44 protein-coding genes (1 of these 44 only partly in view) are annotated in these 53,744 nt (G+C 39.9%); 27 read left to right on the forward strand and 17 right to left on the reverse strand.

The annotated features are described in order from the left end of the window. The 6 genes from J8L97_RS06005 to J8L97_RS06030 all read right to left on the reverse strand — a co-directional run. Positions 1–892, reverse strand: the 5' portion of a protein-coding gene (locus tag J8L97_RS06005) for a DUF2252 family protein (protein WP_211048236.1). Its footprint begins 428 nt before the window's first position; only the first 892 of its 1,320 coding nucleotides appear in the window; the start codon lies at positions 890–892; its stop codon lies beyond the left edge, outside the window. A 334-nt stretch (positions 893–1,226) separates the two neighbouring features. Beyond that, positions 1,227–3,020, reverse strand: a complete 1,794-nt coding sequence (locus J8L97_RS06010) for a DUF4105 domain-containing protein (RefSeq protein WP_211048237.1) — start codon at positions 3,018–3,020, stop codon at positions 1,227–1,229. 4 nt (positions 3,021–3,024) lie between these two features. Beyond that, positions 3,025–3,381, reverse strand: coding sequence for an adenosine deaminase (locus tag J8L97_RS06015; RefSeq protein WP_210994857.1), 357 nt, complete (start codon positions 3,379–3,381; stop codon positions 3,025–3,027). Between the two features lie 414 nt (positions 3,382–3,795). Continuing rightward, complete coding sequence (locus J8L97_RS06020) at positions 3,796–4,599, reverse strand: DUF1338 domain-containing protein (protein ID WP_210994858.1); 804 nt, start codon at positions 4,597–4,599, stop codon at positions 3,796–3,798. A gap of 69 nt (positions 4,600–4,668) precedes the next feature. Then, positions 4,669–5,688, reverse strand: a complete 1,020-nt coding sequence (astA, locus tag J8L97_RS06025; RefSeq protein ID WP_211048238.1) for an arginine N-succinyltransferase — start codon at positions 5,686–5,688, stop codon at positions 4,669–4,671. A 41-nt stretch (positions 5,689–5,729) separates the two neighbouring features. Next, positions 5,730–6,935 carry an aspartate aminotransferase family protein gene (locus tag J8L97_RS06030; protein ID WP_211048239.1) on the reverse strand — a complete coding sequence of 402 codons (1,206 nt, stop codon included), beginning with the start codon at positions 6,933–6,935 and terminating at the stop codon, positions 5,730–5,732. Positions 6,936–7,167: 232 nt separating this feature from the next. Between J8L97_RS06030 and J8L97_RS06035 the strand changes: the two genes are divergently transcribed. Further along, positions 7,168–7,596, forward strand: a complete 429-nt coding sequence (locus J8L97_RS06035; RefSeq protein WP_211048240.1) for an Lrp/AsnC family transcriptional regulator — start codon at positions 7,168–7,170, stop codon at positions 7,594–7,596. A 7-nt stretch (positions 7,597–7,603) separates the two neighbouring features. Here J8L97_RS06035 and J8L97_RS06040 read toward each other — a convergent pair whose 3' ends face one another. Beyond that, on the reverse strand, positions 7,604–9,520 hold the full coding sequence (locus tag J8L97_RS06040; RefSeq protein ID WP_211048241.1) for a bifunctional diguanylate cyclase/phosphodiesterase: 1,917 nt from the start codon (positions 9,518–9,520) through the stop codon (positions 7,604–7,606). Positions 9,521–9,986: 466 nt separating this feature from the next. Between J8L97_RS06040 and J8L97_RS06045 the strand changes: the two genes are divergently transcribed. The 11 genes from J8L97_RS06045 to rluF all read left to right on the forward strand — a co-directional run bounded on the left by J8L97_RS06045 (position 9,987) and on the right by rluF (position 26,527). Next, positions 9,987–10,292, forward strand: coding sequence for an isoamylase early set domain-containing protein (locus J8L97_RS06045; protein ID WP_192510128.1), 306 nt, complete (start codon positions 9,987–9,989; stop codon positions 10,290–10,292). A 6-nt stretch (positions 10,293–10,298) separates the two neighbouring features. Continuing rightward, positions 10,299–12,287, forward strand: a complete 1,989-nt coding sequence (gene malQ, locus J8L97_RS06050) for a 4-alpha-glucanotransferase (RefSeq protein WP_211048242.1) — start codon at positions 10,299–10,301, stop codon at positions 12,285–12,287. Next, on the forward strand, positions 12,280–14,508 hold the full coding sequence (gene glgB / locus J8L97_RS06055; protein ID WP_211048243.1) for a 1,4-alpha-glucan branching protein GlgB: 2,229 nt from the start codon (positions 12,280–12,282) through the stop codon (positions 14,506–14,508). Before malQ ends, glgB begins: the two co-directional genes overlap by 8 nt. A 3-nt stretch (positions 14,509–14,511) precedes the next feature. Then, positions 14,512–16,563 carry a glycogen debranching protein GlgX gene (gene glgX, locus J8L97_RS06060; RefSeq protein ID WP_211048244.1) on the forward strand — a complete coding sequence of 684 codons (2,052 nt, stop codon included), beginning with the start codon at positions 14,512–14,514 and terminating at the stop codon, positions 16,561–16,563. Further along, on the forward strand, positions 16,556–19,039 hold the full coding sequence (locus tag J8L97_RS06065) for a glycogen/starch/alpha-glucan phosphorylase (RefSeq protein WP_211048245.1): 2,484 nt from the start codon (positions 16,556–16,558) through the stop codon (positions 19,037–19,039). The genes glgX and J8L97_RS06065 overlap by 8 nt, the downstream gene beginning before the upstream one ends. 27 nt (positions 19,040–19,066) lie before the next feature. Next, positions 19,067–20,365: a glucose-1-phosphate adenylyltransferase gene (gene glgC, locus J8L97_RS06070; protein ID WP_211048246.1), complete on the forward strand. Its 1,299-nt coding sequence runs from the start codon at positions 19,067–19,069 to the stop codon at positions 20,363–20,365. Positions 20,366–20,376: 11 nt separating this feature from the next. Then, a complete protein-coding gene (locus J8L97_RS06075; protein ID WP_211048247.1) occupies positions 20,377–21,918 on the forward strand; it encodes a glycogen synthase in 1,542 nt (513 codons plus the stop codon). A 191-nt stretch (positions 21,919–22,109) separates the two neighbouring features. Beyond that, a complete protein-coding gene (locus tag J8L97_RS06080; protein ID WP_210994867.1) occupies positions 22,110–23,324 on the forward strand; it encodes an EAL and HDOD domain-containing protein in 1,215 nt (404 codons plus the stop codon). Between the two features lie 2 nt (positions 23,325–23,326). Continuing rightward, a complete protein-coding gene (locus J8L97_RS06085) occupies positions 23,327–24,430 on the forward strand; it encodes a DUF418 domain-containing protein (protein WP_211048248.1) in 1,104 nt (367 codons plus the stop codon). Further along, a complete protein-coding gene (locus J8L97_RS06090; protein WP_247688549.1) occupies positions 24,423–25,505 on the forward strand; it encodes an ABC transporter substrate-binding protein in 1,083 nt (360 codons plus the stop codon). The genes J8L97_RS06085 and J8L97_RS06090 overlap by 8 nt, the downstream gene beginning before the upstream one ends. A 56-nt stretch (positions 25,506–25,561) precedes the next feature. Further along, on the forward strand, positions 25,562–26,527 hold the full coding sequence (gene rluF / locus J8L97_RS06095; protein ID WP_211048249.1) for a 23S rRNA pseudouridine(2604) synthase RluF: 966 nt from the start codon (positions 25,562–25,564) through the stop codon (positions 26,525–26,527). A 41-nt stretch (positions 26,528–26,568) separates the two neighbouring features. Here rluF and J8L97_RS06100 read toward each other — a convergent pair whose 3' ends face one another. Together J8L97_RS06100 and J8L97_RS06105 are read right to left on the reverse strand one after the other, a co-directional pair. Next, positions 26,569–29,634, reverse strand: a complete 3,066-nt coding sequence (locus tag J8L97_RS06100) for an efflux RND transporter permease subunit (RefSeq protein WP_211048250.1) — start codon at positions 29,632–29,634, stop codon at positions 26,569–26,571. Positions 29,635–29,636: 2 nt separating this feature from the next. Then, entirely contained in the window at positions 29,637–30,716 is a 1,080-nt protein-coding gene (locus tag J8L97_RS06105; RefSeq protein ID WP_211048251.1) for an efflux RND transporter periplasmic adaptor subunit, read from the reverse strand. A 108-nt stretch (positions 30,717–30,824) separates the two neighbouring features. Between J8L97_RS06105 and J8L97_RS06110 the strand changes: the two genes are divergently transcribed. From J8L97_RS06110 to J8L97_RS06175, 14 genes are all read left to right on the forward strand, one after another. Further along, a complete protein-coding gene (locus J8L97_RS06110) occupies positions 30,825–31,715 on the forward strand; it encodes a LysR family transcriptional regulator (protein WP_211048252.1) in 891 nt (296 codons plus the stop codon). Further along, positions 31,705–32,010, forward strand: a complete 306-nt coding sequence (locus tag J8L97_RS06115) for an MGMT family protein (protein ID WP_211048253.1) — start codon at positions 31,705–31,707, stop codon at positions 32,008–32,010. Before J8L97_RS06110 ends, J8L97_RS06115 begins: the two co-directional genes overlap by 11 nt. Before the next feature lie 86 nt (positions 32,011–32,096). Then, entirely contained in the window at positions 32,097–32,672 is a 576-nt protein-coding gene (locus J8L97_RS06120; RefSeq protein WP_211048254.1) for an LON peptidase substrate-binding domain-containing protein, read from the forward strand. Positions 32,673–32,729: 57 nt separating this feature from the next. Beyond that, positions 32,730–33,353 carry a sigma-70 family RNA polymerase sigma factor gene (locus J8L97_RS06125; protein ID WP_211048255.1) on the forward strand — a complete coding sequence of 208 codons (624 nt, stop codon included), beginning with the start codon at positions 32,730–32,732 and terminating at the stop codon, positions 33,351–33,353. Beyond that, the gene (locus J8L97_RS06130; protein ID WP_211048256.1) at positions 33,346–34,011 is read left to right on the forward strand and encodes a ChrR family anti-sigma-E factor; all 666 of its coding nucleotides are present in this window, start codon (positions 33,346–33,348) and stop codon (positions 34,009–34,011) included. Before J8L97_RS06125 ends, J8L97_RS06130 begins: the two co-directional genes overlap by 8 nt. A 9-nt stretch (positions 34,012–34,020) precedes the next feature. Beyond that, positions 34,021–34,980, forward strand: a complete 960-nt coding sequence (locus J8L97_RS06135; RefSeq protein ID WP_211048257.1) for a DUF523 and DUF1722 domain-containing protein — start codon at positions 34,021–34,023, stop codon at positions 34,978–34,980. Then, a complete protein-coding gene (phrB, locus tag J8L97_RS06140) occupies positions 34,980–36,368 on the forward strand; it encodes a deoxyribodipyrimidine photo-lyase (RefSeq protein WP_211048258.1) in 1,389 nt (462 codons plus the stop codon). Before J8L97_RS06135 ends, phrB begins: the two co-directional genes overlap by 1 nt. 1 nt (position 36,369) lies before the next feature. Beyond that, the gene (locus tag J8L97_RS06145) at positions 36,370–36,798 is read left to right on the forward strand and encodes a nuclear transport factor 2 family protein (RefSeq protein ID WP_211048259.1); all 429 of its coding nucleotides are present in this window, start codon (positions 36,370–36,372) and stop codon (positions 36,796–36,798) included. Further along, the gene (locus J8L97_RS06150; protein WP_211048260.1) at positions 36,795–37,505 is read left to right on the forward strand and encodes an SDR family NAD(P)-dependent oxidoreductase; all 711 of its coding nucleotides are present in this window, start codon (positions 36,795–36,797) and stop codon (positions 37,503–37,505) included. Before J8L97_RS06145 ends, J8L97_RS06150 begins: the two co-directional genes overlap by 4 nt. Then, on the forward strand, positions 37,502–38,761 hold the full coding sequence (locus tag J8L97_RS06155; protein WP_211048261.1) for an NAD(P)/FAD-dependent oxidoreductase: 1,260 nt from the start codon (positions 37,502–37,504) through the stop codon (positions 38,759–38,761). Before J8L97_RS06150 ends, J8L97_RS06155 begins: the two co-directional genes overlap by 4 nt. Beyond that, entirely contained in the window at positions 38,762–39,490 is a 729-nt protein-coding gene (locus tag J8L97_RS06160) for a DUF1365 domain-containing protein (protein WP_211048262.1), read from the forward strand. 1 nt (position 39,491) lies between these two features. Next, the gene (locus J8L97_RS06165; protein ID WP_211048263.1) at positions 39,492–40,754 is read left to right on the forward strand and encodes a cyclopropane-fatty-acyl-phospholipid synthase family protein; all 1,263 of its coding nucleotides are present in this window, start codon (positions 39,492–39,494) and stop codon (positions 40,752–40,754) included. Further along, positions 40,717–41,226: a DUF2878 domain-containing protein gene (locus J8L97_RS06170; RefSeq protein ID WP_211048264.1), complete on the forward strand. Its 510-nt coding sequence runs from the start codon at positions 40,717–40,719 to the stop codon at positions 41,224–41,226. Before J8L97_RS06165 ends, J8L97_RS06170 begins: the two co-directional genes overlap by 38 nt. Positions 41,227–41,437: 211 nt before the next feature. Beyond that, positions 41,438–41,713, forward strand: coding sequence for an HU family DNA-binding protein (locus tag J8L97_RS06175; protein WP_192509237.1), 276 nt, complete (start codon positions 41,438–41,440; stop codon positions 41,711–41,713). 64 nt (positions 41,714–41,777) lie between these two features. Here J8L97_RS06175 and ilvN read toward each other — a convergent pair whose 3' ends face one another. The 8 genes from ilvN to J8L97_RS06215 all read right to left on the reverse strand — a co-directional run bounded on the left by ilvN (position 41,778) and on the right by J8L97_RS06215 (position 51,585). Continuing rightward, positions 41,778–42,275, reverse strand: a complete 498-nt coding sequence (ilvN, locus tag J8L97_RS06180; RefSeq protein ID WP_192509238.1) for an acetolactate synthase small subunit — start codon at positions 42,273–42,275, stop codon at positions 41,778–41,780. After that, positions 42,275–43,999: an acetolactate synthase 3 large subunit gene (locus J8L97_RS06185; RefSeq protein ID WP_210994884.1), complete on the reverse strand. Its 1,725-nt coding sequence runs from the start codon at positions 43,997–43,999 to the stop codon at positions 42,275–42,277. Before J8L97_RS06185 ends, ilvN begins: the two co-directional genes overlap by 1 nt. A 495-nt stretch (positions 44,000–44,494) precedes the next feature. Continuing rightward, the gene (locus tag J8L97_RS06190) at positions 44,495–45,502 is read right to left on the reverse strand and encodes an isocitrate dehydrogenase (protein ID WP_192509240.1); all 1,008 of its coding nucleotides are present in this window, start codon (positions 45,500–45,502) and stop codon (positions 44,495–44,497) included. Positions 45,503–45,759: 257 nt separating this feature from the next. Then, positions 45,760–47,451 carry a hypothetical protein gene (locus J8L97_RS06195; protein WP_210994885.1) on the reverse strand — a complete coding sequence of 564 codons (1,692 nt, stop codon included), beginning with the start codon at positions 47,449–47,451 and terminating at the stop codon, positions 45,760–45,762. Further along, positions 47,451–47,837, reverse strand: coding sequence for a DUF3192 domain-containing protein (locus tag J8L97_RS06200; protein WP_192509242.1), 387 nt, complete (start codon positions 47,835–47,837; stop codon positions 47,451–47,453). The genes J8L97_RS06195 and J8L97_RS06200 overlap by 1 nt, the downstream gene beginning before the upstream one ends. 66 nt (positions 47,838–47,903) lie before the next feature. After that, complete coding sequence (xni, locus tag J8L97_RS06205; RefSeq protein WP_210994886.1) at positions 47,904–48,686, reverse strand: flap endonuclease Xni; 783 nt, start codon at positions 48,684–48,686, stop codon at positions 47,904–47,906. Beyond that, positions 48,683–50,026 (reverse strand): nucleotide 5'-monophosphate nucleosidase PpnN, encoded by a 1,344-nt coding sequence (gene ppnN, locus J8L97_RS06210; protein ID WP_211048265.1) that lies wholly within the window; start codon positions 50,024–50,026, stop codon positions 48,683–48,685. Before ppnN ends, xni begins: the two co-directional genes overlap by 4 nt. 14 nt (positions 50,027–50,040) lie before the next feature. Continuing rightward, positions 50,041–51,585: a GGDEF domain-containing protein gene (locus tag J8L97_RS06215; RefSeq protein ID WP_210994888.1), complete on the reverse strand. Its 1,545-nt coding sequence runs from the start codon at positions 51,583–51,585 to the stop codon at positions 50,041–50,043. A 185-nt stretch (positions 51,586–51,770) separates the two neighbouring features. Here J8L97_RS06215 and J8L97_RS06220 point away from each other — a divergent pair, with 185 nt between their 5' ends. Continuing rightward, positions 51,771–53,549, forward strand: a complete 1,779-nt coding sequence (locus J8L97_RS06220) for a M61 family metallopeptidase (RefSeq protein WP_211048266.1) — start codon at positions 51,771–51,773, stop codon at positions 53,547–53,549. Positions 53,550–53,744 lie beyond the last annotated feature (195 nt).

A 53,744-nucleotide genomic window follows, 5' to 3' on the forward strand; every position in this document is an offset into this window, starting at 1 on the left:
CACGACGCTGTTGTTTTACCTCAACAATGTGGCATAGATTTAATTGGCTTGCATCGCTGTTTACTTGCTTTGGACCCACAAGTAAATAGTAGCGACGCATATTATTTGAGCCAGTCCCTGCATTTAACCGTTCTACGCAATCCAATATTGTATCGTCAACATACGGTGAGAAATGTTTCATTAAATCACTCTTGTGCTGTTCTGGTATTGGCTCAAAGCGCTGTGGATTTGTTTTGAATCGAAGAGGTGCTTTAGTGAGGTCAAGTTCTTTTGCGAGTGTACTGCTCGTTAAAAAAGCTGCACCTCCAGCCATGCGCTGTAAACCCTTCTGCCAGCGTTTGTGCAATATGTGTTCTTTATCAAATTCAGTCAGTGCAGATTGATTATTCAGAGTGCCCTCGATAGAGCGAGCACATGCATGTAAATATTGGTCGAAAAAAGCCAATGCAGCAGAGTCAACTTGCTGTTCTGTAACGAGTGGTTTTTGTCGGAGTTTTAAATCATCGCTATTTTCTTGCAAGTTCTGACAATGCTTTTGGCTTAAATAGAGGCTGACTGTGAACCGGAACAAATCCCAAATCATATTGCCGATACAGGCATCATCAAAGTCATTAGGCGCAAATATTAAGGTGTCGCCATGAGAGCCTTCCTCGCTAATGAATCCAAAATTTCCAGTATGGCAATCACCTACAATATTCGTTAAAGGCAATGTGTACAGCGCCTGTGGTATATCGATTAATCCACACGCGATGTCTTGGTACATAAGAGCGGCACTACCACGGAAAAAGAAAAATGGGCTGCTCGCCATTTTTATATGTTTGTTGATCGAGTGTTCAGGGGTTACCTCATCGACCAGCTGCAGTTGTTCACGGATGGTGTTTTTTCTTATCATAATATGTCCTTTAACCGATGTTCTTAACTAAGAAATTAGCTGTTCTATACCGTAAAAAATACGGAACCATTGTGTATCCGCGTTCATTATTGTATTGCGGTATCTATGTTTAACTATATACCACTTTGATTTATATAGAGTTACCTTGAATCATCGGTAACATAGATAGACACGTTAGTCACGCTACCTCAGTATTATGACAATTATACGACGCTCAATACATGAGTGAGATCATGTTTGATTTAAGGAGTATTGACTGTCAAAAGCGCTACTGTTATCTGTTTAGCGTGAGCCATACAATAAACAGCGTTGCTTTTGATAAATGAGGAGGTAACTAAAAGTACTTTATATACTGCAAGCCAAGCTTCTGATGTTGCAGTTGACTTGTTTTTACACGGGACAAGCTGAGCGTAATTGAACTATTTTGAGATGGAAACCAACTGATATGCGTATCTAGAGAGTGATACTCATTTGTTTGCTTAGCTTTACCTGAGTTGACTTGATAACTAGCGATGAGCTTCAAATCACCAATAAGGTCGATGATCACACCCGATTTTGAGTTCACAAACCATTGCGAGTGTTTAATATCAGAAGTCAGTCCTGTGCCAATAAGTAAGAATCCAGAAATGTCTTTTGAGATATTCATAGTTTTACCGATGGCCCCAGATATTTCTAGTAATGAATCGTTGTCTAATAACTTATTATAAGACGGTCGATAACCGATATAGAACTCGCCCGATAACATAGGGAAATAGGGGTTATCTTTTCCGTAGCTTTTAACCGAGTAAATAGATAACTCTTCTATATTCACAGCGCCAGTGTCCAAATCAACCTCTAAAGTTGTGTTGCCCATCGTCAGTTCAGACTCACTAAGATATTGGCTATTGTCACCATGAATGTAATGCCCTGTAGGTAACCAATGAAGCTTAATTTTATCCGCGTTCTCCTCATTGCTATATGACAAACCAATACCAGAATCTTGTGGAGTTAAAGCTGGGTGCTTATAGTTTGAAAAATCGAGTCGGTCTGTCTTTTCATTCGGTAAATTGGTTATTTCAGGATTGTGTTTATGGGTACTTTTGTACGGTTTCGAATTTTCAATAACAGTGCGGGCATAATCGTAAACGAGAGGGCGTTTAAGTAGTGCTTTGTCAGCAATATGTTCAGGCTCTGATTGTAGAGCTTGATCAATGAGTTTCTTATCGGTTGGATCAATCGTATCGTTAAGTGCACTAAATAACCATATTGGGCTTGTAGAGACGTTTGTTTCAAGAACCATTTTATGCTTTAACACCGCTTTAACAATATCGGCAGGGCTAACAAAGATGCTACGTTCTGACATTATGTTTGGCTTGGCAAGAGCAAGTAACTCTAGTGTTAATGTTGCGCAATTAAATGACTGAAAATAGTATGTCATATTTATTTGATTTAATTCCCACAAGTGATATTGAATCAAGGTTTTTTGTGCACTGGAGAGGTCTAATTTAAATTGCCATAGGTTTCTAGACTCTGTATCTCGGTATTGGGCTTTGTCTTTATGAAATGGGCGTACTGAAAAAAAACCAGGCATGCCTTTTATTGTGCTGTCGACAATCAATTTCGCTGGGTTGAGAGTATCAATCTCGGTAAAATAGGCTAAAGAATGTTCGACTAAGTTACCTTTAAAGTTAACACCGCTCGCTTTTAAAAAAATATGCCCCATCATGCTAGATGCAGATGAAAGTACTTCAGACGCATAAACAACGTCTAACGCATCGAATGGCACATGGTTAATAAATTTTTGCAGTTCGGGGCAGTGTTCTATTTGAGCACCAGTTAATTGAATATTTAGAGCATTTGCAAGATAAGTCACACGAGCTGGAAATCGACACAGCGCAGCTTGTGAATCCGATTTTATGAGTGCTAATGTTTCGGTCAATTCGTTTGCTGCTGAATAATTAGGAAGACTTAAAAGGAAGTTAGCGTCGGTTATTTGTGCGTTATTGTGCCATGAGTGAATAAGGGTTAACCAAATTGGGGAGTTTGCTATACGGGTAATTTCGTTTGCCTCAGCTCTGGCCTGAGAAATGCAAATGGAAGAGATTAAAAAAGCTGCATGAATGCAGCTTTTTAGTGTATTACTTAACATGTACTTATTCAGGGTTACATTGTACTTCAACGTCAGAGTAATCCCACATTTTGCCTGTCGATGCATCTGTTGTTGAACCTAATACACCACCAATAAGAAGGTTTCCAAAAAATACAGGCGTTACTTTTTTGTCAATAACAGTAGATTTGTCGCAATTTCCACTGGTGCTATGCGCAACTTTATTTTTACCATCACGAAGAACGATGACAGTGCCTGGTGTCGTGATAATTTTGTCGTCTACACGTACTTCTACCGCTTTATTATTTGAAGAAGTTACATTGATCGTTTGTTGGTCTGAAGTCATTACACTGGCACAGCCAGAGAGTGTAAGGATTACTGTAGCAGACAATAGCGTTTTCATGAATTTTCCCTTAATTTCTTGTGATTTCTAACACTCATATTTTAGAGCGCAGGGAATGTACCTTATAATTCGTTTTTTTTCAATAACTGTGGGGCTTAATCGTAAATGTAAGTAAATGAATTATCAATATATACATACATGAAATGGATTTACGTTGTTGTTTTAAATTTGATTTTTAGTGTTTTTTTGAAGTGTGCTTTTATATTTTGGTCATATGGAAAGTGAGAGAAATTTATTTATTGTTGTTATTTAATTTAATGTTCATGTATTAACTCTATCGTTAAGGTATAAAGTGATTAAAAAGTAAGAGAGAACGAAGTACATTATGCTGGTTTATCTTTTTTCCTATAAACGTATCAATTTTCACGTACTATATGAATGTTTTCAATATAGTACGTGCATTGTATTTATCTGTTATCTGGCATTCGTACTTTCAAAGATTTTATCGGCAGATGCAGCTACGAAGCCGGTGTATAATTCACCGTCTGGTTTTGCATACCGTAGCGCAAACTCGTAAAAGCAGCTTGGAATTTTGAATTCTCCATCAGAAAACTGCACCGGGTGATGGTCAGCTAAAGTAGATGATTGCTCAAGAAGTACTTCTGGAGAGCCTTTGATTTCACCACCTGCAGTATTTAATTCAAACCCTGCATTCTTTAGATTCTGATTTACGGCATCAATTGTCGTGAAGTTATTCAAATAATTAATGCTTACGGTAAAGTGGTTAGCACGATATCCCCAAGCGGCCATCCATGCAGCATATTCACTTTCAGCAAGCAATGCTTGGTATGTGTCATGGCTTACTTGCCAATGAGTACCTGAATATAAGAAATTATCTGCTGTTACAGCATGTTCATCTATTTTTGCTACCATGTCTTTTACAGCTGCTTGTACTGTGTCAGAGCACTTTTCTACTAGCAGTTCTGAAATAAATACCTTCGGTTTAGTCGGATCTGAATGTTCATAGTGTTTGGCATACAGCTTCTTAGCTTCAAAATGGTATTCTCCACACTCTTTATAACCAACTGCGATAAAGTGTGCTGCGAGTTTTTCTAATCCCACTTTTTCCAGATTAAAGGTACGCAAAGCAATATGATCATTGATTACATCATCTTTTTGAGTTGAGCCAAGTAATTCGTGAACTTTGACTGCTGAAGGCGTCACTTCTAAATAGTTATTCCACAGGGATTGAAATAATTTGTCGACATTGTTGTGCATAATGGGGTCCTATATATTGCGATTGATATCGCGTTAAACTTGGTGCGAATTAAGCTCGACGCATCAAGGTTATAATTTAAATATTCTCACGCTATCACCAGAGGTTACATTCAGTGCGCTCGCTACGTTTGGATGTAAGTCTAGAGTGTTATTTTGCGGATGGTAAAGCGCTTCTTCAGTGAAAGTTGCTCTAAAGTCATTGAGCTTCTGATTGGAAATCGCCAAACTGCCGGTTCCGGTTGGCTCGCAGATATTCACTTTTGCCACAGATGAGTCTTGTACCGTTTGAATGTTGTGAAGTCTCGCTTCAACGGTGGGGCCTGCATCAAATAGGTCAACATAGCCTCGGTGTTCAAAACCTTCTTTTTCTAACAGGCGTAATGCTGGTTTAGTTTTTTCATGCACATTACCAATAACCGCTTGTGCTTTTTCGCTCAGTAAGTTGGCGTAAATAGGGTACTTTGGCATTAATTCGCTAATGAATACCTTTTCGCCAAGTCCTACTAAGTGGTCTGCTTGAGGGAATTCAATGCTGAAAAAATGTTCTTGTAGCCATTGCCAAAATGGAGAATGCCCATTTTCATCACTTACCCCTCGCATTTCAGCAATTACCGTATTACTAAACCGATCACTGTGATCCGCCATAAAAGTAAAACGCGAACGGCTTAAAAACCGACCTGCTAGGCCTTTACGATATGGCTCTCGTAAAAACAGAGTACATATTTCACTCGCGCCAGTGTAGTCATTACACATAGATAAAATATCAACCGTGTTATATACGCCAAGTGTTGGGGAGTGGTGTACTGTTTTACCTTGATGATAATGATACAGTGGAACCGTCATACCAACGGCGGCTTCGATGGCGGTTGTACCCATTATATCGCCTGTTTCGCTGTCTTCAAGAACAAATAAATACCCTTCGTCCTGCGGTGTAGATATCTGTTTTATAAAACTTTGCTCTGAGCGATTTATTTTTTCTCTGAGCATGTCATCATTCACAGGTAATGATGTGAAGCCATGTCCAGACTCTTCAGCTATTTGACGTAGTGCATCAAAATCAGTGCTTTTAATTGGTCTTAATATATGCATAGTGCAACCTTAGGGGCTCTGTTCAAGAGCCCCTAAATGAATTAACCGTTAACGACATCAGCAACAGCAAGCTCAAAGCGTGCTAAACCAGCTTTTATGTCATCATCAGAAATTACTAATGATGGTGTGAAGCGAACAACGTTCGTGCCAGCGACCAGTGCCATTAATCCATTCTTGGTGCTTGCAACTAAAAAGTCACGCGCACGCCCTGTGTAATCGTCATTTAAAACGGCACCGAGTAGCAACCCTTTTCCTCTGACTTCACTAAATACTTTAAACTTGTCATTGATGGCAGATAGGCCTTCACGGAAAAGTTGTTCTTTACGTTTAACATCGTCCAAAACAGACGGTGTATTTACCGTGTCAAAAGCAGCTTCAGCAACTGCGCAAGCGAGTGGATTACCGCCATAGGTTGAACCATGAGTACCTATTTTTAAATGTACAGCAATGTCTGTTGTGGTGATCATAGCGCCGATTGGAAAGCCACCACCTAGTGCTTTTGCGGTGGTTAAAATATCAGGTGTAACATTTAGCCCTTGATATGCGTATAAGTCGCCTGTACGACCTACGCCTGTTTGCACTTCGTCAAAAATAAGCAAAGCGTTGTGTTTGGAACAAAGAGCTCTCACCCCTTCGATAAAGTCTTTGTTAGGTGAAATGATACCGCCTTCGCCTTGCAATGGCTCCATCATTACGGCACAGGTAGTGTCACTAATTAGGGCTTCAAATGCGGCTAAATCATTGTAATCACAATGTACGATATCAGCAGGTTTAGGGCCAAAACCGTCAGAATAAGCGGCTTGTCCACCCACAGTCACAGTAAAGAATGTCCTACCATGAAAACCTTTATTAAAAGCAATAATTTGTGTTTTATGCTCACCGTGTTTATCAAGTGCAAACCTGCGAGCAAGCTTGAGTGCAGCTTCATTAGCTTCGGCACCTGAATTGGCAAAATATACTTTGTCAGCAAATGTTGCGTCGGTGATTTTTTTTGCGAGGCGAAGTGCAGGTTCATTTGTCATGACATTAGATAGGTGCCAAATTTTCTCCCCTTGCTCTTTTAGTGCATTAACTAAAGCAGGGTGGCAGTGACCCAAGCAGTTAACAGCGATACCACCTGCAAAATCGATATATTCATCGCCTTTTTGATCCCAAACTCGAGAGCCTTTACCTTTTACTGGGATAATTTCTGACGGGTTATAGTTAGGTACCATAACTTGATCGAATAATTCACGGTTAGCTTGCATGACAACTTCCTCTATTTTACTTCAACTACTATTGACCACTAAGCAAACGAATTTATGTGAAGACAACGTCTTTTGATAAAATTGTTTGGTAATGCAAAAGCGATTTTAGTGTTCAATACTGTATATGTTCTATTTATTAGGACCATTATTACTGGTAATGAAGTAAATATGCAGTGCAAAAATGTACAAAATGATTAAAATAAAAGTCAAAATAACGAAATTAATAGTCAATATGATAAATTCACACGATGAAAAGCTCATTGGTTTGTTACGAGGTAATGCACGTGCCAGTATTTCAGATTTAGCGAGAAACTTAGATGTCTCTCGTTCTACAGTGCAAAGTAGGTTACTAAAGCTTGAGCTGTCAGGGGTCATTAAAGGCTACAGTGTTGAATTTGGCGCAGCCTATATTGCGGGTTTAGTGTCTGCGCATGTATCAATCAAAGTGCGGCAAAAGCTCACTACTCAAACCACAATAGCTTTGAAGCATATCAATCAAGTCAGTGCGTTGTATGCCATTAGTGGGGAATACGATATGATTGCCCTAGTTGCAGCACAAAGCCTTGAGCAGCTTAACCATATATTAGATGATATTGGCAATTTAGATGGAGTCGAACGAACAAATTCATCGGTCGTTTTAGAAACAAAGTTTACCCGTTAAACTTTGGCTATTTACTGTCAGGTAACCAAATACTTGTTCCCGTTGAGGCAATATGATTGACATTGCCTTTGAGCACTTTAGTACCGACGTTGTGTGACGTTTCGGGGCGACTTACAAGATAGCCTTGAACACATCGGATCCCCATACTTTTGACTAGCTCGAACTGTTCAGCTTGCTCAACACCTTCAGCAACAATTTTAAGTCCAAGTTGGTTACCCAGCTCGCTGATTGAGTTCAGTATTTTATGATATTTCTGATTTTGACTGGCCTGTGTAATAAATAGTTTATCAATTTTAATAACATCAATTGGCAGGTCTGCAAGTGTGCTAAGCGAACTAAATCCAGTACCAAAATCATCAATCGCAATCGTTACACCCGCTCGGCGACAGGCCTCAAGTTGCTCGATGATTTCTTCACTGGCTGTGATAAGCGTTGATTCTGTAATTTCAAGCATCAGTGAACTGGCTGGCAGTCCTGTTTTTTCTAATGTTTGTTCAACCCATTTGGCGATTGGTCGGTGTTTTAACTGAATTCCAGATACATTGACTGAGATTTTGACCTTTTTCATTCCTGCATTGTGCCATGCCGACATTTGACGACATGACTCTAATAATATCCAATCCCCTAACTCCAAGATGAGGTTTGACTCTTCTGCAATCGGAATAAATTCAGCAGGGGGTATCAATCCTTCTATGGGATGATGCCAACGTATTAACGCTTCAAAGTAGTCAATTGCACAGTCTTCAACATGTACTATTGGTTGAAAAGATAAATGAAAGTTTTGCGATGCAATTGCAAGTCGTAACTCTTCTAATAGGTAGTGATAGCGACGGATTTTACTGCCCATTTCTGGAGAATAAACTTTGAAAATACCTCGACCGTCGGTTTTTGCTCTATACATCGCAACATCAGCCATTTGCAACAATGCGTGCGGGTGAGAAGCACTCTCTGGGTAGATAGCAATACCAATACTCGCGCCAATTTTAACTATTTTATTGCCGAGCACAAAATCTCTTTCGATTTCATTTAAAATAGTTTGTGACACGCGGGTACAAAAACTAGCATCTTCAATTTTGGGAATAAAAATTGAAAATTCATCCCCCCCTAAGCGAGATAAATTTTGTTCGAGGCCATGGATTGGGTGGATATCTTGAATATCATATTGCTTGACGATGCTGGACAAGCGGTTTGCAACTTGAATGAGAATTTCATCACCAAAGCTATGGCCAAATGAATCATTAACTTGTTTAAACCCATCTAAGTCAATAAATAGTAAGCCACAATGTTGGTGCTTTTTTTCGGCTTCTGTTAATTGAATATCTAGATGTTCTAGATAGGCATGGCGATCGATGAGCTGAGTTAATTTGTCTTGATATAGGTTGCTATCTGTTTGTAGTTTAATACGATCAACGTTATCTGCTATGACATGAACTGCATGGCTTATTTGCGCTAGTAATCCACCATGCTGCAAAATTTGAGTTTTGATATCAAGAGATTCAAGTAATTTAGTTAAGTCGGTGCGGACCAAGTTTAGCGCGATGCTATGCCTATATTTTTTCCGTTCAGCCCTAAACAGATAGATTAGTGTGAATATTAACATACAAAAACTCACCAAAGCAGTTGGCGATAACAATGTGGTTGTTAGTAATTCTGAGTTTTTAGCGAGTATTAAATTATCGTTATGCTTATCTAAAAGTACGAACGTGTCGTCTTGATAGGTGATAAACTGTTGACCAAATATGAATAGCTGATACCAAGGCGTTGGCATTTCTGAGCTTGAATGATCAGCAATTTCAACTAGTGATATATTATTAAATCCCAAGCGAGCATCGACGCAGGTCTTCGAAAAAAGTATGTTAAAAACATAGCCAAATAAAAACGTGCTCACTGCTAAAAAGCTTAATACTTTTAATGTTTTACTCATAATTGGCTAAATCCAGAACCTTAAATTAACTCGTGCTTTGACGTGACACCTTATTATACATATCTAAGCCATTAGAATTATAATCTTTTACACGCTTTTTTCCTTTATTTCAATTAAGTTTACTGCTTACCACGATTATTGCAAAAGGAATAAACAATACAATGATTGTAGTCAATCTTTAGATAAATTCACTTTACATGAGAAGAGTTCTCACCTAATTTTTAATAACTCTCACAATTTGGTCTATGTTTTGCTAATTATACTAGCAAGAATGAAAATTTAGACTTAAATGGTATTAAATAGCACCTAGTTGGTGCAAATACTGAACTATTGCACTGTCATAAAGCATAAATATTGTTTTGTTGTAATGTGCAATGATGCCCACCGTTTCCGATTGTTGAGTAGTTAAAAGCACGGCGCAGGGGCAAGGACGTAATTACCCAAAACGATTTATTTGGAGCCTGCTATGTTAACAAAACGTTTTTTTAAAACAAAAGACGAAGCTGAAGTCACATTCGCATTTTCTCACCCTGAAGCAAAAAAAGTGCAACTGGTTGCTGAGTTTACAGATTGGGAACCCGTGACGATGAAGTTTAATAAAAAGGAACGGACGTTTAAGAGTAAATATCGCTTACCAACAGATAAACAGTTCCATTTTAGATATTTGATTGATGGAGAGCTATGGGATAACGACCACAAAGCAGATGCTTATGTTACCAATAGTTTTGGTACACAAAATAGTGTGGTAAATACCCAAAAAACAGCGCTGTAGATACAAATGAGTGGATTACAGCAATTATTTTACTTGCATGGTGTTGGCTACGACTATGTTAAGTACACCGGTGAGCATGTCATTTTTGATCAAAATACCCGTAGCCAAGCGTTACAGGCTTGCGGCATTGATACCAACGATGAGCAAATTATCGCTGAGTTAAATTATCAGCTAGACGTGGTTCAGTGGCAATCGGTAGTACCTGAAGTCAGCTTAGTTGATGCTCAGTGTAGTACACTGAGCATCAAAGTACCTGCGCATAACAGAGTTACACACGGCGTCATATCAGTTCGAACTATCAACTACGAGCATAATTTTGATACTGCGCATTTAAAAGTTACCGGTGAATATTATTATGACAATATAACGTATTTGGAACTAGAGGTACCATTGCCACCGATGCCTATTGGCTATCATGATGCTGTTATTTCGTTACCTTGGGGTCAATATAATACTCAAATCTGGTCTACTCCAAACCAATGTTTCAATCCCATAGAAAAAAAGCAATTAGGGATATCAGTCCAACTGTATACGCTAAAAAGCGAGAGAAATTTGGGGATAGGGGACTTTTTAGACCTCGAAGCGTTAATTATTGCCTGTGCTAAATCAGGCTGCGACTTTGTCTTGCTTAACCCTCTGCACTTATTGTTTCCAGATGAGCCAGATAGAGCCAGCCCATATAGCCCAAACCATAGGGGATTAATTAATCCACTTTATATTTCATTAGATAACTGCCGTTGGGCACATGACAGTGATGAATATAACGCACAGTTAGAAGCTGCGTCCAAGCTTTTAGAAACTCAAAAGCAAGAACAATACATTAATTATAGCTTGATTAGTGACGTTAAACATTCAGTTCTACAGGGACTATATAAAGGGTTTAAGTCTCATGCACCCGAGGATTTAAAAACACAATTCATTTGCTATCAATCTGAGCAAAGCTCTTTGCTGACAGGCTTAAAGGGAGCGGGCTTCGCTGTTTTTTGCCAATGGCTTGCCTCAAGACAACTGCAGAGGTGTCAAGAAGTTGCAAAGCGAAGTGGGATGTCGGTTGGGTTAATAAATGACTTAGCGGTAGGTTGTGCAGAAGATGGCATTGAATATACAGAAAATAGTCAATTATATGCTGGAAATGCAAATGTTGGCGCGCCACCGGACCCTTGGGCTGAAGGGGGACAAAATTGGGGATTGCCCGCTTTAGATCCGGTGAAGATTAAACATAACCAGTTTAGTTTTTTTAAAACATTAGTGCGAAGTAATTTAAATTATGTAGGTGGACTGCGCATCGATCACGTAATGGCATTGCGCCGGCTTTGGTGGTGTTTACAAGTAGAGCAGGAACAAAGTGGTTGTTATGTTTATTACCCCTTTGAACATTTAATGGCGATATTGAAAATCGAGTCAAATATTGCTCAGAGCATGATCATTGGAGAAGACCTCGGGGTTGTGCCGCCAGAGGTGGTTACTTCAATGAAAGAAGCGTCATTATTTGGAAATATTCTTTTCTATTTTGAAAAAGACCATCATGGAAACTTTGTACCACGTGATTGTTTGCGTGAAGATACGATTTTGATGGTTGCTAATCATGATGTTCCTCCATTTAAGGGCTGGTGGTACGGTGATGATTTGCAACTTAAGTACACTTACAATTTGATCACAGAGCGTGAATTCGGTACCGAGCAACAGAAACGAAGTGTTGAGCGGCAACGATTGTTAACCTGGCTATCAGAACATGGCAAAAATGGTCTGACGCAAAGTAGTGAGTCGGGTGCGATTTATCAGGCGTTACTGATTGTATTGGCAAGTTCACCATCTAAACTCCTTTGCCTTCAACTCGATGATTTAGATTTTCAATCATTACCAGTAAATATACCAGGCACAGATAAAGAGTACCCTAATTGGCGAAGACGTTTGACGCATTCAATTGACGATATTTTTGCGGAACACGCCCATTTCATTAAAAATTTAACGGATATTAGGACAGGTCATGAATAGCATATTAAAACCAACCAATAAGATACATGACTATTCAGCGCAGCTGGCAGCACTCCAAGCAGGGGTATTTGGTGACCCATTCTCGTTTTTAGGAGCGCATAAACTCAGTGATACAGAGTACGAAGTACGCGTTTATTTGCCGAGTGCGAAGCACGTTTCGTTAGTAGGAAAAAACCATAAATCCGTATTTAAACGTTATGTGAACAGTGATTTATTTTTAGTAAGAGTGAATAAAGATGATCTGCCAATTCCGTACAAGCTAGATGTGGCATATGCAGACCAAACAGTTTTAAAAGACGATGTCTATCGTTTCGGTAGTAGCTTAAGTGACAGTGTATTGTACTTATTTAATGAGGGGACACTGGAGCATGCATATCGCCATCTTGGCGCCCATTTTGTCTCTCATGAAAATGTAAGTGGTGTACGATTTGCTGTGTGGGCTCCGAATGCACAAAGTATTTCGGTCATTGGCGAGTTTAATTGTTGGCAGCGAACAGAGCATTTCATGCGTAAGCATCCAGCCAGTGGTATTTGGGAATTGTTTATACCAGCACTGAACGCAGGGCAAATATACAAGTATTCCGTTGTTGACAGTTACGGGAATGTGAATGATAGAGCGGACCCTTTTGCTTTTAAGATGCAACAAGCGCCAGGTACCGCCTCTGTGATACAGCCTTTGACCGTAAGAAAAAAACCTTCATCTAAGCAGTTAAACAGCAGAGCTAAACGGAATAAAATTGACGCCCCTATTAGCATTTATGAAGTGCAGCTTGGTTCATGGAAACGCCGCGCTGAAGAGGGTAATCGCTTTTTAACCTATCGCGAATTAGCGGATGATTTGCTTCCTTATGTAAAGAACTTAGGCTTTACACATTTGCAGTTAATGCCTGTGAGTGAATACCCTTTCGATGGGTCATGGGGCTATCAACCAGTTGGTTTATTCTCGCCGACAAGCCGTTTTGGGAGTTACGATGATTTCGTTTACTTTGTTGAACGGTGTGAAGATGAAAATCTAGGGCTTTTAATCGACTGGGTGCCAGGGCACTTTCCTTCAGATCCACACGGTTTACATAAATTTGATGGCACACATTTATACGAGCATGCTGACGTTAGGCAAGGTTTCCACCCAGACTGGAATACCTATATTTATAATTACGATCGACCAGAAGTAAAGAGCTTCCTGCTTGCAAATGCGATGTATTGGCTTAGCGAGTTTAACCTCGATGGGTTACGGGTGGATGCTGTCGCATCAATGCTTTACTTAGACTACAGTCGTAATGATGGTGAATGGATTGCAAATAAACATGGCGGACGTGAAAATCTAGGCGCAATTGCATGTATTCAAGACGTAAATAGTCGATGTTACGGACACAACCCAAATATTATGATGGTTGCAGAAGAGTCAACAGCATGGCCAGGCGTCACCAATAGTGTTAACAATAACGGGTTAGGCTTCGGGTTCAAGTGGAATATGGGGTGGATGAATGACAGTTTAAATTATGTCAGTCGCGACCCCATTCATCGCCGTTATCATCATCATGAAATGACATTCTCTATGGCGTACGCTTATTCTGAAAACTATATCTTGCCACTTAGTCATGATGAAGTCGTTCATCGCAAAGGGGCATTGTTGAGTAAAATGCCCGGAGATGATTGGCAACAGTTTGCAACATTGAGAGCGTATTACGGTTTTATGTATGCACATCCGGGTAAAAAGCTGTTGTTTATGGGGAGTGAATTGGCACCTCGGTCAGAATGGGATCACAATCAAGGCTTAGATTGGCAATTACTTGATTCAGCAGCTCATTCGGGAATACAAGCAACGGTCAAATTATTAAATCACGTCTATAAAAAACAAAGCGCATTGCATGAATGCGATAACTCACCAGCGGGCTTTCAGTGGATTGATGGTGATAATGCGGAGCAAAGTATCTTTAGCTTTGCCAGATATGGTCATTCTAAAGATGATCTTATTGTGGTCATTAGTCACTTTACCCCTCAAGTGTTTCACCAGTACAGAGTTGGCGTACCGCAGCGAGGTGTGTATGAAGTTATCTTAAATACAGATGATGAAAACCTGCATGGCTCTGGCGTGAAGGCTGTTGCAGCGAAACAGCAATTAATTGAATCAACGTCAACCCCTGCGCATGGCTTCGACAATAGTATTGTGCTTACAATTCCTCCTTTAGCCACTGTGTACTTAAAGCGAATTACGGGTTAACCAATGTTAAATTCATGTCGTGGCAACTGTGTGCGTTTTGGTAGTGTAGTAAAAGAATCTGGCGTAAATTTTGCGGTGTTTGCGCCGTATGCTACCCAAGTTTATTTGTGTCTTTTTGATACAAGTGGTCACTCGCAAATTGCAATGATCGAGATGTATTTGCATGAGGGAGGCAGTTGGAGCGTATTTGTTGAGCCATTGAGAGAAAATACCCTCTATGGATATCGCGTGGATGGTGATTATGACCCGAATACAGGGAGATTATTTAACGTACATAAATTACTGATGGACCCATATAGTAAAGACTTCTTTGGGGAATTTATGTGGAGTGAACGGCATTTCTGTCATATGCCAGTAGGGACATTGAGTACTTTGGATAACGCCATTGATATGCCTAAATCTAAAGTGAGCAATATATCTAAGTATGTGGAAGAGCGACCAAATCATGCATGGTCAAAAACGGTTATTTATGAGTGTCATGTTAAAGGCGCAACCTTTAAGCACCCTGACGTTAACCCTGCATTTCGAGGTAAATTTTTAGGACTCTCAGACCCAGCATTTATACGTCATATCAAACGTCTAGGGATAACAACGCTAGAGTTATTGCCTGTGCATGCATTTGTGAGTGAGCAATTTCTTATCACAAAAGGGCTGCGGAACTACTGGGGCTATAACACGCTAAGTTATTTCACACCTCATAAGTCTTACTTGGTAGACAATGATATAACTGAGTTCCAACGTATGATGGCGACCTTACATGAGGTTGGAATTGAAGTCATCTTAGATGTGGTTTTCAACCATACTGCAGAAGCTGGAATTGATGGTCCGACTTTGTCATTAAAGGGGTTAAATAATCTTGGGTACTATCGACATGTATTAGGGGAGCCCAGTGTATATATTAATGACACCGGGTGCGGAAATACTCTCAACATTGACGATCCACAAACATTACGATTGGTTTTAGATAGTTTGCGATATTGGGTCGAAGTAATGGGCGTCGATGGGTTTAGATTTGACTTAGCCACCATTTTAGCACGCACAGAACATGGTTTTAATGCACGACATGCATTTATGCATGCGGTGTTACAAGATCCTGTTTTGAGTAGTGCAAAGCTCATTGCTGAGCCTTGGGATATTGGTCCTGGAGGGTATCAGTTAGGGGCTTTTTTGCCACCATGGCGAGAATGGAATGATAAATATAGGGATACTGTTAGGCGTTTTTGGCGCCAAGACGAAGGTGTGTTGCCTGAATTAGCTAAGCGTGTACATGGCTCAAATGACATATTTGAACACAATCGGCGGGGTCCTTTAAACTCAATAAACTTTGTAACGAGTCATGATGGATACACGTTAGCGGATTGGGTGAGTTACGAAAATAAGCATAACCTCGCTAATGGCGAAGTGAATCGAGACGGACATAGTGAGAATTATTCGTTCAATTGCGGTGCTGAGGGATTTTCTACCGATATGAAAATAAGTAGCTTAAGGCTAAAAATGCAAAAAAATGCATTGGCCACGCTACTTTTATCTAAAGGGGTGCCAATGCTTGCAGCTGGTACTGAATTTTCTCATTCTCAAGGCGGTAATAACAATGCTTATTGCCAAGATAATCGAACGAACTGGTTAGCGTGGAAATCATCTCAGCAGGATCATGAATTGACGTTCTTTATTCAAGATTTATTGGCGATTAGAAAACAATTTAGTGTTTTTCAACATCCTTTCTATGTTCACTCTGATGATAGTCGATTCTCGGTAAGTTGGCTTGATGAAAATGGCGAACAAATGAAGGAGTCTGATTGGCATAGCGAAGGGCGAAAGTGGCTTTTATATTCAATTCAAGATCGCCAATTAGAGGAGGCATTGTTTATTGTATTTAATGCGCATGATGCTTGTTTAGACGCAAGATTACCCAGCGCACCGTTTTCAAAACATTGGCAACTTGCATTAAGTAGTTGTGATTCAGCCAAATATGATAATGCACAAAGTATGTGCACAATCTCAGCCCAATCAAGTTGGGTATTTACATCGCTAAAAGAGGGAAACATACATGGCTAATAAAGGCACAAATGTATGCGTCGTAAAACACTGGCAAGATGCACCTAAGTTAGATGAAAGTACATTGAACGATGATTTAACACGTCATTTCTATTATACCTTAGGCCGCGACCGAGTGGGTGAGTCACAACTGTATCTCTACCATGCCTTGGCATTGACAATTAAAGACCGCATGGTTGCTCGATGTAGGGCAACTAATTTGCATCTAACGTCAAAAAAAACACGTAAAGCAGCGTACTTATCTCTTGAATTTTTAATGGGGAGAGCGCTGGGTAATGCGGTACTTAATTTAGATCTACAAGAGTCCACGGCGCTTGCACTTAAGCAATATTGCAGCGAGCTAGAAATTGTTGCTGAGGCTGAGCATGATGCCGGACTTGGCAATGGCGGGTTAGGTCGCTTAGCAGCTTGTTTTTTAGATAGTTGCGCGAGTCTTGCGTTACCCGTAATAGGATATGGGATTCGATATGAGTATGGCATGTTTAACCAAAGTATTGAAAAGGGGCATCAGATTGAACAGCCTGATAATTGGTTAAGAGAGGGGCATCCTTGGGAGTTGAGTGCGCCTGATCAAGCTTCTAGAGTTAAGTTTTTTGGTCGAGTTGACAGTTATAAGAGTAAGCAAGGGCGAAATGTTCGTTGCTGGGTAGACACTCAAGATGTACTCGCAGTGCCGTACGATGTGCCTATCCCTGGTTATAAAAATGGGGTTGTTAACACATTACGGTTATGGAAATCGGAAGCAACAGATGAATTTGACTTAAATGAGTTTAATGCGGGTAGTTATTCTGAAGCTGTGGCCCGTAAAAATATGGCTGAACAGATCACCATGGTTTTGTATCCTAATGACAGTAGTGAGAACGGCAAAGAATTACGTTTACGTCAACAGTACTTTTTATCAAGTGCGAGTTTACAAGACATACTTAATAAATGGGTAGGCCAGTATGGTGCGGAGTTTTCAGATTTCGCGAAATACCATGTGTTTCAATTAAACGATACGCATCCGAGTATTGCTGTTGCCGAGTTGATGCGTTTATTGGTTGATGAATATGATATTGACTGGGATAAAGCTTGGTCCATTACTACAAGTACCATGGCATATACTAACCATACGCTATTACCAGAGGCGTTAGAACGTTGGTCAGTGCCTTTATTTAGCAAATTATTACCTAGATTACTTGAAATTATTTACGAAATTAATGCTAGGTTTTTAGCTGAGGTCGCATTGCAGTGGCCTGGTGATATAGATAAGCAAAGAGAGCTATCTTTAATAGAAGAAGGGGATGTGCCACAGGTTCGTATGGCGTATTTAGCAATTGTTGGAAGTTACTCGATAAATGGGGTCGCTGCACTCCATACGCAATTGCTTAAGGCTGGCTTATTTAAAACATTTTATGAATTATGGCCTGGCAAATTTAATAATAAAACAAATGGCGTCACACCTAGGCGTTGGTTGGCTCATTGTAACCCAGCTTTAAGTGAGTTAATCACGAGTAAAATAGGTGATGAATGGGTTGCTGATTTTAGTCAAATTGAGAAAGTGAGACGTTACTACGATGACAAAACCTTTCATAAGCAGTGGCAACAAGTTAAGTATCAAAATAAGGAAAGGCTAAGTGCTTTAGTAAAAGCGCGCTGTGGTGTTGAGTTTGATCCGACGATGATGTTTGATGTTCAAGTTAAGCGCATACATGAATATAAGCGGCAACTTCTCAATGTATTACATGTGATCCACTTATATGACCGAATTTGTAGAGGTGATGTAGAAGGCTTTACTCCACGTTGTGTATTAATTGGTGGGAAAGCTGCGCCTGGGTATTACATGGCGAAGAAAGTTATTAAGCTCATTAACAATGTAGCTGATGTCGTTAATCAGGATAAGCGTGCAGCTGGACTGTTACGAGTGGCATTTATCCCCAACTATAACGTTACCGCAATGGAAACAATTTGTGCGGCAACGGATTTATCTGAGCAAATATCAACTGCGGGCAAAGAAGCTTCTGGCACAGGTAACATGAAGTTCATGATGAATGGCGCGATAACAATAGGCACCTTAGATGGGGCAAATATTGAAATTAGAGAGCAAGTTGGTGCAGATAACTTTTTCTTATTTGGTGCACAAGCAGAACACACTGATCAGATCCGCAGTAATTATGACCCCGTTTCAATTATTGCTGAAGATGAAAACTTAAAACGAGTCATTGCATTACTTGAAAGTGGTCATTTTAACTTGTTTGAACCACATATATTTGACGATGTGATAAATGCCATTAAATGTTCTACCGATCCTTGGCTTGTCGCACATGACTTTGCAAGTTACGTAGATGCACAAAACCTCGCATCTAAAACGTATCAAGATAGTAAAACGTGGACACGAATTAGTATTTTAAATACGGCGGCCAGTGGAAACTTTTCTAGTGACCGAACAATTTCACAATATAGTAATGAAATTTGGCGACTTGAGCCAATGCAATAGCCCTGCAAGGATATATGGAGAAGATGAATGCCTAGTTACGCAAACCGCTACATAAGTAGTTTAACAAGAGAGACATACGCCCTTATTTTGGCTGGTGGCCGAGGTTCACGTTTGCATGAGCTGACAAATTGGCGCGCTAAACCAGCGGTTTATTTTGGTGGTAAGCACAGAATTATTGATTTCCCTCTGTCAAATTGTATCAACTCAGGGATCCGTAGAGTGGGTATTGCAACTCAATACAAGTCGCACTCTTTGATACGTCATGTAAATAGAGCCTGGGGCCACTTCAAAAAAGAATTGGGAGAGTCTGTTGAGATATTGCCCGCATCACAGCGATATGGAGATGAGTGGTACTGCGGTACTGCGGACGCCGTATTTCAAAATATGGATATTATTCGTCATGAGCTACCGAAGTATGTGATGATCTTATCAGGCGATCATGTTTATAGAATGGATTATGGTGCGCTGTTAGCGAAGCATGTTGAAACCGGTGCAGATATGACGGTGTGTTGTATTGAAGTTGAATGTGAAGAAGCTGCCAACACGTTCGGTGTTATGACAGTGGACAAAGATAAGCGTGTTAGAAGGTTTGATGAAAAACCTGCTGAGCCATCATCGATACCGGGCAAAGAGGGTATATGTTTAGCTTCAATGGGGAACTATGTGTTCAATACGGAATTTTTATTTGAGCAATTAAAGCAAGATGCTGAAAGAGAAGGTTCTGGTCGCGACTTTGGACATGATATTATTCCCGCTATTATTGAAGAACATAATGTTTTTGCATTTCCGTTTAGAGATCCTAGTCATGAAGGACAACCCTATTGGCGTGATGTGGGTACTATAGATTCATTTTGGGAAGCCAATATGGAGTTGGTGTCACCAGAGCCTCAATTAGACTTGTATGATCCGACATGGCCAATTTGGACTTACCAAGAGCAATTGCCACCGGCGAAATTTATATTCGATGATGAAGAACGCAGAGGTATGGCTGTAGACTCGACGGTATCTGGTGGTTGTATTATTTCAGGGTCAGTGGTTAGGAAATCGTTGTTGTTCTCTAATGTTCACGTGCATTCATTTTGCGAAATTGAAGGTGCAGTGCTATTACCTGGCGCGATAGTTGAGAGACATTGTAAAATTCGTAATGCTATTGTAGACCGAGGGTGTCATCTACCTGAAGGGTTAGTATTAGGTTTTGATGCGGACGAAGATCGCAAAAATGGCTTCCGTGTGTCTAATAAAGGTATAGTATTGGTAACACGAGAAATGCTAGTGGCGTATAGTCAGCATAAAGAACAAGAAGCGTCCAAGCTTAAAACAGCGTAGTAAGGCGAAATATGCGGGTATTAATGGTTGCAGCGGAGAATGACCGCTTACCAAAATGTAAAGTGGGAGGGGTAGCCGATGTTATTCGAGATATCCCTTACGCATTAGCAAAGCACGAAGTTGAAGCACTAGTAGTTGTGCCTGATTATGGTCAAAATGATCTAAATAGAACTTTTGTAGGTGATATCGCAGTACCATTTAGGCAACACTTGGAAACTGCGACTTTATGGGAAGTCGAGCGAGGCGAGGGGGTAATACAATATGTTATTTCCCACTCCCTCTTTAGTGCTCATGGTGGGTCAATTTATTGTAATGATGATGAGCAACGTCCATTTGCAACTGATGCGAGCAAGTTTGCTTTTTTTAGTGCTGCCGTAAGTGAAGCGATAGAGCATGGTCTATTCCAGAAACTCGATGTATTGCATCTACATGATTGGCATGCAGCATGTGTTGCAGTCTTGAAAGAGTTTAGCCCTCGTTTTGTTCGATTGAAGACATTAAGAACTATTTATACGGTGCATAATTTGGCATTACAGGGGATCAGGCCGTTTAAGCATGATGAGTCGAGCCTAGAGGCTTGGTTTCCTACATTAAGTTATGATGGACAAATGCTGTGCGATCATCAGTACCCTCATTGCTTTAATCCAATGCGCAGTGCAATCACATTGTGCGATAAAGTGCATGTTGTTTCACCTAATTATAGTAATGAAGTATTGCGTAGTAGTGAACCTGACAGAGGTTTCTTTGGTGGGGAGGGACTAGAGCATGATATGCAGATAGCCAACCGCTATGGGAAGTTGGTCGGGATCTTAAATGGATGTGAATACCCTCATAAGCAAGACTCAAAAGGTGATCAAACGACGTTTCTCAATGCGAGTGAAGCACTTTTGTTTGAGTGGATGGCAAGCTTGCCGCAATTGTCTTCTAACCACTATCTTGCGCATCAGCGGATCAAGCAGTGGCGAGAAGTTCAAGAGCAAGGGCCTGTTGTCACGAGTGTCGGGAGATTGACAGATCAAAAAGCATTACTTTTGAGGCAGGAGGTAAACACTGGGGTTTTATTGGATGAACTCTCAAGTATCGCTGCTAAAATAGGGGGACGAATCATAGTTTTGGGCTCTGGCGATACTAACTTAGAGTTTACTTTTACTCAAGTGATGGCTCGAAACGAGAATTTACTGTTTTTAAATGGATATGGGCAGCATTTAGGAGATATGCTTTATGAACTCGGAGATTTGTTTTTGATGCCAAGCTCGTTTGAACCATGTGGCATTAGCCAAATGCTGGCAATGCGGGCAGGACAACCCTGTTTGGTGCACAAAGTGGGTGGTCTCAGCGATACAGTCGTTCATTGTGAAAGTGGTTTTGTATTTGAAGGGGAAGACTTGGATAAACAACAAAGTGCATTAATTAGTACGTTTACTTCAACACTGGCAATGTATGATGAGGATAATGAAAAATACAACCAAATACGCGAGTGTGCACGAACACAGCGTTTTGAATGGCATAATGTAGCGAAAGATTATATTAATTTACTTTATTCCACTACGTAAAATTCAGTAAGTATATCTTTAAAAAGCAGGCCTATGGCCTGCTTTTTGTCATTTGGCTGCTATATTTATGCGAGGGTAATTTTAGTAATCTCTTTGTTCTATATGATTTTTAATCATTTATGGTTAAAATAAGTGTATCATTGCAAACCAAAGTACTATCTCCTGGGTAGTGATCAGCAAGGAGCCACCATTTGAAGGTATTTGTAGCTAGGCAAGCTATTTTTAATCGAAAAAAACAGGTTGTTGCATACGAGCTGTTATTTAGAGATGGGACGAGTAATAGCTTTCCTAATGTGAGTGATGATGCTGCAACCGCAAAATTGATCATGGATAACCAACTCAATCTTGGAACGCGTTATCTTACATCAGGTAAAAAAGCGCTCATTAATATAGGTCCAGACTCTTTAACGCAGGAGTTGGCGCAATTTTTACCTGCGCACGACGTTATCTTGGAGCTGCTAGAAACGATAGAACCAACAGCTGAAAATTATGAATTAGTAAGAACGCTTTTCCACAGTGACTATCGTTTGGCGCTTGATGACTTCGAGTACACCAAAGATTGGGAACCTTTTCTTAAACTGGTAAGACTCGTTAAGTTTGATATTATGCAAAGCCCTTTATCAAGCATTGAACCTTTGGTTAATAACTTTAAACGTCGAAAGAATATGAAGTTACTGGCGGAAAAGGTTGAAACGGAAGAGGAGTTTAAGCAAGCATATGCTATGGGTTTTCATTTTTTTCAAGGATACTTTTTCGCAAAACCGAAAGTCATAGAACAGAATGACATTGAAATTAACTATGCTGTTGCAATGTTGATTTATGCAGAGGTGCTTAAACCTCATATGAATATGGTACGGGTGGCTGAATTATTTGCACAAGATACAGCGTTAGCATACAAATTACTTCGTTTATTAAACTCAGGGGTGTTTCCTATAAAAAACAAAATAGAGTCTCTTAAACAAGCATTAGTGTATTTAGGTAATGAACGAACGAAGAAGTTTGTGGGACTGATTATGACTGCACATATCGCAGAAGGTAAGCCAACAGAGCTAACTCGGCTGAGTATTGTTAGATCGCGGTTTTGTGAGTTAATCGCGAGAAAACTAAGTCCTAATATGGCCGGCATGAGTTTTTTAACTGGCTTATTTTCGTTACTCGATGCGATATTGGATAAGCCAATGACACAAGTTATTAATCGCTTACCGTTTCCCGAGGCGCTTAGGGATGCGCTAATCGGTGAGCCCAATATTCTTTATTACATACTGAATGTAGTTAAAGCGTATGAATCGGGAAGTTGGTGGCATTTGCAAGAGGCGTGTACCTTACTTAACTTGGAAGATACTTGCTTACCAGATTTTCACGCTTCAGCGATTAGTTGGGCTGATATGTATAAAGATAGAGTGTGAGCATGGCGCGTATTGCAACACTAGATATAAACCGAGGTATTGCAGTACTTGGGTTATTATTTTTGAATATTTACTACTTCTCAATGTTTGAAGTGGGCTATGTTAATCTACCTGTAGTGCCTTTATCAGATTCTGTTATTGATTGGATCAATGCACTGCTACTTGACGGCCGATTTCGAAGTTTGTTTTGCTTATTATTTGGCGCTGCCTTGTGTTTGCAAATGGATAAAAATGGCAGTGATAAGCAAATTAAAGACCGGCTTTTTTGGATCGTGACAATAGGCCTACTCCACGGTTATATTCTTTGGCCTGGTGACATTTTGGTCAGTTATGGTTTGGCCGGGTTTATCGCATTAAAGTATATAGGTGCAGGGCCATCTCGGCTAATTAGACATGGCTGTGGTTTTGGCTTGTTTGGTGTTTCAATGATGCTTGTATTGGGATCTATAGATGTGGCAGATCCCATTATTAGAGGGAGTAGCGAGTTTTATGAAATAGTAGATAATTTGCCAAGAGATGTCGTGTCACATTTTGGACATAATGGTGTGTATTATTCAATTATGTTGCTTATCATGCCGCTGATCACACTTTGGTATAGTGCGGGCTTGATGATTGCGGGAATTTACTGTTATAAACAGGGGATTTTTAAACATGGCTTATCAAATAACGCAAAGCCATTAGTTATTACCGCAACAGCTTTGCTGTCCGTAGGTACGATTTATCTTAAGGTTCTGGACATTAACTCTTTGTCGGTGTTAGTAGATAGTCTTATTTGGGTCAACGCGTTTGCGGGGGCTTTATTAATTATTCACTGTGTGGTGAAAATGAGCCGTAAGGGTTTTCAGTTTTCTTGGCTTCAAGCGGTGGGACGCATGGCTTTGACACTTTATGTATTTCAATCAGTACTGATGGTGTCATTCTTCTATTGGGTTATGCCTAACGGATATGAACAATACAATCGTATGGAATACATGGCTATCGCTCTACTTTTGTCTCTTTTTCAATTGCTTATTGCGCCGCTTTACTTTCGCTTTTTCAAACAAGGGCCACTAGAGTATCTATTGAAGAGGCTGTGTTTGCGCAGTAAGGAGGCAGATTATGTTTAGAGTTAGATTATCACTGTGGTTAATTGGTGTGTTGATGGTACCTCTAGAAGGGGCTGCTAAAAGTGAGTTTTCGGTATTGTTCGTTAACCCATCGGTCGCTGGAGAGCCATTTTGGCATAAAGTTCAAACGATTACTGAGCAGGCTGCCGCACAACTTAATGTTAAAATTGATACGATTTACGGAGAAGGGAATCGCCATATTCAATTGGCGGAATTGAAAAAATATTTAAATTATCGTGCGACACCAGACTATGTCATTCTCATGAATTATCCTAGAGGTGCTGAGGCGACATTAGAGCTGTTAGATAAATATGGAATTAATTTTATTACATTAGAGCAGACAATTACTGGTCCTGAAAGGCATGCAATAGGAAACCCTCATGAACGTTACCCAACATGGCTCGGAGAGGTGTTTCATGATAATTATGATGCGGGAAGCAGGCTTGCAGAAGCGCTCGTGCTAGATAGTGATATACACATAAAAAAGATTAAAGCTATCGTAATTAATGGTCATTATGGTTCTGAATCTGATGTGCGAAGTCAAGGCGTAATCGATTATTTTAATGAACAAGGCGTTAAGTTACACCAACAGGTTCATGCAAGTTGGTCCAAAGAACAAGCGTATGATAAAACCAAGCGACTATTATCACGCTATCCAGATACGAATTTAATTTGGACTGCCTCAGATCTAATGGCAATGGGAGCTCTTACTGGGGTTAAGTCTTCGAAAATACCTCACAAAGTTTCCATCGGAGGTTTTGATTGGCTAGGTGATGCCATTGAGCTTGTAGATAATGGCGATATGAGCGCAACAATTGGTGGCCATTTTATGATGGGAGGATGGGCACTCGTTACTCTACGTGACCATTATCATAGCCACCCATTTTGGCAAACAAACACCATGTTAAGTTTTAAACTGGGTGTAATTAGCCGCAAAAACTTAGACGACTTCAGATGGATAGTACATAGCCCAGACTGGTCATTGATTGATTACAAAGCAATGAGCTTGATTGGGGCGAAAAAGTTGACGTATGACTTTAATTTAACTCAGTTACAGCGAAGTGCAGAAAAATAAGAAATTTAACAACGGTTAGTTTAGAATACGGTTTTTTCTTCAGGTAAGAGTAACAAGTGACGCAATTAACCCGCCTAAATAAATATATAAGCGAAACGGGATTCTGTTCTCGTCGAGAAGCTGACAAACTTATAGAGTCAGGCCGAGTTAGGGTCAATAATGCGCTACCTGAAATGGGCGTAAAGGTGAGTGATTCTGATACAATTACTGTAGACGGTAAGCCTCTAAAAGCGAAGCCTAAATGTGTATATATTGCGTACAATAAGCCTGTTGGGGTCACGTGCACGACAGAACGCAAAATTAGAAGTAATATTGTTAGCGCTATCGACTATCCTGAGCGCATTTTTCCAATCGGTCGATTAGACAGGCCTTCTGAGGGGCTCATTTTTCTGACGAACGAAGGTGATATCGTCAACAAAATTTTGCGAGCAGGGAATAATCACGAAAAAGAATACGTGGTTACTGTTGATAGACCAATTAATAAACGGTTTATTGAACGAATGGCTGGTGGAATTCCAATTTTAGACACAGTCACCAAAAAGTGTCAGGTGAAACAAACGTCGAATAAAGAGTTTGTGATTGTGCTAACTCAAGGGTTGAATCGTCAGATCCGACGTATGTGCGAATATTTAGGCTATGAAGTTGAAACGTTAAAGCGTGTACGTATTATGAACGTAAGAATGGAGGGTCTCAAACCGGGTCAGTGGCGTCATTTAACGCAAAAAGAAATGAATGAAATAAATAGCTCTATTGAATCGTCAGCTAAAACGGAAGAGGGCTCAATTGACCCAAATAAAAGGCCGGAAAGAAAGCCAAACGTTCACGATAAAGAGCAAGCTGATAGAAAAGGAGTTAATCGTGAAGAACATTCAAAGCCACAGCGAGCATCGCAGCGAAATGACGTAAAAGCGCAGCATAAAGTTGAGAAAAGCACGCCTAAACCTAAAAGAACGAATAATAAGGTGTCAACGACAAACAAGCCAGTTAAACGCAAAGGTGGCACACTATCACTGAAGAAATAATAAAAGGCCCAAAAGGGCCTTTTATTGGTTTATGGGAAGAACTAAGACGTACTCGCTTCGTGTTTAATGCCAAATAATAGACAATACATAACAGGCACAAATACGAGAGTTAATATTGTTGCAAAGCCAAGTCCAAACATAATTGTGACCGCCATAGACTTGAAGAACACATCAAATAATAGTGGGATCATCCCTAAAATGGTCGTAATTGCCGCCATGGAGACTGGTCGAACTCTACTGACACCAGAGTCAAATACGGCCATGTAAGGTGGCTTGCCTTCTTGCAATTCTAGGTTGATTTGATCAACAAGCACGATACCATTTTTAATTAACATACCAGATAAACTTAATAGCCCAAGCAGTGCCATAAAACTGAATGGCGCGTTGAGTGAGACTAGCCCTGCTGTTACACCGATAACCGCAAGTGGCACAGTTGACCATATAACTAATGGCTTTTTAACCGAGTTAAACAGCAATACGGTGATCATGAACATCGCCAAGTATCCGATAGGTAATGAACCAAAAATAGCCGTTTTTGCTTTTGACGATGATTCAAATTCGCCGCCCCAGCTCATTTCATAGCCATTAGGGAGTTCAATTGCTTCAATGTCATTGCGCACGCGGTTAAATAGTTTTGCAGGTGTTTCATCACCAATAACATTATGATCTGCCATAACGGTAATCGTGCGTTTTCTATCCCGCCGCATGATCAGTGGGTCTTCCCAGAGCACATTAAAATCGTCGACGATTTGGGTTATCGGAATGTATACATTGAGTAACGGGCTAAAGATCTGTAAATCACTGAGGTTTTCTATATTCTTACGCTCTTCTTCGGGAGAGCGCGCGACGATGGGCAACAATTGTGTACCATCTCTATACAGGCCAACTTTATTACCAGACACACTGGTAAGCAGTAATTGATCAAGGTCTGATTTACTTATGCCTAATCGACGTGCTTTCTGCTCATTAAATTCAGGACGGATTACTTTGGTTCTTTGACGCCAATCGTCTCGAATATTAAACGCCTTAGGGTCTTTAGCGAGCATTATTTGAGCTTGTGCAGATAACCGACGAAGGATAACAGGATCAGGGCCTGAGAAGCGAGCTTCAATTTTTGCTTTGGTGGAAGGACCTATCTCCATACGTTTGATGTTTAACGTGCCAGTTAAGACATGCTGTTTTTCAAACTCTCTTAACTTCGCAATCATATTGGTGACCGCTTCACGGTTTTTAACACGGACAATGAGTTGTCCGTATGCGTCATATTGTTGCTCAGGAGAATACGTTAACATGAATCGTGGGGCGCCTTGCCCAATTGTTGAGGTAACTTCCAGCACTAAATCGTCATTTTGCAAAAATCGTTCTATTTTAGCAAGATTATCAGCTGTACTACGAATGTCAGCGCCTTGATAATGCCAATAGTCTACGTAAAACATAGGGGTGTTCGATGACGGAAAAAATGATTGTTTAACTGACTTAAATCCAAACAAAGACAGACCGAGTAACGCAATCATGATCATAACTGTAGATAGCCTGTATTTCAAAGCGGTGCTCAGTAGAGCTTTATAAAGCGTGAATATCATGCCTTGATATGGGTCTTGCTGTTGTACTTCTTTACTTGCAATCGTCTCCTTAAAAAGTAAATCAGCAAAAAATGGCGTCAATGTAATCGCAGTAACCCAGCTTAACAATAATGAAATAAGTAGCACCCAAAACAAAGAGCCTGCAAATTCGCCACTAGCATCACTACTTAGACCAATAGGAGCGAAAGCGGTAATGCCAATAACCGTTGCGCCTAATAAAGGCCACTTTGTTTGCTCCACAATATTGATGGCTGCTCGTAGCTTAGTTTGACCACGTTTTAAATTGATCAAAATTCCTTCAGTCACAACAATGGCGTTATCGACCAGCATACCCAAAGCGATAATGAGTGCACCCAGAGAAATACGCTGTAGATCAATTGCAAATAACTTCATAAAAATGAAAGTACCAAGGACCGTCAGAAGCAATACCGCACCGATTAATAAGCCACTTTTTACACCCATAAACAGCAATAAGACCACAATAACGATTGCCACGGCTTCGATAAGGCTGATTATAAATCCATCAACTGATTTTTGTACTTCATTAGGTTGGTGGTATACCACATTAATTTCGATGCCATGTGGTCGCTGATATTCTAGTGAAGCAAGGTGTGCCTCCATTGCTTGACCAATATCGACAACATTTACACCAGAGCTAAAAGAGACACCTACGAGTAGAGCTCGCTGTTCATTAAATCGTGTAATGTGCTGCGGAATTTCTGCATATTCACGACTCACGCTGGCAACGTCACCTAAATATATAAGCTCTTTTGCGCCAGGTTTGGATATCAACAAATGTTCTAGTTCTGTGACATCTTGGAACTCACCCGTTGGATGGAGGCGAATAGACTCGGCGCCAACTCTTATTTTTCCAGCATTTGAAACGCTGTTTTGCGCTTCTAAAAGTGAGAATATACGAGAAGGGGCAATACCGAGTTGAGACAACTTATGTGTCGCAATTTCCACAACTACTTGAGCTTGTTGTTCTCCTGCTACAGTGATTTTACTCACTCCTTTAACCAATACAAGTTCACGCTTTAGATAATCAACATAGTCTTTGAGTTCATCGTAGGAGTACCCATCTCCTGTAACCGCATACATAACCCCATATACATCTGCAAAATCATCAATAACTTTAGGTGTGTAAACACCTGGTGGTAGGCTAGGGGTTAGATCATTAACTTTACGGCGCAGTTCATCCCAAATTTGTTTAAGGTCATTCTTACGGTAGGTGCTCTTCATCTCAACGGATATTTGTGATTTTCCTGCGGATGAAATCGACGTAACGTAATCAACATAGGGGAGCTGTTGTATGGCATTCTCAATTGGAAAAGTGACCTCTTCTTCAACTTGTTGTGGAGAAGCGCCTGGGTACATTGTCACTATCATGGCTTTTTTTAAGGTAAATTCTGGGTCTTCAAGTTGGCCCAAACCAAAATAGGAAATCGCGCCAGCCAAAAGTAGCAGCAATGCAAACATCCAACTTATTACTTTGTTTTCAATTGACCATTTAGCTAAGCTCATTGTTATAGCCCTCGTTCTTTAGCCCAAGGTCGTACTCTTAAACCTTGTTTTAAATGGTGTACACCCGCACCGACGACAATATCTGTGTTTGAAAGGCCTGACAATATTTCTATACCTTGGTCATACATATCACCCACAGTGACCGGATGCATAGCAATCGTCTGAGTTTGTTCGTTGTACAACCATACATAGGCATTGTTGGCTAGTTGCTCTGTTTGCTTTGAAAAAACGGCTTCAACTGGAACAAACAGCTTTTTGGCAGGCAGCTTTGTTACTTTACTGTGATCTATATATACATGACCACTCATGCCAGCAAGCAAATTAAAGTCCTTAGGTATTGGTAGGGTAAATACGACTTTGTAACTTAACGTCGCTGGATCTGCCTGTGTATCCCACTCTTTAATGGTCAGCTGATATGATTTAGACGGATAGCCGTCAAAAACTACACTGGGGTGATAATCTAGATCTTTATTAACACGAGCCACCAACTTTTCTGGTACTTGTATGATCACATCCATCATGTCTCTGGTTTCTAGACGAAGGATGTTTTGCTTGGCGACCACACTTTCATAGTTTTTAACAAACACTTTAGCAATTGTGCCACTAAATGGCGCTCTCAATTCTGAGTTTTCAAGATTGGTTTTGGCAATTTTAAACGCAGACTCAGCGACTTGTTTGTTGGCAAGCGCTTGGTCAAATTCAGACTTGGTGGCGATTGATTTATCGAAGAGCGATTTTATCCGTGCTAGTTGTGAACGCGCCAATTCAAATTGTGCACTACGTTGCTCGTATTGTAACTGTAGATCCTCAGGGTCAAGTTTTGCTAGCAACTGGCCTTTATCAACATGCTGCCCAGCAAGAACTGGAAATGCAAGCAATTCACCATTGACTCTAAATGCAAGATAAGAGCCTTGGTTTGCAACCACCTCAGCAGGAAAGCTGCGAACTAACCCTTGCTGGGAGTCAGTCACGGTCACTAATTTTACCGGTCTAATAACCTCGGCTTGTGAGTTCTGTTCTGTGGCATCTTGGCAGCCGAGCAATAAAAACAAGGCGATCGTAATAGCGGTGGACCTTAGCATGGTAAAACTCCATCTTAAATTCAGTGTATTAATAATTGTGGTGCACGATATAGAAAAGCACGGTAAAATAAAAATTATATAATATTTGAATTTATATAAATATTTATTATGAAGATCAGTGATATTGAAATGTTACACGTTGTGGCCCATTCTCGAAGCTTAAACGAGGCGGCACAAAAGCTATATAAAACGCAGCCTGCGATCACACAGGCTATGAAACGACTTGAAAGTCAATTGGGATTTAAGTTGTTCGACAGGCAAAATTATCGCGTGGTCCTAACGGAGCATGGCCAGCGATTTTATAAAGAGTCTACGAAGTTAATTGGAATAAGAGATGATTTACAAATCATGGCCAATGAATTTTCAGCAGGAAATGAAGCAAAGTTAACGATATGCTATGAACCACTATGCCATCAAAGTGCTTACAATCAAGTTATTGCGTCGGTGTTTAAGCAGTACACTCAAACCGAAATAGCCATTACCAGTGGCAAGCGGTTTGTCGCGTTAGAACAAGTTAACAGCGGCGATGCAGATTTAGGTATTGGGCCGTGGTTTGACTTGTTTCATTCCACAGGAGATTTAGACTCGATAGCAGTAGGGGAGTTTAAGCTTGGACTAGTCGCAAAAGCAGGTTTACTGCCCTGTGCCTTACCTTATGAGGCGCTTGCCAATTACCCATGCTTAGCTATGTTCGAAAGTGGTTTTGATTTTGATAGTGAGCGGCTTGCTTATGTTCGCGGCACAAATGTAATGAAACTCGATGATATCGCATCAATTAAGTCATTTTTATTATCGGGGTTAGGCTTCGCAATGATAAGCCTGAGCCACTGCCAAAATGAATTAGATGCAGGACTACTAGAACGCATTACGATTACTGATCGACAAGACTCTTTTACTGCGGGGATCCATGTATTTCGCCAACATAATAAACACCATGGACCCGTAGCTCGTAAAGTATGGTCTGATTTTCAAGAATTAGGGAAAGTGTATGGAAGATGAGCATAAGCAATTACTGTTTACATTAATAGGCAGTGTTCCCAGTGGTAAAGTTGTGGCTTATGGCCAATTGGCTAACTTAGCTGGGTTACCCCGTCAAGCGAGGGCCGTCGGTCGGCTATTGAAAAACCTTCCTGAAGGTACAACATTGCCCTGGCACCGAGTGGTAAATAGTCAGGGTAAGATCTCATTTCCTGCTGGCTCAGAAAAATTTAATGAACAAAAAGGACGCTTACAAGAAGAAGGAATTGTATTTAAAAATGATAAAATTAATATGACGGAGTTTCAATGGCGTTGAGTAATCGGGGCTTTAAATGATGTAGTTGATCTGATAGTCCCTGTGCAGCGTATCATTTACAAAGTTATCTAATGTAATCGTTGCCAATGAAATGTGCTATTTTCCCGCTCCCGATCTTTTTACTGCCGGAAGGGTATACTCGCTTACGAATTTTTGAAGAGAGATATCTTCGCATGGTAAAAGAGTCGTTAAAAAGCGAAACAGGATTTGTGCTGTGTAATACCGACAATATAGCCAATAAACAGGCAATATATGAAGGTGTTTATGTTGAAATCGTGGATTTTTCGCAAGATGAAAGCGGCTTCCTTCTTGTCGATGTTTGCGCTTTATCCAGTGTAAACATTACCAATGTTGTCGAGGATAGCACTCAGCTTCGCTATGGAGATATGACCTTTGAAAAAAGGCCGCTTTGGAGAAGCAATGTAGATTCTAAGCGCTGTCATCATATTAAATTGGCCACAATGTTAGAAGAAACATTCAAAAACCATCCACATATTAGCTCACTTTATAAAGAACAAGCTTTTAATACACCGGTTTGGGTCGCTTCTCGATGGTTGGAATTATTGCCGCTTGAGAATGGACAAAAAGAAAAAATAAAAACTGTGACAGACTTTGAACAAGTTGTTGATTTCCTTCATACTGTTTTAATCGAATCTAAGTGATCGCTCTGGTAATAATATACGTATTGTCTTTTAATAAGCACAAACGAGGCATAGTTTATGGTTAGCCAGTTATCGAGTACAGCTGTACCGCAAAAGTCTGGACACACTAAAAGTATGGAAGATACTCCTACAAAAGCACTTTCTAGTGCATTAGTTAAGGTTGCAGAGCAACGAGACAAAACCGCGTTTGCGGTCTTGTTTAAATACTTTGCACCCAAAATAAAGCGATTTGGAATAAAGCAATATGGTTCTGAAGCAATGGCGATGGAGCTAGTTCAAGACACAATGACGTCAGTTTGGCGAAAAGCACATTTGTATAGTCAAGACAAAGGGGCGGCGACAACGTGGGTCTACACGGTTATGAGAAATGCATCGTTTGACGCACTGCGAAAAATAAAAAGCAAAAAAGAAGATCAGATAAGCGAAGACATTTGGCCGACTTTGCAAGAAGGCGAATGTAGCAATGATGGTTTTAATGACCACCTACAGGATAAGCAGATTCAGAAGTACATTAGTTGTTTACCCAAGGCGCAACAAGAAGTTGTAAAGGGGGTTTACTTTCAGGAAATGTCGCAGGAACAACTGGCTGAGCAGTTAAACATTCCTGTGGGGACTGTCAAATCGAGGTTACGTCTCGCTTTACAAAAATTAAGAGCGGAAATGGGAGATAGTCATGATTAAGCATCACCCTACACAAGAAATGTTAACACAGTTTTCCGAGGGTACATTACCGGCGTCTTTGAGTATTGCTATTTCAGCGCATTTGGAGCTATGTCCCTGTTGTGCCAAACAAGTGAAGGCCTTGGAAAACGATAGCAGCGAAAGGTATTTCGTTCAAATTGATAATGATTTGGACGGTGATTTAACCACTGACGTAGATTTTGCTCAGATGCTGAGTGACATAACGTCTGATGACTCGATCACTCAGGTACACAGATACATCCCTCAAACGTTACAATATCAAGCAAAAGAAGTGATTGTACCCAGAGCGATTGCGAGTATCGAGCGGTCAGACTTCTCTCAGGTAGGAAAACTGTCTCGGTCGCGTCTAGACTTAGAAGATGGGGAATTAAGGGCGAGCTTATTACAAATAGCTCCTGGAGGGGAAATACCGAACCATACTCATACAGGCTTTGAGTTAACGCTATTATTAGATGGAAGCTTCGAAGACGAGTCTGGAACCTACGTTGCAGGAGATTTTATTTGGTTGGACGGGCGACATTCACATACGCCGCGCACTGAAAACGGTTGCCTGTGCTTTACTCTGGTTAATAGTGCGTTACATTTTAATAAAGGGCTCAGCAAGTTGTTGAACCCAATTGGTAATCTGATTTATTAAGGGGTGGTTATGGAAGCTTTTGAGTCAACTATTCAAATAGGGATCAGTGCTTGCCTTGCTGGTGAAAAAGTTCGCTTTGACACGGGTCACAAGCGCTCTAACTTTTGTATGGATGAATTAGGGAACTATGTTGAGTACAAGAAGTTTTGCCCAGAAGTTGCCGTGGGAATGTCAATCCCTAGAGCAACAATAAGGCAAGTCCGTGTAGGCGACACAATAAAGGTGTGCCGGCCAGATGGCAGCGGAGATGTAGGGCAGAGTTTGACGGCATATGGAGAGCGAGTTGCGACTGAACAGGCAAAAGAGTTGTCTGGGTTTGTGTTTTGTGCAAAAAGTCCAAGTTGCGGCATGGAGCGGGTCAAAGTATACAATGAAGCTGGTACCGGGAACTCTTCTGAAGGCATCGGTTTTTTTGCAGCGCAAATAATGAAACATAATCCGAATTTGCCGTGTGAAGAGAATGGACGATTGAGTGACCCACACCTGAGAGAAAATTTTGTCATGCGTGTCTATGTCTATAAACATTGGCAAACGTTGCATTTAGATTGTGTTGGGGTGCATGAGCTGACACGTTTTCATGCCAAACATAAATATTTGTTAATGAGCCATAATTACGAAGCGTATAAAGCACTGGGCAGATTGTTAGGTAATGCGGTAGGGCAGGATATTGAAGAGATAAAAGCGCAGTATATAAGTCATTTAATGAAAGGGTTATCTAGGCCAGCTTCACGCAAAAACCAAGCTAATACACTCAGTCATTTGCAAGGGTATTTTAAGAATGTGTTATCTAAAATCGAGAAGCAGGAATTATGTGAAGCGATTGAGCAGTACCGGGAAGGGATAGTGCCTTTATATGTTCCTCTCACCTTACTGAAACACCATTTAACCGTACATAGTAATGATTATTTGATTGAGCAGGTGTACTTCAATCCATACCCTAATGCGTTAAAACTGAGGTTTGGCATTTAATGGGCGCCTTGTTTTGGTTTCGACGGGATCTTAGGTACTTCGCCAATGAAGCGTTAATTGAAGCAATTGAAAGCGGCGCCAAATCGGCGCTTTTTTTTGTCTGTGAGAGGCAATGGATTGGTAAGCACGGTGCTGCACCGATTCAGTTTGATCTCATCAAGAGAAGAGTGGACTATTTGGGAAGGAAATTGGCCCAATTCGGTATCAACTTGCATGTGGAAGTAGCTGATACTTATGCAGAAATACCAGCTTTGTTAAAGTACTTTTGTGTAGCGAACGATATCGAACAAATTTTTGCCAATAAAGAGTATGAAATTAATGAGGTTTTAAGAGACGAGCAATGTAGATCAATAGGCATTAACTTAAGGTTATTTGATGGTGATGTGATTGCTAAACCCACTACGGTGGTGACTAAAAACAGTGAGATGTTTAAAGTTTTCACGCCGTTTAAAAAGGCGTGGCTAAAAATTTATGAGCAACAGATGTTCATAGTCAAACCTTGGAGGTTGGTTCCCCAAACAACCCCTTCAATTGAGTGGCAAACACCAGAATGTTTGAATACCGACAACACGTCTCAAAAGTGGCCTGTTGACGATGAGAGTCTATTTGGCATAGCCAGTCGTTTTGTACAAGAGAAGTGTACTCATTATTCAATACATCGCGATATACCAAGCATAAAAGGGACATCCGGGTTAAGTCCTTATATCGCCATTGGGGCGATTTCAGTTAAGCAATTACTGGCTGAAGTACAATACTATTATCCTGATATTCTTCAAACGCCTAGTAAGCGTGAATTTACTTGGATTAACGAGTTGATATGGCGCGAGTTTTATCGGCATTTAGTCAGTGCTTTTCCGTCTTTGTGCCAGTACAAGAATTTTAATCGTAAATATGACACCGTAATTTGGCAAGATAGTGACGCGCAGTTTAAAGCTTGGTGCACGGGTAATACGGGCTACCCAATTGTTGATGCTGCTATGCGTCAGCTCAATCAAACTGGATGGATGCACAATCGATTAAGAATGATCGTTGCCAGTTTTTTGACTAAACACTTACTGGTAGATTGGCGTAAGGGAGAACGTTATTTTATGAGCAAGTTAATTGATGGAGATTTAGCAAGTAATAATGGGGGGTGGCAATGGGCTGCGAGTACGGGATGTGATGCCCAACCGTACTTTAGGATATTTAACCCGATCACACAAAGCAAAAAATTTGATCCTGAAGGCGCTTTCATTCGTACCTATGTACCTGAGCTGGTTGATGTTCCCAATAAATATATTCATTTTCCACATGAGTATTTGGCGGAGTCACCAACCTGTAATTATTCATCAGCGATTGTTGAGCATAAAGCGGCACGGCAGCGCGCATTGGACGCATTTAAGGTTTGATATGGGACCTATTTTAGATAGATTTATCGGCATGTATGATGTTTTACGTATTGATAACTTAGCTGTACTAGCAGATGTATACCACCGAGATATTACTTTTGTCGATCCGCTTCATCAGGTCGAAGGGCTTGCTGATTTAACTCAGTATTTTGCGCATTTATATACAAATGTTAGTGCAATTCATTTTGAAATAGAAGACAAAGTCGCAATAGACAATTATGGCTTCGTCTATTGGCAAATGCGCTACAATCATCCACGCCTAAATTCAGGCTGTGACATTGCAGTGAATGGACATAGCAAGTTGATGTTTAAAGAGGAAAAAGTGATTCATCATAGGGATTATTTTGATGTTGGTGAATTATTGTATCGCCATTTACCGGTACTAGGTTCTGTCATTAAAATGGTTGACAGAAAGGCGTCGGGAAAATGAAAAAAATACTTATTACAGGAGCAACCTCAGGTATTGGCAGGGGCTTAGCTGAATATTACGCATTAAACGACGAAGTTTTTGCCTGTGGTAGAAATAAAGATGCATTACTTGAACTCAAACGGTTACCCAAAGTTACAACGTTGCAATTTGATGTAACAGATCTAAGTAGTATTCAAGATGCCACAGGAAATCTACCAGCATTGGATATTTTGATTTTAAATGCAGGGAATTGTGAATACATAGATGATGCTAAGGCGTTCGATAGTGCTTTGTTTGCGCGAATTATCCAAGTTAATTTGGTGTCAATTGGTTACTGCTTAGAGCAACTATTGCCAAAAGTAAAGTCAGGTGGACAGCTTGTTATTGTCAGCTCTAGTGCCGCATTTTTAGCCCTTCCTAGGGCGCAGGCGTACGGTACATCAAAAGCCGCAGTGTCTTATTTAGCGCAGTCACTGTCGATTGATTTAACAGACATAGACGTGACATTGGTGCACCCAGGGTTTGTAAAAACTCCGCTGACTGATAAAAATGATTTTCCGATGCCTATGGCCGTAACTGTAGACAAAGCCGTTGCATGTATCACTGCTGGTATTATTAAACGGAGAAAGGACATTCATTTTCCGAAACGTTTAACAATTATAATGAAATTACTCCAAATGCTACCTTTTGGGTTATGGAGACCAATAGCAAAAGGAATATCTCGATGAAAAATATAGCAATAATAGGCAGTGGTATTTCTGGAATGACAGCCGCTTACCTACTAAGTAAAGTACCTAATCATAATGTAACTGTGTTTGAAAAAAATGATTATGTTGGTGGGCACACTGCGACAGTCGACGTTGAAGTTGATGGTCAAATGCATGCCATAGATACTGGGTTTATTGTATTCAATGACCGTACGTATCCAAAGTTTGAGAAATTGCTGAGTGAGATAGGTATCTCGAGGCAACCGACGCAAATGAGCTTCAGTGTCCAGAATACTCAAAGCGAGTTTGAATATAATGGTCATACATTTACTTCTTTGTTCGCACAGCGACGAAACATATTTCGGCCGACCTTTTGGCGATTGTTATACGATATCGTGAGATTTAATAAACTATGTAAGCAGCTGTTTTATGGTAATGATTATTCGCGTTATTCCACTCTAGGAGCGTTGCTTACCCAGCATAACTTTAATGAATTTTTTAAAACTCACTATATTTTACCAATGGGCGCTGCTATTTGGTCAACAAGCATTGCAAAAATGAGTGAATTTGAAGCGCAGTTTTTTGTGAAGTTTTTTTTCAACCACGGTTTGTTGGATATAGCTAATCGACCTCAGTGGTATGTCATACCTGGAGGATCTCGTTCATATATTACGCCATTAATTGAGTCGTTTAAAAATGCAATTCATTTAAATGCCAACATTAAAACAGTACGCAGAAATGAGGGAGGTGTAGAGCTTGTGATGGAAGATGGGCGAGTGCAGTTATTTGACGAAATTGTTTTTGCCTGTCATTCCGATCAAGCACTGGCTTTGCTAGAGGCGCCAACTGAGGATGAAGCACAAATATTGGGGAGTATGGCCTACACTGAAAACTCTGTTTTATTACATACCGATAAAAGCATGTTGCCGAAGCGTCATGCAGCTTGGGCTAGTTGGAATTATTTATTAGATGGTAATGCAGATGCAGCCGCAGTAGTGACCTATCAAATGAATATCCTACAAGGTATTGAAAGTGAACAGCCGCTGTGTGTGACCCTAAATTATGATAAGGGTATTGATGATTCAAAGGTGCTACGTAGATTTACGTATCATCACCCTGTGTTTAATCAAACAAGTATTGATGCTCAAAAGAAAAAAGCACTTATCGATGGTAAACATAATAGCTACTTTTGCGGGGCATATTGGTTTAATGGGTTTCATGAAGATGGAGTTAAAAGCGCAGTAGATGTGGCGAGGCAATTTGGGGTTGAGTTTTAAATGGGGTTAAATAGTGCGTTATACCTTGGCGATGTAAGTCACAGACGTCTCGAACCCACTGAGCATAAGTTCAAGTACCCTATGTATATGGCGTGGATTGATTTAGATGAGTTAGATCACTTAAATGCGGTTCATCCTTGGTTTGGAACGAATTATTTTAAGCCGTTGCGATTCAAGCAAAATGATTATTTAAAAGGGTACTCTGGGCAATTAAAAGACAGAGCCCTAACAGTGAGCACTCAATTAGGCGCACAACCCAGTTCAGATAGCGTCATGATGTTGTGTCAATTAAGGTGCTTTGGCTTATATTTCAGCCCAGTCAACTTTTATTTTTTCGCTGATCCCACTGGTAAGTTTACGCATATGGTGGCTGAAGTCAGTAATACACCGTGGAATGAGTGCCATTGTTATTTAGTTTATTTAGATAGAAAAGTGAACTTTAAAAAAGCTTTTCACGTATCTCCTTTTATGAATTTGGATATGCATTATCACTGGTCTGTTCGAGCGCCGGCTGCTAGCACCTTGATTCATATTGAAAATAGACGTGAGCAAACACGACTCTTTGATGCAACCCTGAGACTTAAACGGTATACGCTATCAAGGGAAAATATCACGTTTATTTTAAAGCGATTCCCTGCAATGACAGTATCAATTTTTAAAGGTATTTATTGGCAGGCGTTAAGGTTGTTTTTGAAAAAAGTGCCGTTTATCGGGCACCCAGGATCATAAAATGGAAAATACCTCAGATTTGAAAATACGTGCAACATCCAGTTGGCTAACTGGCTTATATAAAAAATTAGTTCTTTCGGCTTTTGGTAAGATTGAAGAGGGCTATATAACTGTGATTGAGGGCGCGCAGACCTATACCTTTGGCTCAGAGCATAGCACGTTGTCTTGTGTAATAACGGTTCTCAGTGATCATATGTATAAGCAGTTTGCACTTGGAGGAAGTGTTGGTGCTGGTGAGGCCTACATAGATGGTCATTGGAAATGCAATGACTTAACTAAAATGATAGAAATATTTGCTATAAACCAGAGTCAACTGGATGATTTTGAGAGGAAATTTTCAGCTTTCAGTGGTTTGGTTAATAAGCTTGCGCATCTTAAAAATCAAAATTCAAAAGCGGGCTCAAAAAAGAATATTGCTGCGCATTACGATTTAGGTAACGAACTTTACTCTGCATTTTTGAGTAAAGAAATGCTGTATTCTAGCGCGATATATCAGCATCCAAATACGACTTTAGAGCAAGCCCAAAATAACAAACTGGCGGTTATATGCCGCAAACTGGATATACAAGCAACAGATAAAGTTGTAGAAATAGGCACTGGATGGGGGGCATTCGCAATATATGCTGCGCAAAACATTGGATGTCATGTAACAACGACAACAATTTCTGAAGAGCAGTATGCCTACGTTGAAAACTTGATTAAGCGTAACCAGCTTGAGAGTAAAATTACTTTGCTGAAAAGCGACTACCGAGAACTAACGGGTCAGTTTGATAAGTTGGTGTCTATAGAGATGATTGAAGCAGTAGGCCACGATTATCTACCGAGCTTTTTTGATAAATGTAATAGATTATTGAAACCCTCTGGTGCTATGCTTATCCAAGCAATAACAATTGCATGTCAAAGGTATGACCATTACCTAAAAAAATCTGATTTTATTCAACAGCATATTTTTCCTGGAGGGTGTTTACCATCGCTAGAACAAATGCATATTCAGATTAAAAACGGCACTGACATGGTGGTTCATGAGGTGTCGGATATTGGTTTACATTATGCCCGTACTCTAAACGATTGGCGTGTAAGGTTTATTGAGGCGTGGCCAAAGCTAGACCATAGTAAATTTGACGAGCGTTTTAAACGACTTTGGCTATTCTACTTAAGTTACTGTGAAGGTGCATTTAAGCAGCGAGCGACCAGTACGGTCCATCTAATAGCGAGGAAGCCAAGGTATGTATCGACCGAGTGCAAAAGTACGCTTAGTTATTAATTTCAGCCTATTCCAATTATGTTGGTTTAGTGCGCTGTTTATGCAGGCTGATGCGATTTTTTTTATACTTGTTTGCATAGCTGCCATGTTTATTTTTGTGAGTAACAAAAAGCAGAGCGGGTTTTTGGTGATATGTTTGTTGCCCGTATCGTTATTACTGGAAATACTGTCAATATCACTCGGTATAATAAATTATGGTAGTCCAACAATACCGGTATGGTTAGTCGGGATTTGGGTGGCTTTCATACTGACGTTTAATGAATCACTTAAAAAGGTAATGTCGTTAGGTGTATGGCAAGCAATGTGCTTGTTTGCCGTATTTGCACCGTTAAGTTACCAAGCAGGCGAAAAGTTTGGTGCACTGACGATTGATTTTTCGTTAGTGGAATTTTGGTTCGCATTTTCAGCAATTTGGGCTGTTTATAGTGTCGCTGTACGGACGTTATACCGGGCAATAACAACAAATTTCTAAGAACATTAGGCATAAGCTATTGCTTAATCATTAATGCCTTGCTAATTTGTATTCGCTGACTAGATTTAACGCAAAATGTGCAATGAATGCGCGCCACTACTGAGTTACATCGATTTTTTTTGAAAAAGCTAAGGAAATGGTTGCACATCTAGTCAAAATGCATAAACATAGCTTTTGCTCAGGCAAAATATAAATGAATAGGAATCTTATAATGAATAAAGCTCAACTAGTTGAAAAAATGGCGGCAGATGCTGAAATTTCTAAAGCAGCAGCAGCTCGTGCTCTTGAAGCGTTCACAGGTGCTGTAACTACCTCTCTAAAAGATGGTGATTCAGTTGCACTGGTTGGTTTTGGTACTTTCTCAGTAAAAGAGCGTGCTGCGCGCACAGGTCGTAACCCGCAAACTGGCGATGAGATCCAAATCGCTGCTGCAAATATCCCAAGCTTCAAAGCTGGTAAAGGGCTTAAAGATCAAGTTAACCTATAAGCGTTAATTTTGGTATGAAAAAGGGGCTTTTGGCCCCTTTTATATATTTGGTATCGGGTAAATGTCAGCCTTTAAGTGCTTTATCCCCTCTGCCAATACCCACCGCACCAGACCTAACCAGTTCAATAATGTCACTCTCATGACGCAACATATCGAGAAAAGATTCTATTTTCTCTGCACTACTTACTAGTTGCAGTGTATAGCTTTGTTTTCCCATATCAATAATTGCCCCATTATATACATCTGCAATGCGTGTCACGGAAGCACGAGTCACTTCGTCTTTTGCATAAACCTTAACAAGTAGCAACTCACGTTCGATGTTTGGCATATCGGTCAAGTCAATTACTTTTAGTACATCAACAAGTTTATTTACCTGTTTGGTTATTTGCTCAACGACTCTATCGTCACCATGGGTTGTAATGGTAATTCGAGATAAGGTCTTATCATCAGTTGTACCGACCGTTAAGCTGTCGATGTTGTAAGCTCGTTGAGAAAATAGCCCAACAATACGTGATAGGGCACCTGGCTCGTTCTCCAACAAAACACTGAGTATTCTACGCATTATCCTTTAACTCCTTTTTTAAGCCACATATCGTCTATTGCACCCAGCTTTATTTGCATAGGATACACATGTTCTTTTTCGTCTACTCTAATATCAAGGAACACGAGCTTATCTGTAATAGAAAATGCTTTTTCTAGCGCAGCATCTAATTGGTCAGGGTGATCTACCCGAATACCCACGTGTCCGTAGCTTTCAGTAAGCTTAACGAAGTCTGGTAAAGATTCCATATAGGAACTTGAATGCCGGCCATCATACATCATATCTTGCCACTGTCTGACCATACCTAAAGAACGATTGTTTAAAGAAACGATTTTTACAGCAAGGCCATATTGCAAACAAGTTGATAACTCTTGTATATTCATTTGGATTGAACCATCACCCGTAACACAGACAACGTGCTTATCAGGGAATGCGAGTTTTACGCCCATCGCTGCAGGTAGACCAAACCCCATTGTTCCAAGACCGCCGGAGTTAATCCACTGACGAGGATGTTTAAAGGGGTAATATTGCGCTGCGAACATCTGATGTTGACCTACATCTGAGCTCACATAGGCCTCACCTTTAGTCACTTGATATACTTTTTCAATGACTGTCTGTGGTTTTATGCAGTCATCCGTTTTGGCGTAATCTAAACACTTAACTTCTCGCCATTGTGTTATTTGTCGCCACCAATCTTCTTGTGCAGACCGATCAATACGTTTGTCATTATTGTCGAGTGCCGTTTGTAGTTGCGTCAGTACAGTGGCTAAGCAACCTACAACAGGAATATGAGCGGGAATTGTTTTTGAAATAGATGTGGGGTCTACATCAACATGAATAATAGTCGCATTTGGACAGAACTTTTTAACATTATTGGTTACACGATCATCAAATCGAGCACCTAAAGCTAAAATTACATCGGCATTGGCCATTGCTTTATTTGCTTCTAAACTCCCATGCATTCCAAGCATGCCAATGAAATTTGGGTGAGTACCGCTAATACCACCAAGTCCCATTAAGGTGTTAGTTATAGGTGCATTCAAAGACTCAACGAGTTCCGTAAGTTGCTCAGACGTGTCAGACAGTATTATGCCGCCGCCAGAATAAACGACCAGCTTTTTTGCATCCAATATTGCATTTACGGCTTTTTTAATTTGTTTAGGGTGACCCTTCACACTTGGATGGTAGGTACGCATTTCAGTGTTGTTAGGAAATTGATATTCGAATTTTGTTTGTGGATTAAGAATGTCTTTAGGTAACTCAACCACAACAGGACCGGGGCGTCCGCTAGCCGCTAAATAAAAGGCTTTTGCTAGTATACTGGGAATATCTTGTGCGTTTCGACAGTTGAAGCTGTGCTTAACAATAGGTCGAGAGCAACCAACAATATCAGTTTCTTGAAAAGCATCATCACCGATTAAACTAGAAGGAACTTGACCTGACAGTACTACCATCGGAATTGAATCCATATAAGCTGTTGCGATGCCAGTAATACAGTTTGTTGCACCAGGTCCCGAGGTTGCCAATACGACACCGACTTGACCAGTTGCACGGGCATATCCATCGGCCATATGTGTTGCGGCCTGTTCATGACGAACGAGTATATGTTTAACGTCATTTTGTTGAAATAGTGCATCATATAGATCTAGTACTGAACCTCCGGGGTAACCGAATATGTATTCTACGTCTAGCTCTTTTAGTGCTTTTACGACTAATTCTGAGCCATTAAATTGCCCTTTATTCATCCTCATTCCTCAGTTATCGACTGAATATATAAATTTGACCAAAAAAAAACCCCGCATTTGCGGGGTTAAAGCGTAAACTTGCTCAACACGGCCCCGCTGGACTTATATATAAGACCAGGACGAGGACATTAAGGCTAGAAATACGTTTCATTTTGGTGACGATCCAAATAATAATTAACAAAAGTTATTAAAAGTGTTTTTGGCTATTAAGTCAATAGGGAAACAGCTTTATTGCATAAATAACTCTAAAAGTCGTTTTTTTAGTGTTGTTTTTGCTTTTTATTGTTCTTTGTTGATTTGTTTTGGAATTATTATGCAGTAAATTGTGCCGTTATGGTATTTTATTCCTAATCCAATGTACAAAATAGTAAAATTGCTGTAGCTTTTCTGAGTTTGCAGCTAGTAGGCTCAAAAGATAGATGAAATGTGGTAAATACATACATTGATAGATCAAAAAAGCCCGCACTATGGCGGGCTTTGATACTTTACTTCTAATTATAAGCGGTCAATAACGGCTTGTGTAAAGTCAGTGGTACCATGGTTACCACCTAAATCTCGTGTTGTTCGGTCACCGGTTTTGATTACGTCGGCGACTGCGTTTCGAATACGCTCAGCGGTATCACCCATTTGTAAATATTCTAACATTTGGATTGACGCTAAAATGACTGAAGTGGGGTTTGCAAGGTTTTTACCTGCAATGTCAGGTGCACTTCCATGAACAGCTTCGAATATTGCTGCATTTTCACCGATATTTGCACCCGGCGCCATGCCCAAACCACCTACTAAACCAGCGCATAAGTCAGATAAAATATCGCCAAACAGGTTTGTGGTTACAATGACATCAAACTCTTCAGGCGTCATTACTAATTTCATGCATGTTGCATCGACAATCATCTCCGCTGATTCGATATCAGGGTAACGCTCACCAATTTCACGTGCAACTTTTAAGAATAAACCTGATGTTGACTTTAAGATGTTCGCTTTGTGAACGGCTGTCACTTTATTACGACCTTCTCGCTGTGCCAGTTCGTATGCAAAAGTTACTATTTTTTCAGCACCTTCGCGTGTGATTTTTGACATTGCTTCAGCTTCGTTGCCATCATCAGATACAACTTGGCCAAGCCCTGAGTACATACCTTGCGTATTTTCACGAACCGTAATGATATCGATGTCGTCATAGCGTGCTTTTGTGCCTTCAAATGACTTCACAGGGCGTACATTTGCATATAAGCCAAATTGCTTACGTAAAGTTACATTAATTGACGTGAAGCCTTCGCCAACTGGAGTCGTTAAAGGACCTTTTAAGGTGATTTTATTTTTTTCAATCACCTCTAATGTTTCTTGAGGTAATAGTTCACCTGTTTTTTCAAGAGCTGCAAGACCTGCATCTACGAATTCGTAATCAAAGTCACAGCCAGCTGCATTTAAGATCTCGATTGCTGAGTCAATGATACTCGGGCCGATGCCGTCGCCTTTAATTACAGTAATGGTTTGCTTAGCCATTGTAGGTTTCCTTTATCAAAAATATATATAACACCAGCTCACGTTGAGCATCTAAATGTTTAATTGTAGTAAACAAAGTAAGAAGGTGTCTGTTCGCTTGAATTTTTAAGGGCGATTTATATCAATTTATGATGATATATTCCAGTTAGGAATGGCTAATCGGTATAACCTGTAATTATACTTACTATGTTTTGTATTTATATTCTTGATAAAGGGTGGAATTTACAGCAATTTGTATAAACTTTGAGTGATGTTTATCACTCCGTTGTGCAATAAGGTGATTGTTCTAGTAGCGTATTAAAGAATAGTGTACGGCTCTTCCAGCTAAATTCATCTAATGTGAATTCGAGTATTTGGTTTTGCCATGTGGTTAACTCATCATTGCCAGTCAACATCATAACCACGATGAGCTTGATGGCAGAAAAATATTTGGCGTGTATTGAAAGTGCATGTTTATCCATCAATTCAGTTTCAGCAAAAGCATTGTGCATGCTTGAATATTTGAAATACTTTTGAATAAATTGTTCGAACTCAGCGTTATCAAGCTGTTCAAACCCAAAAATATGCGCGATGGATAAGGGCTTTTGAGAAAACTGGTCGGATGGCGTTTTTATCAGTCGCATCACTTGAGAGTCATGTTTAGACAACATAAAGTATATTGCAGCGGTAAACGGGCCAAGTAGTGTTTCAAATAGATCCGACTTAGAATGCTGAGTCAAAACGTAAATGACTTTGTTAAATAAGGCATATTTACACCATATGTCGGTGGAGAAAGGGTGGGGTTTATCGGCTAATAGTGTTTCAAGTAATACGCGTTGACACAGTAAACCCGCAGTATCCAACCCTACCATTGTCAAACAGTGTCTTAGGGTCGTAGCCTTTTGACCTTGTCGATTATACTGTCGTGCGGCTTGTCGTAGCGCATGTTCAAGCTGTGTGAAAGGCGCAATATTTTTTTCTATTGCTTTGAATTCAACATATTCATCACTTCCTAATTCAGCAATGGCATCTAAAATGGACTCAGAGGTAGGAAGTTCAGACGGGGTCATTCTGACTAGATCGTTAAACCAGATGCTATATAGTAGGGTTTTATCATCGGTGATAATTGGTTTATATATTAAGCTCAATTGCTTAGTTGTTTTGACAATACCTTTTACTTGTGTATTTTCTAGTAACGCAAGTGTTACAGTTTTCCCTTCCTTAGCGAGAAGCAGTGCATTACTTTTTTTATAGGATACCATTGCTCCTGACGGGCAGTCGGAAAATTGCTTAGCAAGTGTTACTAAACTCGATTGAGCAAAGACGTTATGTGTATTGAGGTACAGTGACTTTATCGCTTGTATGACACTAAATGTTCTTACTTGAGGTCTGGGTGTGATCGCTTTGGCTATACGTTTAGACAAACATACAAGCACCGTTGTATTGTCATACAAGGGTATGTTTTTAACCCCAGTTATTGAAGCGGTGTATTTATCTAGCCGAGCAAGTATCCTTTGTAACTGACCATTAGGGACTTTAGCACTATTTAGCATTTTAATAGCAATTTGATGACGTAGGTTGAGTAATTTTTGTTCTTGTGATGAAAGAGGTTTACCACTTGCCTTACGGTTGGTTTCATTGGTGCTGCAGATGTGATCTGATAAACAAGCAAGTACCAGCTCTTCTGTAAACTCAGGTGAGTAACCATTTGCTTTGCATAATGCACAGATAAGGATCGATTGATTGACAACTAAATTTGTTGTGTAGCCATGGTTTTTGGCATAAAACTGTAAATGAGCATGAAGGGCATTCGGTACTTGTGTGTACAATAGCACAAACCGTTCAGCAAGTTGGGTTAATACCGGGTAAATTGTAGGCCATTTTTCTTTACTATAGTAAAGCCGAAGCGCCTGATGGGTATGCTCAAGTAGACGCTTTAGTTGGTTAGGATTTGCTTTAAAAGCTTGCACTAATTGAACGCCTTCTCATAGGCTACCGAGGCGCTAGGCCCCCAAAGCGTCAGTTTTCCATTTTTAAATAACAAACCAGTACATTCATCTTTGGTTGTAATCCCATCAGGTTTAACCAGTTGAGTTCTAAAGTAAACAATTTGAACAATGTCATTGTTTTTCTTCTTTAAAAATGTCAAATCGGGGCTTCCAAGCGTTTCGAGTACGTCGTCAATAGCAATATGTTCCCCTATTTTAAGCTTTGAGATAAAGCGATTATTAAACGCTTCTCTATCTTGCCAAATCATAGCTTGAGGATCATCCTTGTAGAAGTTGATGACAAGCATAACAATGACTGCATAAACCGCTAGCCCCAAAATAATATAACGTAATACTTTTTTTATCATGTAAGGCTCACCAAATAATTAGCTTTAAGTATAGCAAAGCGCATTGTTTGAAAAATATAGTTGCGACTAACGTATATGATTCAATCTTATCTGACTTAAATTGAAGCCTAAATGAATGTCGGTTCGTAACGTGACTAAATTTTTACTAATAATAAAATCATCCATGCCCCTATTTAACTTATTTTTTAAGCTTTGTTTGCAATCATCACTCGCCAGTGCTGACTCAATATCACCGAACTTGTTTAGCAGTTGTGAGGCTGATTTATTGCCTACACCTAGCACACCTGGGATATCGTTGGTTTTGTCTCCAGCGAGCGCCCAGAGATCAATAAGTAAATGTTTTGGGACATCGAAACGTTCCGTAATTTCTTGCTCCGTTAACCAGTTCTTTTTAAAATAGTCAAATACACTAATGTACTCACTTGTCAGAGGATAAAAACCTTTATCTGTAGAGATAATCGTAGAGTGAATTCTTCCCGCTTGTGCTTTAGCCGCTAACGTTGCAATGATATCGTCAGCTTCATCTTGCAATGGTCGATATGCTGTAACGCCAAGCTCCGAAAAAGCATCAGCCATAATATTTAAATTATCGGCAAGTAAACTGGGCATAGGTTTACGAGAATGCTTATATTGCTCAAAATAATGATAACGCCAGCTTTTATCGCCATCAAATATAGCAATCATGTGAGTTGCGTTAGTTGCTTTGATTATTTTTTGCGTTGCGTGTTTCACGCGAGACTTGCAAGATGAAATTATATGCTGGTCACTGTGGTGACTTTGTTGTACATCTACAGCAAAAATGCGCCGAATTAAATTCAGCGCGTCAATAAGTACTAAGTTTTTTTTCATGCTTTTATTTTATAACACGGTATATATTTACTGCCTGGAAGCTTCATTCTACCTTGATCAACAAATGCTTGCAGAAGTTTATCCATATCTTTCATTAAAGAGGTATCACCACTTAAAATATAGGGGCCGTGGCTTTGTATTGCTTTTATTCCTTCATCTTTTACATTACCCGCAACAATTCCAGAAAATGCTCGTCGCAGATTGGCGGCTAATTGTTGTGTAGGTTGTTCTAGATGTAAATTAAGACCAGACATATTATCGTGAGTAGGCGCAAATGGCATTTGAAACTCATTGTCAATTTTTAATGTCCAGTTGAAATAGTATGCGTCACCTTGCTCCTTTCTATATAAACGAACATCTGCCATACTGCTTTTGAGCTTCTTGGCGACAAGCTCGGGGTCGTCAACAATGACTTCAAACTTACTAAGTGCTTCTTTACCTAAAATACTTTCAACAAATGCGCAAATCTCATTGAAATAGGCTGCAGACTCTTTTGGCCCTGTTAAAACAACAGGTAAGCATTGCTTAGCGTTCTCAGGGTGAAGTAGTATACCGAGTAAATAAAGTAACTCCTCGGCAGTTCCCGCACCTCCTGGGAAAATAATAATACCATGTGACATACGGACAAACGCTTCTAAACGTTTTTCTATATCAGGCAGTATCACTAACTCATTCACAATCGGGTTAGGTGGTTCAGCAGCAATAATACTGGGTTCAGTTAACCCTAAATAGCGATTACTGGTGATACGTTGTTTTGCATGACCAATGGTGGCACCCTTCATTGGGCCCTTCATTGCTCCGGGTCCACAGCCAGTACATATATTCATACCACGTAAACCAAGCTGATACCCAACTTCCTTGGTGTATTTATATTCAGTTTCGTTAATTGAGTGGCCCCCCCAACAAACGATCAAATTCGGGTCTGTGTTTACTTGTAATGCATCTGCATTACGAAGCATATCGAAAACCATATGTGTGATTTCACGGGGTTCTTCGATTTGTTCTTGATGCTTTTGGCAAATAAAAAGGATGTCACGAATGACAGAAAAAATGTGTTCGTGGATCCCTATGATGATCTCACCGTCAACAAAAGCCGTACTAGGTGGGTTATCTAACTCGATTTTAATTCCGCGTTCTCTAGCAATAAGGCGAATAGCGAAATCTTGGTATTTATTATAGATTTCTGAACTTGAGTCAGTATGGCTACCAACATTTAGTACTGCAAGTGCACAGTTTCTAAACAATCGATAGCGTTCACTATGTGATGATTGTTGCAGTAAGTCTACTTCTAATTGAGATAGAAGATTCAAAACACCTGTTGGGTTTAACTGTATTTGCATAGGCATACTCCTTGTTATTCACGAAGACAAATTCGGTCTCTCCCGCTATTTTTTGCTTCGTAAAGTGCATCATCTGCTCTATCAAAAGCCGACAACGGTGTATCACCATCTCTAAATTGTGTTGCACCTAAAGAAATAGTGATTTGTACTTGTTTTTCTTTAAATTTAAAGGGGATCGACTTAATTGTGGTTCTTACCTTCTCTAACGGTTGTTTTGCTTGGCCTAGTGGCATACCAGGCATAAGTAAAACAAACTCTTCGCCGCCATAACGCGCAATAAAATCTGTTTTTCTAATAGATTTTTTCAATGCGCGAGCAATGACTTGCAGTGTTTTGTCACCGGCGCTGTGACCATACTGATCATTGATAGATTTGAAGTGATCAACATCAATTACAACGAGCGTTACATCAGATTTTTGCACATCGAATAAATGAAACTCTTGGTTAAATCTATCATCAAATGCGGCTCTGTTAGGTAGCTTGGTAAGCCCATCTAACAAGCTCTTAAAACGTTGTTCTGATAAGCGCTTTTTATAATTAGTTACTTTAGATTCAAGTACATTAATGCGCTCGTTAATTTGCTCGAAGCTTGCAAAAAGGGCTTCTTTATCAGCTCGCTCTAATCTTTCTCGCTCAACCAAATCGTGACTTAGAATCTTCAGTTCTCCGTCCACTAATGATTTAAGCTCTGCTATCGATGTCGCTTTTTGAGTTTGTTCATTGAGGTTTTTTATTTTTGATTCAATTTGCTTATTTAAACCATTAAGCTCATGACTCATTGAACGTGAGTTTTTGGTTGTACTAATAATCGATGTATGAAGTTCTTCTAGTGTTTGGTTTAACGACACCAAAAAACCCTGCGCAGATTGACGCTCTCTGGCAATACTTTTTGCAATGATCCTTATTATCCCTAAACCGGACTCTAACAATACGTCGACATTGTCATTAAGACTAATATTATTCTTTATCGCTTTTACTTCATTAGCAACATCTTCATCAAAAATAAGCTCGTTAGCCAGTGCGAGTAATTCAGCTGCAATCTCAGGGTTTTTATCAGAACGATTATTTGCGTCAGAGTCAGTTAAAATAGTTGCTTTACTTTGCAATGTCTTGTGATAAATCGTCACGAGTTTATCAAGGATTGGTATAAACTCGTTCGTGGACTGCACGTCCAATTCATGATCAAGTAAATGGCGTAACATTCGTCTGCCATCTTCAGGTAAACCTTTTACTCTTTGAAGTTGTTTTCCTGAGATTGTGATAGATTCCAGTAATTTTCTATGATTAGCAGAATTCACCGCTTCTTGTTGCTTAAGCATTGCTGACATATTGTCGATTAACGGGGCAAATTCCTCAAAATCCATGCCTTTGTTAAGCGCACTTCTAAATTTAGCAAGTTGGTTATCTAGGGCAACGTCTTGTCCTTTGCAGCTTAGCGATAATTTCGCAGAAAATTGAGAAAGCACATCTACTTGATGTTTTCTTGCTGTTTCTAAGGCCTTGCGAACTTTTATTGCTTGTCCGAGTTTTTTTTCTAATTGCTCAGTATTATCAGTCACAAATATAGACCACTTCCATCGTAGATAAACACGCTTTTAAGTTTACAACAAATATTTGATTAATGTAGATGATTTTGTAATTAGCTGCTAATTATTCATCCAATAATGTAGATTCACCGCGTTTTTTAAATAATCGGTCGTATCTTTGTTAGGGTCCGTGAAACCGACTTTATGTAGAAATAATTATGATTAAAAATACTGCTTGGCTAGCCTTGACGGCATTGCCGTTTTTGTCTTTTGCTGAGGTTGAATATAGGCTGAAAATAGATCAACCAGAACATCATTTAGGCAATGTATCAATTTCATTTCCAAAATTAGCGCAATCTCACATTGATATCCAGTTGCCCGATTGGCGGACTGGTCGTTACGAGATTTTGAATTTGGCAAATGGTGTACGTTTGTTCTCTGCAACAAATAGCCTTGGAGTAGCATTAGAGTGGAATAAAGTAGATAAAAATACTTGGCGAGTCCATTTTGATAAGCCAACTGAAGTGAATGTGAATTACCAAGTATACGCGAATGAGCTTGGCCTGCGTGCTAGGCACATCGATGATAGTCATGCATTCATTGATGCTTCAGGGTTTTTCATGTTTAGTGACTCATTCAGGCAAGAGTCCATTAATGTTGAGTTGGAAGTTCCCAAAGCGTGGCGTTCTGTTTCTGGCATGAAATTCGGTGACAATCAACACAGTTTTGTTGCTCAAAACTATGATGTGTTACTAGATTCGCCAATTGAGACTGGTATAAATGATTTAAGTAAGTTTGAAGTCGATGGCCGACAATATGAGTTAGTTGTTTGGGGTGAGGGCAATTATGATATTGCGCTTATGTTGCGAGACCTTAAAAAGCTAGTCAAAACTGGGTCGCTGATCTGGGATGATTATCCGTATGAGCGTTACGTATTTATGGTACACGCTACAAGTGGTGCCCGAGGCGCTACCGAACATTTAAATTCAACTATAATCCAGAGGCACAGAGATAAGTTTTCAAAAAGAAAAGATTATATAGGTTTCATTTCTACTGCGGCGCACGAATTCATTCATACATGGAATGTTAAAAATTATCGCCCTTCTGGCCTAGTTCCTTACGATTATGTCGACATTAACTATAGTGATCTTTTATGGTTGGCGGAGGGTTCTACGAGTTATTTAGAAGATTATCTATTACTAAGTGCAGGAATAACCACCAATCAAGAGTACTTCAAAAGTTTGACTCGCTCAATTAACCGGCATTTGGCGACCCCTGGTCGAGAAGTTCAATCTGCGGCGGAAACCAGCTTTGATAAGTGGATTAATCAAGGAGGAGATCATGGCCGAAATTATAGTACAAACATTTATTCTGAAGGTGCGTTAATATCTATGGCATTGGATATTACGTTATTAAAGGATTCTGATGGTGCGGTAAGTTATAAAGATGTTCATCGGGAACTTTACAAGCAATTTAAGCTGCCAAAATCTTTTACCAGTCAGGATGTGAAGAATATACTGAAGCAAGTGAGCGGTAAAGATTATTCTCACTGGTGGACTACGCACGTAGATAGTCCATTAGACATTGACTTTGACGAACTACTCAGTTTGGTTGGTTTACAACATGTACTGCCTACATCGGCTGAAATAACCGCGAGTATTAATGCTCAGGCTAGTATTTCAGGTGAGTTGTTACTCTTAACACATGTAGCTCGTAATGGAGCTGCTTGGAATGGGGGATTGACAGCAGGTGATAAAATCGTCGCCATTGATGGCCATCATGTAAGGAATTCGTTGGCACAAACGCTAAAGTTATTAAAACCTGAAAAAAAAGTCCGTGTAGATTTTATTCGTAGACATAAAATAAATAGCACTTATATTACTTTAGAAAAAGCCTATAATATGCCTAAAGAAGTGAAGGCAATTAAAAACCCATCAAAATTTCAGAGGGAAATGTATCAATCTTGGATGGGAGTATCACATCCATATAGTATGTAGGTTTATATTGAATGTTACTTTTTATTTAATTATGGCCATATAAAATTTCTGAATTTATAATAAGCGGAGTTAACTTCGCTTATTATTTACTATCTAATGTATTTTTCAGTGCCTTGTTGATCAAATAGAGGACTACTAATCAATTGCTTAATTTTAACTCTGTAGTTGGTATTTGGACATATCTAGCCTGTTTAT

Origin of the sequence: Pseudoalteromonas sp. MMG012 (assembly GCF_018100875.1) — a bacterium.
GTDB classification, from domain to species: Bacteria; Pseudomonadota; Gammaproteobacteria; order Enterobacterales; family Alteromonadaceae; genus Pseudoalteromonas; species Pseudoalteromonas aurantia.

Bases quoted from the DNA above. Each gene is read 5' to 3' on its own strand.
- J8L97_RS06010 (WP_211048237.1), bottom strand. From the start codon at position 3,020: ATGTTAAGTAATACACTAAAAAGCTGCATTCATGCAGCTTTTTTAATC.
- J8L97_RS06015 (WP_210994857.1), bottom strand. From the start codon at position 3,381: ATGAAAACGCTATTGTCTGCTACAGTAATCCTTACACTCTCTGGCTGT.
- J8L97_RS06020 (WP_210994858.1), bottom strand. From the start codon at position 4,599: ATGCACAACAATGTCGACAAATTATTTCAATCCCTGTGGAATAACTAT.
- astA (WP_211048238.1), bottom strand. From the start codon at position 5,688: ATGCATATATTAAGACCAATTAAAAGCACTGATTTTGATGCACTACGT.
- J8L97_RS06030 (WP_211048239.1), bottom strand. From the start codon at position 6,935: ATGCAAGCTAACCGTGAATTATTCGATCAAGTTATGGTACCTAACTAT.
- J8L97_RS06035 (WP_211048240.1), top strand. From the start codon at position 7,168: ATGATAAATTCACACGATGAAAAGCTCATTGGTTTGTTACGAGGTAAT.
- J8L97_RS06040 (WP_211048241.1), bottom strand. From the start codon at position 9,520: ATGAGTAAAACATTAAAAGTATTAAGCTTTTTAGCAGTGAGCACGTTT.
- J8L97_RS06045 (WP_192510128.1), top strand. From the start codon at position 9,987: ATGTTAACAAAACGTTTTTTTAAAACAAAAGACGAAGCTGAAGTCACA.
- malQ (WP_211048242.1), top strand. From the start codon at position 10,299: ATGAGTGGATTACAGCAATTATTTTACTTGCATGGTGTTGGCTACGAC.
- glgB (WP_211048243.1), top strand. From the start codon at position 12,280: ATGAATAGCATATTAAAACCAACCAATAAGATACATGACTATTCAGCG.
- glgX (WP_211048244.1), top strand. From the start codon at position 14,512: ATGTTAAATTCATGTCGTGGCAACTGTGTGCGTTTTGGTAGTGTAGTA.
- J8L97_RS06065 (WP_211048245.1), top strand. From the start codon at position 16,556: ATGGCTAATAAAGGCACAAATGTATGCGTCGTAAAACACTGGCAAGAT.
- glgC (WP_211048246.1), top strand. From the start codon at position 19,067: ATGCCTAGTTACGCAAACCGCTACATAAGTAGTTTAACAAGAGAGACA.
- J8L97_RS06075 (WP_211048247.1), top strand. From the start codon at position 20,377: ATGCGGGTATTAATGGTTGCAGCGGAGAATGACCGCTTACCAAAATGT.
- J8L97_RS06085 (WP_211048248.1), top strand. From the start codon at position 23,327: ATGGCGCGTATTGCAACACTAGATATAAACCGAGGTATTGCAGTACTT.
- J8L97_RS06090 (WP_247688549.1), top strand. From the start codon at position 24,423: ATGTTTAGAGTTAGATTATCACTGTGGTTAATTGGTGTGTTGATGGTA.
- J8L97_RS06100 (WP_211048250.1), bottom strand. From the start codon at position 29,634: ATGAGCTTAGCTAAATGGTCAATTGAAAACAAAGTAATAAGTTGGATG.
- J8L97_RS06105 (WP_211048251.1), bottom strand. From the start codon at position 30,716: ATGCTAAGGTCCACCGCTATTACGATCGCCTTGTTTTTATTGCTCGGC.
- J8L97_RS06110 (WP_211048252.1), top strand. From the start codon at position 30,825: ATGAAGATCAGTGATATTGAAATGTTACACGTTGTGGCCCATTCTCGA.
- J8L97_RS06115 (WP_211048253.1), top strand. From the start codon at position 31,705: ATGGAAGATGAGCATAAGCAATTACTGTTTACATTAATAGGCAGTGTT.
- J8L97_RS06120 (WP_211048254.1), top strand. From the start codon at position 32,097: ATGAAATGTGCTATTTTCCCGCTCCCGATCTTTTTACTGCCGGAAGGG.
- J8L97_RS06125 (WP_211048255.1), top strand. From the start codon at position 32,730: ATGGTTAGCCAGTTATCGAGTACAGCTGTACCGCAAAAGTCTGGACAC.
- J8L97_RS06130 (WP_211048256.1), top strand. From the start codon at position 33,346: ATGATTAAGCATCACCCTACACAAGAAATGTTAACACAGTTTTCCGAG.
- J8L97_RS06135 (WP_211048257.1), top strand. From the start codon at position 34,021: ATGGAAGCTTTTGAGTCAACTATTCAAATAGGGATCAGTGCTTGCCTT.
- phrB (WP_211048258.1), top strand. From the start codon at position 34,980: ATGGGCGCCTTGTTTTGGTTTCGACGGGATCTTAGGTACTTCGCCAAT.
- J8L97_RS06145 (WP_211048259.1), top strand. From the start codon at position 36,370: ATGGGACCTATTTTAGATAGATTTATCGGCATGTATGATGTTTTACGT.
- J8L97_RS06150 (WP_211048260.1), top strand. From the start codon at position 36,795: ATGAAAAAAATACTTATTACAGGAGCAACCTCAGGTATTGGCAGGGGC.
- J8L97_RS06155 (WP_211048261.1), top strand. From the start codon at position 37,502: ATGAAAAATATAGCAATAATAGGCAGTGGTATTTCTGGAATGACAGCC.
- J8L97_RS06160 (WP_211048262.1), top strand. From the start codon at position 38,762: ATGGGGTTAAATAGTGCGTTATACCTTGGCGATGTAAGTCACAGACGT.
- J8L97_RS06165 (WP_211048263.1), top strand. From the start codon at position 39,492: ATGGAAAATACCTCAGATTTGAAAATACGTGCAACATCCAGTTGGCTA.
- J8L97_RS06170 (WP_211048264.1), top strand. From the start codon at position 40,717: ATGTATCGACCGAGTGCAAAAGTACGCTTAGTTATTAATTTCAGCCTA.
- J8L97_RS06175 (WP_192509237.1), top strand. From the start codon at position 41,438: ATGAATAAAGCTCAACTAGTTGAAAAAATGGCGGCAGATGCTGAAATT.
- ilvN (WP_192509238.1), bottom strand. From the start codon at position 42,275: ATGCGTAGAATACTCAGTGTTTTGTTGGAGAACGAGCCAGGTGCCCTA.
- J8L97_RS06185 (WP_210994884.1), bottom strand. From the start codon at position 43,999: ATGAATAAAGGGCAATTTAATGGCTCAGAATTAGTCGTAAAAGCACTA.
- J8L97_RS06190 (WP_192509240.1), bottom strand. From the start codon at position 45,502: ATGGCTAAGCAAACCATTACTGTAATTAAAGGCGACGGCATCGGCCCG.
- J8L97_RS06200 (WP_192509242.1), bottom strand. From the start codon at position 47,837: ATGATAAAAAAAGTATTACGTTATATTATTTTGGGGCTAGCGGTTTAT.
- xni (WP_210994886.1), bottom strand. From the start codon at position 48,686: ATGAAAAAAAACTTAGTACTTATTGACGCGCTGAATTTAATTCGGCGC.
- ppnN (WP_211048265.1), bottom strand. From the start codon at position 50,026: ATGCAAATACAGTTAAACCCAACAGGTGTTTTGAATCTTCTATCTCAA.
- J8L97_RS06220 (WP_211048266.1), top strand. From the start codon at position 51,771: ATGATTAAAAATACTGCTTGGCTAGCCTTGACGGCATTGCCGTTTTTG.